The sequence below is a fragment of the Myceligenerans crystallogenes genome (assembly GCF_039529775.1).
Taxonomy (GTDB): Bacteria; Actinomycetota; Actinomycetes; order Actinomycetales; family Cellulomonadaceae; genus Myceligenerans; species Myceligenerans crystallogenes.
Window position 1 is genome coordinate 1 of record NZ_BAAANL010000002.1, and the last position, 56551, is coordinate 56551.

Sequence of the window (56551 nt, forward strand, 5' to 3'; positions counted from 1 at the left end):
CAACTAGGACAAAAACCACGGCGGAGGGGTCAATTCCAATCCGTCGCCAGGGGGTCAGTTCTAACCCGTCGTTGACAGGGCCGACCTGATCGCGTCGGCGGTGACTCTTGCGGACGGTTCCATGTATCGCACGCCGCTCGACAAGAAGGTGCGCCACGTCCAGTCGGCGTTGAACGCACTATCTGCCGCTCACCTTGTCGAACTCGTACCCGGGAACAAACGACGCGTCTATGACGGCTTTCGCCTGCTCGACGAACGCGCGGGCCTTAACCGGGAGGGCAGCGCACTGCTGCCGTACGCCACACCAGATAGTGAAGATTCGTGCCTGGCGTTACCTGCCTCGTTCATCAACGAGGGCTGGATCCACGTACTGGAGGACAGCGAGATCGTCCTGCTCATGATGGTCGCCTGCGGTATCGGGAACCTGGAGACGCTGCCGCAGGTCGCGATTCCCAGCAGGGTCCGCCTGCTGAAATACGGCATCGGCCGCGACTCCTACTCCACCGCCCACCCGATGCTCGCCCAGTTTGGGCTCCTCGAAGTCGAAGAGATCGGACGGCAAGACGACGGCCGCGTCCTCGGATACGGCGACGACGACGGCGCAGCGCACGTACACCGCCTCCGGCTGATGGACGACGCCTTCGAGAAGCCGGCACGCGAGACCGTCACGAAAGCGATCAAGGACGCGCTCGATCGAAGCTAGCAGCCGCCCCAGCTCTGACTGTTCGACGGCCAGGAACGCTCCGCGATGGCTCCACCGTCCCGGGCTAACTGCCAAAAGGCAATGGAGGTTGTCCGTTTGGCAGGTCGGAGTGCACTACTCTGGTTCCGTTCGAACCAGGGTTCGGTGAATCAGTTCGGGTAGGGCCTTGAGGGCGTACTCGCCTATGTGCTCGATCGTCACAGCCTCGTCGCTTCTGTCGACGTCGACCATGGCCGCCCACTTGGTCGGTTCGTATCGGATATGATGCGCCATCGCGAACAGGACAGCCCACCACAGCAGGTACGGATGGACGGCAAGGTCGGCCCCCGCGCCGCGGGGGTAGATCAAGACCGAGCGTCCATTGTCGTCACTGAACTCGTGGAGGGGGGCGCCCGAGTCTTCAAAGCCAGGGTGTCTGCGCCCCGGCCAGGCGAGCCCGACCCAGCGAGTGCCGCCTCCTCCTCGGAGATCGAAGTGTTCTGGTGTCGGGTCGTACAGTTCAGCATCGCGCAACGTGGGGTATTGCTGTAGTTGCTCTCGCACATGCGCGCGATAGGCGTCGTAGTGCTTGGCCAGGCGTTTGCCAATGGGCGGCAGCTCCATCGCCCAAGTTGCCGCTGGCACCGCAAGATCTGCCCGCAGTGAGCCACCCACCTTCGTTTGCTCTGGGCTTGTGAGCTCCAGACGAAGAGGCATATGCGCATGCTCGGGACTGTCCAGCGCGAACCGGGTACCGAGGGAGAGCAATCGAGAAAGAGAACCGACCGTCTGTTCCTCCGGGACCGACGCGCGGCCGAGAGCGGCCGCAACATCGCGAAAGTGACCCTTCTTCTGGTCCATAACCAGAGCCTGAGATAGGTGATCGCCGATGGACGCACCTACCACGGTCAGTCCATGCCCTCCCGATCGGTGCCAGTCGGAATCCTCCTGAGCCACCGCCCTCAGCGCTCTGCCAGTCTGAGCGAGACCATAGAACACGAGCAGCGCTCGCGTCTCTGGACCGACCGCCGCCGCTGCACGAAAGAACTGCTCGGCCTGCTCCAGCGCGGCGGAGAACAACATGCGTCGCTCCTGGTCACGGCGAGCCAGGCCGGGTGGATCCTGGCGCAATGCCCTCAGCATGCGCCAAGCCGTCCCGCGTGGAGTCGTTCCAATCTCGCCCCACGACGTCCCATATACGTATTTCACGATGTCAGGGTGCCACAAGCAGCCTCTCTCATGGTCACGGACGCGCCGAGTCAGGGGAACGACTGGCCCGCGTGGCTGGCGAGTGCCCCCAGGACACGCGCTGGGGGATTCGGCCGCACTCCAATAATTCCGACCGCCCAGAGCTGTCACTTTGGCTCCCGGTTCAACCCGGCCTGGCGAGCACGGCTCGGATCCGCTGCCATAAGTGGCGTTGGTCAGCGCAGAGTGCCAACGATCGTCAAATCGCGTGACCTGGCTGGCCGTCGAGATTATGGTCTCTCCATGACTTTGACGGTCGAAGCGTTCCGAGCGGTTGCCTCGCAGGTCAGCAAGGCCGAGGGGACTCCGAGTGATCTCCACGACATGGAGAGAGACCTTCGCTCCGTGCCAGCCGAAGCGGACGATGACCAACGTGACGTCCAGGCGCTGTTGGCCGACATCTGCTCCTACGACCTCGCGCAGCCACTAGATGCCGCGGAACCGTATCGGGCCGCTATCTGGCTCGTCGACGGGCGACGTACCGCGATGCCTGAGGACCTGACAGAGGAGCAGATCGGTTTCTTGGCGACGATCCGCGACCAGATCGGCTCCCCATGGCTTCGCGCCAGGATCTGTGATGTGTTGTGGATCAAGAATCGTGACCATCTCGCCGCCCGTACCGCTGTGGTGACCTGGGCGGGCATCCCTGTCGACGAGAACGCTTGGTTCGAGGGTGGGGCAGCAGCCTGGGAACGTGCGCTCGATCTTTCTCAGCGGCTCAACCTAGCTGAAGGACATCAGCTGCAGCAGGCGTTGCATGATGCGGTTCTGGTAACTGAGCAGTTCGCCTTTGCGGGCCAGGTGAGCGACGTCCTGCTCGGGGCGCGGGTGCCGGCGACTGATGGGCTCGCGCTCCTGGAGCGCTTGGCGGCACTGGCGGAGGCGCGTTCAGGGGGAGAAGAGCGAGATCTCCTCGAAGCGGCCAAAGCCTGGGCGCAGCGGCTGCGAAAAGAAGAGACCCGCGCTGACTTGCTGTACAGCATCGTGCAGTCTTGGATGGCCGAGAGCGAGGAACATGCGCGTGGCGAGAGGCCTAGTGCGATGCTTGCAGCTCGCTGCCTCGAACAGGCGCTCCAGACGTTCCGGAAGATCCCACGGAAGGAGCGCGAGCGGCTAGGGATCGCGGACCTCGAACTGCAGCTCCGTGCACGACACAAGACGGCGACATCGAGCATTAACGATGAGCTGACGGCGATCCGGACCGAGTTTCCCGCCGACGGCGAGAAGATGGCAGAGCATACGAGACAGCGCATCGCCGGATGCGACCGAGGTGACGTACTTGTCGTGCTCGGAACCCTGTTCCCCGCCCGGCCATACGCGGAACTGTTCGATGTCGCACAGGCCACAGAGGAAGGTTCGATCAGCAGCCTGTTCGAGTCCGTCAGCCTGACCCCCGAAGGGCGCAAGGCGCGGGTCACGAGGGCGGATGACGAGATTCACGGGGTCCGGGCACCTGTGTGGAGGGTCATGGAGCGCGCCTTCAACTTGATGGCCGCACTAACGGTTCGTGAGGGCCTGGCGCCCGCGCTCGCGGTAGTCCAGGCCGAGCATGCCCTGCGGGAGCAGGACTTCGCCGATCTCGTTGCGGAGTGCGGGCAGGTTCCGGCCGACCATCGCTATCTCTTCACCCATGGCCTCTGGTGCATCTACAAGGGTGACATCGCGGCGGGCATCCACATCCTGGTGCCCCAGATCGAGGCTTTCGTGCGGACACATCTCCAGTTCCACGGTGTGGCAACGACGACGATCGACAAGGAGGACAGCGTCGAGAACGAGGTGGGCCTGTCCACCTTGGTTCGGAAGGACGAGATGGAGCAGGTCTTCGGACCGGACCTCACGTTGTACTTCCGAATGATGTTCGAAGGCCCGGCAGGCTTGAACGTGCGAAACACGGTAGCGCACGGAGTCTTGACCGACGATGCCGTGGAGACCGTAACCAACCTCTTCGTCTGGTGGTTCGCTCTCTATCTCGTGACGATGCCAGTGGCAGTGAGACGTCGTACCCGATCTGACGTGGGCTCGACAGAGGAAGATCTTGCGGGAGGAGGCCCGGTCGCGGCGAACGACGAGTAGGACGTGACGCCTGACGTCACCGGTAGGGGTCTACGTTCGCTGCGCGTCTAGCTGGTGGAGGCGCCGTAGGGATGTCAGGGCGGTGGCGGCGCGCTCGTCGTGGTGGGGCTAGTTTCGAGGGATGGCGACGATTCTTGAGCAGCCCTCGGGCAAGGGCATTGGTTCGGCGGAGCACACGCGGTCGGTTCCGCGGAAGCGGTCGGCGTCGACGATGGTGTTCACCGACGGTGCGGGCCGGGTGTTGTTGTGCGAGCCGACGTACAAGCAGGTGTGGGAGGCGCCGGGCGGCGCGGTCGAGGTGGACGAGTCGCCGCGTGACGCGGCCGGGCGTGAGGTGCGTGAGGAACTGGGCTTGGTCGTCGAGCCGGGCCGGCTGGTCGCGGTGGACTACGTGCCGCCTCTGGAGGGTCGTACGGAGGGTCTGATCTTCGTGTACGACGGTGGCCGGCTGAGCGAGCAACAGGCCGCGTCGATCTGTCTAGCTGACGATGAGCTGCGCTCGTGGGCGTGGTGCACTGTCGTGCAGGTGCGTGAGCGGATGCGTCCGCTGGTCGCGCGTCGTGTGGAGGCCGCGCTCGGCGCGATCGCGGGCGGTGGTGTGGTGGAGCTGGAGAACGGCTACCCGGTCGGCGTGAAGCCGCCCGAGTAACCGCCCGCCGTTTCAGGCGGCTTGCAGGCGCGGTCTTCCTGTGGCCGCGCGTAGGAGTTCGGCGCCGCCGGAGCGGTACAGGGAGTCGTGGATCCCGTCGGCGTACTGCAGTGCGGCCAGGTCCGTGCGGGCCTTGGCGATGGGGTGGTCGTGCTGGAACCCGACCGCGCCGACAAGTGGTGCCAGGGCCTCGGTGGTGCGGCAGGCGGTGTCGACGCCGTGGGCTTTGCCGAGCCGGGCGGCAAGGTCGTGGCTGTCGGGGTGGGTGGCGTGCAGGGCGAGCAGGGTTGCGGCGTTGATCTGCGCCCAGGCGGACCCGAGTGCGATCAGCGCGTTGTCCCGGATCCGCGGTATGACGCCACGGGCCGAACGGTCGGCCAGGAGCCCGCGTACGCGGTCGTGCACGCTGGCGGCCGTGCCGAGCGCGCACAGGGTGACCAGGGGCCGGAACCGGGTGAAGTGCTCGCGGAAGATCCGCAGACCCTGCCCGGCCTCGCCGATGAGTTGGGTGGTGGGGTCGACGTCGACGGCGTCGAACGTGAGCATGCCCCACGACCAGCCGCCGAGCCCGGAGGGTGTCCGGGGTTCGCGGACCAGCCCGGGTGCGGTCGCGTCGATGACGACGGCGGAGATCGTTCCGGCGGGGTCGCGCAGGAACACGACGAACGCGTCGGACTCGGTCAGGCGTGAGACCCAGCACTTGCTCCCGCTCACCCGCCACAGCCCGCCTGGCAGTGGGTGGGCGGTGGTGGTGATTTCCTGGATGCGGGAGCCGCCGTGCGCCTCGGTCGCGGCGATCCCGACCAGTGCCCCGCGTGCGAGCCGGTCCGCCCAGCTGCGGGCCAGCGGGCCGGGGGCGTGATCGAGGATCATCTGCCCGTGTCCGGTACCGGTGGCCTCGCGCAGGTCCAGGTCGCGGTATCCGGCGAGGAACTGTGCTCCGGCCTGCCACAGCCCGCTGCCGTGGTGCGTGGAGAGCTGGGTCCGGACGCGGCGCAGCCACCGCGACCGTGCCGCGGGATCGCCCGGCCCGGGGTCGCCGACGGCGACGTCGTCGAGCGCGGCGTCCAGGCGCTGCCAGCCAGCCCACAGGTTAGGGTCGAGGTCGAGGTCGAGGCTCGGGCGTAGTGCCTGGAGCCAGTCCAGGCCGGTCATGACCGGCCTGCGTTCTGGCGGGCGGGGTTGCCGAACACGGTGACGCCGGGGGCGACGTCGCGGGTGACGACCGAGCCCGCGCCGACCAGCGCGCCGACGCCGATGATGACGCCGGGCAGCAGCACGGCCCCGGTGCCGACCTTCGCGCCGGCCTCGATGCGCGGCGGGCGCAGCGGCTCCTGGTGGTCGGGGTCGCGCCAGATGAGGTGCTTGTCGTTGATCGTGGCGACCCGCGCGCCGATGAACGCGTCGTTGCCGATGTGCATGCGCGCGGTCAGGTGGGTCAGCGGGGAGCAGCGCACCCGGTCCCCGATCCGGGTTTCGCGCTCGACGGTCATCAGGTGCCCCAGCTGGCTGCCGGCACCGACGACGACGCCGGTACGCAGTAGCGTGCTGTGCCCGATCACGGTCTCGGCACCGATCCGCGCGCCGGCGTAGACGACCGCGCCGGCGCGCAGGACGACGCCATCGTGCAGGATCGTGGTCGCGCCGTGCCCGTCGTGGTGGCCGCGCAGCGCGTACCTGGTCTCGGGTTCCCCGACGATCGCGTGGTGCCCGATCTCGACGCCGTCGCCGAGGCGGGTCCCGCCGTGCACGACGGCGAACGCTCCGACGCGCGCTCCGGCACCGATGACCACGGGCCGGTGCCGGCCGAGTCGGTCGGCTGTGATCAGGACGGCGGTGGGGTGGATGAGCGCGTCCGGGGCGATCTGGGCTCGGCCGTGATCGATCGCGTCGGCCCACTGTGGTGTTGCCATCTTCGATCTCCTTCGCTCGGCTTTCCTGCCGCTGGCCCTCTTTCGCCGGCGTCGGCGGGTCCGTACCCTCAGAATGTCGGCTCACCTGGGGAGACGGAACAGATGGCACGGTCACAACCGGTCACAACGACAGGAGCGCGGCTGCGCCTGGCCCGTGAAGCCGCAGGTCTGAGCCGTGAGCAGATGGCAGCGTTGACTCACTTCGGCAAGACCACCCTCACCTATGCTGAACAGGGCAAGCGCCGGATCACCCCCGAGCTGGTCGCCGCCTACGAACGGCACCTCGGCACCGGGATCCTGGATCCGATCGCCAACCTCGAGCACGTGGGAAGAGGAGACGTGGACAGACGGTCCTTCATCCGCACCGCCGCCTACACCGCGGGCCTCGGAGCCCTCGCACTAGCCGGCGGGGACGACCTCGCGCGCCTGGCCGCCCACACCGACACCTCAGCCACCGGCGCCACAACCATCGAGGCCCTGCGCCGCATGACCGACTCGATGATCGCCGTGGACGAGACTCTCGGCGGTGGCGTGGGCCGGACCGCGGTCGCGGAGTTCCTCGCGACCGACGTCGCCGCCGTCCTGCGCGGCCGGTTCATCTCCGAGCAGGTACGAGCCGACGCGTTCTCCGCCGCGGCTGAGGTCGCCTACCTCGCAGGCTGGAAAGCACACGACGCGGGCCTGGACGGGCTCGCGCAGCGGTACTACCTGTCCGCGCTCGACCTGACCCGCGAATCCGGCGACGCCGGACACGAAGCATTCGTGCTGCGGATCCTGGCCCTGCAGGGCTGCGACGTCGGCCAGAAGACCTACTCGGTCCGGCTCGCCGAAGCCAGCCGCGACCGCGCCCGGCAGGCAAGGCTCGACCCGGACACCGAAGCACTGTTCTACCTGGTCGTCGCACGCTGCCAGGCCGAGACCGGCGAACACGCCGCCGCGGCACGCACCATTGCCCGCGCGCCCTCGCTCAACGCCGAGGTGAGCGAGCAGTTCCCGCGCTGGGCTGCCCAGTGGGGACCGCACAAGGGACCGGTACTGCGCCAGTCGTCCAAGACGTTCACCGCGATGAACGACACCGCCGAGGCCGCGAGCTTCCTGACCGAGGTCACCGGGATCTGGGACCCTGCCGGAAACGCCCGCATCTGGGCGCTGTCCATGGCCGAACTCGGACACGCCCAATGGCGCAACGCCGACCCCGCAGCCGCCACCAGCACCTGGAACACCGCACTACCCGTCCTGGACCAGATCAGCTCCGACCGCACCCGCAAACAAGCCGCGAAAATTCGCCACACCCTCCGGACCGCCTGAGGTGGGTCGGTAGGCAAATGCCGGTTGCGCCGGCATGCCTGTTGCCTGCGACTCGGTCGGCCCTGCCCCACGGTGCATGCGTGTGCGGGCCGCAAGCGGCAGACTCGCCGTCATGTGGTCACGGCTCAAGAGCCGCACGGTTGCCCGTGCGCGCACAGCGTGTGCGATTCATGCACGCGTCGATTGGTTAGGCGTGCGAGCGCATCGCTGAAGGTGAAGGGTCTGACCGAGGCTATGGTACTAACGTCGGTGTCTATGAGGGATGACTTCCTGTATCCGTGGACCACATGTGGGCGCGAGGATTTCGATCGGGTAGTTGAGCTGCTACTTCAGCGCAGGCACCAACCAGGCCCGGGACATGCGCAAGCAGTCGACGGTCGCGGCGGTGATGAGGGTATCGATGTCGACGTGACGCTTCCCGGCGGCGCGATCACTACGATCTACCAGCTGAAGTACTTTCCTGAAGGTTTCTCAGGCGGCTGGTCAAAGACGCGACGTGCGCAGATCAAGAGTTCTTTCCAATCAGCGATGGCGCACCAGCCGAGGTCTTGGGTACTAGTCATTCCCGCGAGGCCGACGCCGAAGGAGCGCAAGTGGGTCCGCAGTCTCGTCGGGAAGCAGCCAGTCAAGGTTGAGATCCTTGGCAGGGACAAGCTCGATCGGATGCTTGCGGAGAGCCCAGATATCCTTCGGATGCTCATGAAGGGTCCGCTTACGGAGGCCCTGCGGCTCGCCGGAAGCGAACATCAAGCGCTCTCGACGCCTGCCGATGTTGAGAATGCGGCTATCGACTTCGGGCAGCGCGTCAACGCCCGCAGTGCATTCTGGGGCGCGAATGTCATCGTCGGAGCTGACGGCTCCGTAACGCAACAGTTGGTCCCCAAGCGTCCCGACGCGATGGAGCATGAGCCGCTCTCCTTAAAGCCGCAGTTCCGGGACGACGAAATAGGGCGCAGTGCCCAGGATCAGTGGGACGAGCTACACGGTTACGGCGGACCCGGAATCGCGATTGGCGCCGAAGCGCTTGCCTCCGTGGAGATGGACGGCCCTATGTGGTTTGCACAGGATCTCACGGACGCCGCCGTAGGCGTGGGACCCATCAACATGTCTCGAAACATGGAAATTGAGCTCCGGGTGGCCAACCGGGCGGGTGCGACGCTGCAGAGCCTGGGAGGACGTTCTCGGCTGTCTTTCGGCCAGCGCGGAAAGCGGATGGAGGTCGAACTCGAATGCGGGCTTGACGCGGTCTTCAAGATGCCCAACGGTTCCCAGGAGGGCACCGCCATGTTCATCTCGAAGCTGGACGGCCATCGCGTCACCAGCGTTGCAGACGCCCTGACGTTCATGGATTGGTTCACGCTTCACAGCAACTTGAGGCTTGAGGTGTGGGTGGACGGCAAGTTCATCTGGGTGTTCGAACTGCCGGACTCGGCCTTCGGGGACCTGGCTCCCGGTGCCACCATTAGGCAACTGGTCGACGACCTGTGCGTGCTGAGCCGGCACTTCTCAGTCTCGTTCCGTCTGCCGCACGAACTCACGTGGGCTCAGCGTGAAGAGATACGTAAGTGCCGCCTCGTCATCGACGGAAAGGTCGTAGAGGAACGCGGATACCAGGAACTCGCCGTCACACTGAACGGCTCGACCAGCGTCGCCTTCGAAGAGACGATCCACTCCGAAGCCATGGCAGTCGTCGTGGAGACCGACCTGCACTACCTGGTCCAAGGCCACAAGCTGCCGCTCAGGGCCAAGGTGTTCCATCCGCGAGCCCGCGTCACTGAACCGGATGCGGTGCTTGACGCGCTTCGGGACGGGACCGCTGCTGGAAAAAGTGTCCGCATCCGTGGCGCCGACGATTCACCCTTTCGCGTCTTCCTTGCCGAGGACCACCGGCGTGACCCTGACGAACCGCTTGCCGTTGAGCCACTGGGAATCGTCGGGGCCGAAGCATCCGCTTGAGAACATCGTTGCGAATCCTCCTTGCGCCACGGCCGTATGACGGTCCCGCATGGGCGTCATCAAACCGTTGGCTTTGGCGCACTTCCGTCGGCCGGGGACGTCGTCGTCCGCTCCCCGAATTCACGGCGTCAAGTACTGTTCCGTCCGTGGTCCGACCATCAGATGTGAGGCTGGCGCTGTACGGACGAAGCATCATTCTCGCGACGGGATCGTTGCCTACCATGGGGGTATGTCTCGGCTGGAGCGGATCACGTCGGATTCGCAGGTGTGCCACGGCAAGCCGGTGATTCGTGGGCTACGCATCCCGGTGGTCACTGTGCTGGAACTGATGGCCGGAGGCATGACACCGGAAGAGCTGCTGGAGGACTTCCCGGACCTGACGCGTGAGGATCTGCTGGCCGCGCTGGAGTACGGGGCGCTGATGGCCGGCGGTCAGGTAGCCGTGCCGCTCAATGAGGGGACTCCCCCCCCGAGTGGTGGACACGTCAGTGTGTTAACCAGCAATCGGTAGTGTAGCAGTGCTATGAGCGTTTTCGAACCGATAGGACTCATCTGGTTGCAGTAGGAGTGTCGTCGTCGCGTGCTGTAGCGGGTGACCCATCGGAAGACGGCCTTGCGGCACTCTCGGGCGCCGTTCCACCGCCGCTCACCTTGGAGGGTCTCGCGTTTGAGGGTGGCGTTGAAGCTCTCGGCCAGCGCGTTGTCCGCGCTGGTCCCGACCGCGCCCCGCGAGAGGGTCAGCCCGAGCCGTGCCGCGGCGGCGACGAAGTCGGTCGAGCAGTACTGCCGGCCGTTGTCGGAGTGGAAGACCGCTCCGGCCAGGCTCCCGCGTTTCCGGGCGGCGGCCTCCAGGGCGTCGATGACGAGCGTGTCGTGCATGTGGTCGGCGATCTGCCAGCCGACCAGGCGCCGGTTGAAACAGTCGATCGCGGTGGCCAGGTACAGGAACTGGCCGTCCCCGATCGGCAGGTAGGTGATGTCACCGACGTACCTCTGGTTCGGGCCGGCCGCCGTGAAGTCACGTTCGAGCAGGTCAGGAACCTTCACGGGGTTCTTCGCGGGCACGGTCGTGCGAACTTTCCTGCGCAGGTGGAGCCCGACGATGCCGTGCTCGCGCATCACCCGGGCCACCCGTTTCTCGTTCACGACCAGCCCGGACGCGCGCCGCTCGGCGGTCACCCGCGGGGACCCGTAGGTCCCGTCGAACTCGCCGGTGATCTCCGCGGCCAGGGCCGCGAGCCGGGCGTCGCCGGCAGCACGCTCGGCACGACGGACCGCGCCGTCACACCACTTGTAGTAGGAGGACCTGCCGACCTGCAGGACCTGACGCAGCCGCTTGACCCCGTAGGAGTCCTGGAACTCGGCAACGAACTGGAAACGGCTCACCAGGTCGTCTCGCCTGCGAAATACTTCGCGGCCTTCCGCAAGATCTCGCGCTCGGTCTCCAGCAGCGACTTGTCCGCCCGCAGCCGCTCGTTCTCCGCCCGCAACCGCTCCAGCTCCTGCACCGGCGTCTCCCGCGAACCCGCCGAACCCCCGCCGCCGCCGTCCGTCTCGGCTCGCCGAGCCGCCCGCGGCGACGTCGACACGCCCGCCGCACGCAACCACGACGACAACGTCGCGTCATGAACACCCAGGTCAGCAGCGATCTGCTTGATCGTCGCCCCCGGCGTCGAGGAGTACAACCCGACCGCGTCAGCCTTGAACTCCTCCGGGTAAAACTTCCGCACCATGCCTCGAACTCGTTTCCTCCGGACCAAACCAGGTCCAGTCTCTCGCGTGTCCACTACTCAGGGGGAAGCCCCAGGTGTGAAGCACCTCCCGGATGTCGACGGAAGTCTGCGCGGTGCGAGTAACACTCGCTCGCAACAAGCAAACTACGCTTGCGACACGCGATGGCTCTAGGATCCTATGAGAGTGCGCTGGAGCTCTGACCAGGGGCCATTCCTGTGTCCGTCATGTCGGTCAAGCGAATCGCCCTATCGCGCTCGGACATCATCCTGAAGTCGCTGACCAGGGGCAATATTGCGTTTGCACCCTGTCGGCCATGCAGTTTCACCCCTTTGCGCTCGGACATCACGAGGTTCGTCTGGTCGGTCGGGCACTGCATGGTGCGGACTCCTTCGGTCGGGGCGTTCTCGGTGGGTTCCAACGTAGCCGGTCGGGGGATGGTTCCGGCCGGTGTTGCGGTTACGGTGGGGCCGTGGGATTCGAGGATGCCGACGCGGCCGGGAGGCCGGCGGAGTTTCCGGGGGTGCTCGCGTTCGTGGTCTTCCCGACGGCGCTCGGCGAGTGCGCGATCGTGTGGCGGCAGGGCGGCGGCGAGGACGACGCCGTCGTCGGCTCCACCCTGCCGCAGGGCGGGCCGGACCAGGTGCGCCGGGCCGTGCGGCAGTGGTACCCCGGGGCCGTGGAATCGCGGCCGACGCCGATGGCGGCCTCCGCGCTGGAGGCGGTGACCCGGCTGCTGGCTCACGGAGACGGCGTCGTGGACGTCCCGCTCGACCTGAGCAGGGTTCCTGTGTTCGACCGCCGGGTCTACGAGGTGGTCCGCGCGATCCCGCCGGGGGAGACGCTCACCTACGGTGAGGTCGCCGCGCGGGTCGGTGCTCCTGGTGCGGCGCAGGCCGTCGGGCAGGCGATGGGCCGCAACCCGTTCCCGCCGCTCGTGCCGTGCCACCGGGTGCTGGCCGCGGGCCGGAAGATCGGCGGCTTCTCGGCGCGGGGCGGCGCGCTGACGAAGCTGCGGATGCTGGAGCGGGAGGGTGTCTACCTGGAGCAGCCGACGCTGTTCGACCTGTGAGCGGCGTCCGACCTGTGAGCGACGTGAGCTCAGCCTCGGACGTTCTGCTGGTAGGTCGCTGAGGGCCGCCGCGCCACGATCAGCGGGCGAGCGCCGCCTCGAACGCTGTGAGCACGCGCTGGTCGAACAGGACGAAGCGGGTCTCCTCGATCGGTGGCCCGTGCCAGCCGGTCACCGCGTCCACCGCGATCCGGGAGACGTCGTCGGCGGGCCATCCGAACGCTCCCGCGCTGACGGCGGGAAACGCGATCGACCGGGCGCCGAGTTCCGCCGCGACGTCGAGCGAACGGGTGAAGCAGGAGGCGAGGAGCGTGGGGTCGGTCTGGCCGCGGTTGCGGTTGGGGCCCACCGTGTGGATCACCCAGCGGGCGGGCAGGTCGAAACCGGGTGTGGCCACGGCGTCGCCGACCTCGAGGCCGTCGCGATGGGTGGTGTTGCGCAGCCGGCGGCAGGCCTCCAGGAGTTTCGGGCCCGCGGCGTGGTGGATGGCACCGTCGACACCGCCGCCCCCGAGCAGCAGCGAGTTGGCCGCGTTGACGATTGCGTCGGTGCCGGCGCGCGTGATGTCACCCTGTTCGGCGATGATCCGCATCAGCGCCATCCGAGCGCCGGGGCGACGTGCCGGACGACGTTCTCGATGACGTGGGCGTTGTAGTCGACGCCGAGCTGGTTGGGGACGGTCAGGAGCAGGGTGTCGGCGGCGGCGACGGCGGTGTCCGCGGCCAGGTCCTCGACGATCTCGTCGATCTCGCCCGCGTAGGTCTTGCCGAACCTGGCCTGGCCGCCCTCGAGGTTGCCCACCTGGTCGGTGCTGAAGCGTTCCATGCCGAAGTAGGCGCGGTCGCGGTCGTCGGTGATGGGGAAGATCGAGCGGGAGACCGAGACGCGCGGTTCGCGGGTATGTCCCGCTTCCCTCCAGGCGTCGCGGAACATCTGGATCTGCTCGGCCTGGAGCTGGTGGAACGGGACGCCGGTGTCCTCGGTCAGGAGCGTCGACGACATGAGGTTCATGCCCTGCCGGGCCGTCCACTCCGCGGTGGCACGGGATCCGGCGCCCCACCAGATGCGGTCGCGCAGGCCCTGGGACCACGGTTCGAGGCGCAGCAGGCCCGGCGGGTTGGGGAACATGGGCCGGGGGTTGGGCTCGGCGAAGCCCTCGCCTTCGAGCAGCTCCAGGAAGCGGGCGGTGCGGCGGCGGGCCATGTCGGCGTCGGACTCGCCGTCGCGCGGCTCGTGGCCGAAGTGCCGCCAGCCGTCGATGACCTGCTCGGGTGACCCGCGCGAGATGCCCAGCTGCAGGCGACCGCCCGCGATCAGGTCGGCGGCGCCCGCGTCCTCGGTCATGTACGCGGGATTCTCGTAGCGCATGTCGATGACGCCGGTGCCGATCTCGATCCGGGACGTCCGCGCCCCGACCGCCGCGAGCAGCGGGAACGGCGAGGCGAGCTGCCGGGCGAAGTGGTGCACGCGGAAGTATGCGCCGTCGGCGCCGAGTTCCTCCGCCGCGACGGCGAGTTCGATCGACTGCAGCAGGGTGTCCGCGGCCGATCGTGTGGACGACGACGCATGCGGCGTCCAGTGGCCGAACGAGAGGAATCCGATGTGCTTCACGGGTTCAGCCTGCCTCTCGTCGGGTGCGGGGCGCCACTCCTGGTCATGTGTGATTCCTGGTTCTTGAGTCACCGAGGTCAGAACGGTGGTTCTTCCGGGGCTTCGGGTGCGGGTCCGTTGGCGTCGGGTGGCGGGTTGCCCGGGCGGCGCCTGGGCGGGTCCGGTTCGGCGCCTGCCTTCCGGTCGACGGCGTCGGCGAGGGACGCCCGCGTGCGTCGTGGTAGTGGGGTCATCAGCTCCTTCAGCGTGGCGGGCGTGGGGTCGAACGGCGTCGGCGCCGTTTCGTAGCGCCGCCCGGTGGGCGCGGTCCAGTGCGTGATCCCTGTGTCCGGGTCGCGGGTTACCTGCCAGCCGTGCCGCGTCTTGAGGCGGTGGTGCGTCCGGCAGAGCGAGTGCAAGTTCTCCGCTCTGGTCTGGCCGGGCTCTCCGGGCGTGTCCGGGCGGTCGTGGTCGTAAGGCTCGATGTGGTCGAGGTCGCACCAGCGGGCGTCTGCCGTGCAGCCGGGGGCGCGGCAGGACCCGTCGCGAAGGCGTACGGCCTCGGCGAGCCGGGCCGGCGGGCGGTAGGCGCGTGTGGAGTAGTCGAGGAGGATGCCGGTGACGGGGTCGGTGACCATGCGATGCCAGACGGCGTCGGAATCGAAGGCGATACGCCTGGCGGTCGCCACGCTGATCGGCCCGAATTCGTCGAGCCACGCGGGGCCGGTGCGGTGCACGGTGCCCGTGGTGTCGTGATGTTCGGCTTCAGGTTCAGGCCCGGTGCCAGGTCCAGGTCGGGGTCCCTGTGGAGCGGGGGCGTCCAGGGAAGCTTCGGTGGTCCGCAGCGCGTCGAGTGGGACGGTGACGCGTATGACCGGGCGGCTGGGAGTCAGCCGCACGATGGGGCGCTCGTCGCGGGCGGCCACCAGGTCGTCGCCGACGTGACCCTGCTGGTCGGTCGTGCTCGGTACGGCCCCGTCGTCCCCGGTGTCGTTACGGTGCTCGGGCACGAGGCGACCGGTCAGGATCGAGGTGAAGACGTCCGCGCGAAGCTGGCCGAGAGTGCGGGAGTCCTCGGTGCGGCGCATCTGCTGGGCAAGATCGTCGACGACTCCCCACACGGCCGCGCTGTCCTGGGCCGGCAGGAACGCGGTGATGGTGCCCATCTCGTCCTCGCACACGTCATGGAAGACCCCGCGTGACGCGGCCGCGACTCTGCTCGCCTTGTCGGGATCGCAGGCACGGGCGAACTTGCGCATCTCGGTGGTGAGCCATCCGGCCGATCGTTCGGGGGCGATGGGCAGCAGCTTCTCGATCGCCTCCGCGCGCAGGGCGTCGGTCAGTGACCGGCCGGTCAGCAGCAGCGCGTCAGCGCGCGGCACGTCGACCCGTCCGGCCGACAGGTGCTCCAGCACGACCGGATGCCGCAGGCAGGCCTCGGCGCGGACCATGACCTTCCGGGCGGTCTGACGGGTCTCGTCCAGCTCGGCGGCGACCATGGTGGTCGTCTCCTCGAACCCGGTGAACCCCTCCGCACGCCTCACGAGCGCGCCGGCCGCCTGTGCCTGCAGCCCGGCGGCCCACCCGGCGACGTCGGCCGCAGCGCGGACCATCATCCCCAGCACGTCGTCGGGAAGATCCGGCACGTGCCGGGCCAGTAGGTCGAGCAGCGGCCCGGTCCGGGCGCCGTAGCCGGGGAGCAGGTGCTCGCGGGCGTGCTCGACCAGCAGCTCGACGGACGAATCCTCCTGCATGGCACCTACCCCCCCCTGACGCCCGTTCGATCGATGCGATGTTCGAATCTGATGCAAAGCTACAGAGGGAAATCAGCCATCGCTATCTCAGCCTCTAATCTGTGTGCAAACTCGGTTTTCCACAGGAATGCGTCGGCGTCAAAGTCGTGGGAACTGGTCGCGAGGGTCTCTGGCGGCGACATCGATCCGCGGGTGCCATCACGGCAGGATCTGCCCGTCGCCGACCCGTGACAGAGTTGGCCCATGGCATCCCCGCAGGCCCTCAGCGAGATCGACCGTCGTCGCGTCGCCCTGTGGGCGGCCGACTGCGCGGAACGCGTGCTCCCCCTGTTCGAGGCGGAGGCCCCGGGCGACGACCGGGTGCGGGACGGCATCGACCGGACCCGGGCCTTCGGCCGCGGCGACGTGGACACCGCCGGCGAGATCCGGCGCCGGTTCGAGACCAGCCGGGCGGCGCGGTCCGTGCAGGGTCCGGCCGCCGTGGCGGCGGTGCGCGCCGCCGGTCAGGCCTCGGCCGTCGCCCACATGGGCGCCCATGCGCTGGGGGCCGCCGCGTACGCGGCGAAGGCCGCCGCCCTGGCGGCGCCGGGGCGGCCCGGGGGACCGGAGCAGGACGACGCCCGGCGCGCGGAGGTCCGCTGGCAGCTCGACCACATCTCGGCCGACGTCCGCGCCGCCCTCCTCCGGCTGCCCCTGCTCGGGGCGGACGCGTCGGGGCCGCTGGGATCGGGCCTGCTGGCCACCGGCGTGCTCGCCACGACGATCCGGGAGATCCAGGCGCAGATGCCCGGCCTGACCCGGGCCGGCTGAGCCCGCACCTCCGCGTCCCTTCCCTCGCCGCCGTCCCCGTGATAGCTTCCTCCTACAAACCGACTAGCCGGTATGTCGCAGCCAAGGAGGGAACCCCAGTGCAGAGGTTCGCGGGCAGAGTCGCCCTGATCACCGGAGGAACCCGCGGGATCGGCCTGGCCATCGCCCGCCGCGTCGTCGCCGAGGGCGGATCCGTGGTCGTCACCGGCCGCGACGAGGCCCAGCTCGCCGCCTCCGTGGCCGAACTCGGCGGCCGCGCCTCGGGCGTCCCCGGCAAGGTGCACGACGCCGCCCACCGCGACGCCGCGATCGCCCACACCATCGACCGCTTCGGCGCCCTCCACCACCTCGTCAACAACGCCGGGATCAACCCCGCCTACGGCCCGCTGGCGGAACTCGACCCCGCCGCCGCCCGCAAGATCTTCGAGGTCAACGTGCTCGCCGCCCTCGAATGGGCGCGCGCCGCCGTGGCCGCGACGACGGTCCCGCCCCGCGACACGCCACCACCGGACAACGAGCGACCCGCCGACACGCCCCCGCCCACCACCCTCCGCTCCGTCCTCAACCTCGCCTCGGTAGCCGGCACGACAGCCTCCCCGGACATCGCCTTCTACGGCGTCTCCAAGGCCGCCCTCATCAACCTCACCCAGCAGCTCGCCCACGAACTGGCCCCGGCGATCCGCGTCAACGCCCTCGCCCCCGCCGTCATCAGGACCAAGCTCGCCCGCGCCCTCTACGAGGGCCGCGAGGCCGAGGCCGCCGCCCGCTACCCGCTCGCCCGCCTCGGCGAGCCCGACGACGTCGCGGGCCCCGCCGCGTTCCTCCTGTCCGACGACGCCGCCTGGATCACCGGCCAGACCCTCCTGGTCGACGGCGGCTCGAGCCTGCACCCCGGCCTCTGAGTGGGTGAGGATGAGCCATGCGCACAACCAACGTCGCCGAGCAGGTCATGAAGGCAGCCCTGGACCTCTTCGCCACGCAGGGCTACACGAGCACGAGCGTGCAGCAGATCGTCGCCGCCGCGGGCGTGACCAAGGGCGCGATGTACCACTACTTCACGTCCAAGGACGACCTGCTCTTCGCGATCTACGAGCGCCTGCTGAACCTGCAGAAGCGCAGGCTCGACGAGATCACGGCCCAGGGCGGCCCCGCCGCCGGGGTGCTGCGAGCCGTCTGCGAGGACGTCATCGTCACCTCGATCGACTTCCTGCCCGAGGGCACCGTGTTCTTCCGGAGCATGCACATGCTCACCCCGGAACGCCTCAAGGAGGTCAAGCGCCGCCGCCGCGAGTACCACGACGAGGTCGCCGAGCTGATCCGGCGCGGCCAGGCCGAGGGGGCGTTCCGCACCGACATCCCCGTGCACATCCTCATCGCGCACTTCTACTCCGACGTGCACTACCTGTCCCACTGGTACTCGCCCACCGGCCCCGAGGACAAGCACGAGGTCGCGGCCCAGCTCACCGACCTGTTCCTGCGAAGTATCGAGAAGGAGTGAGACATGGGTGACAACGACGTCACCGCACCACCCGCCACGCCCGCCCGGATGGCGGCCTGGCAGGTCACCGCCCACGGCGAACCGCGTGAGGTCATGCGCCTGGCCGAGGTCGCCGTCCCTGAGCCGGGCCCCGGCGAGGTCCTGATCCGCGTGCGCACCGTCGCGGTCAACTTCCCCGACGTGCTCCTCGCGCGCGGCGAATACCAGGAACGCCCCGAACTGCCGTTCACGCCCGGCATCGAGCTGTGCGGCGACGTCGTCGCGATCGGTCCCGCCACCACCCGTTTCCACGTCGGCGACCGCGTCGTCGGCTCCAAGATCGGCGTCCTCGCCCGGTACGCCGTCGTCCCCGCCGTCGCCGTCCGCCGCGCCCCCGCCGTGCTGGACGACGCCGAGGCCGCCGCCCTCACCATCGCCTACCAGACCGCCTGGTTCGCCCTGCACCACCGCGCGCTGCTCGCACCCGGCGAGACCCTGCTCGTGCACGCCGCCGCCGGAGGCGTCGGCAGCGCCGCCGTGCAGCTCGGCAAGGCGGCCGGCGCCCGGGTCGTCGCCGTCGTCGGCAGCGCGGCGAAGGCCCGGGTCGCGAAGGCGCTCGGCGCCGACGTCGTGCACCTGCGCGACGACGACTGGAGCTCGGCGGTCAAGGCGGCCGGCGGCGCCGACGTCGTCTTCGACCCCGTCGGCGGCGACGCCTTCGAGGGCTCGGCCCGCTGCGTCCGGTTCGAGGGCCGGATCGTCGTGGTCGGCTTCGCGAGCGGCCACCTGCCGCGCGTCCGCCCCGACCTCGCGCTCGTCAAGAACTACGGCGTGCTGGGCCTGCACTGGGCCCTCTACCAGAACCGCCGGCCGGACCTCGTCGAGGAGGCCCACGCGGAACTCACGCGACTGGCCGACGCGGGGATCGTGCGCCCCGTCGTGGCCGGCGTCGTCCCGTTCGCCGACGCGCCCGAGGCGGTCGAACGCCTCGCGTCCGGGACGACGACGGGCCGCCTGGTCATCGACGTCGCCGGAGGCGGCGCACCGGCGCGGGGCGGGGACCGATGACGCGGCGACCCGCGGCGGCGGCCCTGCTGGACCTCGCCGGACGCACCGCGATCGTGACCGGCGGCGCCCGCGGGATCGGCGAGACCTCCGTCCGCACGCTGCACGACGCCGGCGCGCACGTCGTCATCGCCGACGTCCTGGCCGACGAGGGCAGGGCGCTGGCCGGTGCGCTGGGCGAACGCGCGAGCTGGGCCGACCTGGACGTGACCGACGAGGCGGCCTGGGACCGTGTGGTCGGCGAGACGGTCGCCGGGCGGGGCGCCGTCGACGTGCTGGTCAACAACGCCGGCATCGCCAACGCCGCCCCGGTCGAGCACTTCACGCTCGCCAAGTGGGAGGCCGTGATGCGGGTCAACGTCACGGGAACGTTCCTGGGCTGCCGTGCCGTCGTGCCGCCGATGAAGGCGGCGGGCCGCGGCTCGATCGTCAACGTGTCCTCGGTGGAGGGCCTGTTCGGCAGCCCGCACCTGCACGGCTACACGGCGTCCAAGTTCGCGGTGCGCGGGCTGACGAAGTCGCTCGCGGTGGAGCTCGGCCCGTCCGGCATCCGGGTCAACTCGGTGCATCCCGGCTTCATCGACACGGCGATGACGGCGAGGATCGACCCCGGACGCCTCGACATCCCGCTGGCCCGCCCCGGGGTCCCGGACGACCTCGCGGGGACCGTCCTGTACCTGGCGAGCGACGCGTCGTCGTACGTCACGGGCACGGAGCTCGTCGTGGACGGCGGCATGACGACCGGCATCCCCCACAAGTAGCCCCCCAGCACCCCGGACCTACGGACGGACCACGACCATGACATACCGGCCAGACGGTTTATCCGGCGAATCGCCGCCGCGGCTCGCCGTGACAGGGCTGACCGTCGCCTTCGGCGGTCTCGTCGCGCTCGACGACGTCTCGTTCACCGTGCACGACGGCGAGACCGTGGCGCTGATCGGCCCCAACGGCGCCGGCAAGACGACGGCGTTCAACGCGGTCTGCGCGCTGGTGCGCCCGCGCCGCGGGACGATCACGATCGCTGGCCGCCCCGCGCCGTCGTCCGCCACCGGGCTCCTGGGCGCGGGTGTCGCCCGCACGCTGCAGGGCCTGGGGCTGTTCGAGCGGATGAGCGTGCTGGAGAACGTGATCGTCCCGCTGACGAGCCTCGGCGGGAGACCGGACGACGACGTCGCCGCCGCGCACCGGATGCTCGCCCGGCTCGGGCTGGCCGGCGTCGCCCGGAGGGCCGCGGGGACCCTGCCCTACCCGGAGCGCAAGCGCGTCGCGCTGGCCCGCGCCCTGGTGACCGGGCCGAGCCTGCTGCTCCTGGACGAACCCGCGGGCGGTCTCGGCGCCGACGACATCGCGCGCCTGGCGGACACGGTCCGTGAGGTGTCCGACGACGGCTGCTCGGTGCTGCTCGTGGAGCACCACGTGGACTTCGTGATGGGGGTCGCGGACCGGGTCGTCGTCCTGGACTTCGGCCGGGTGATCGCGGCCGGGACGCCGGACGAGATCCGCGGCGACCCGGCCGTGGAGCGGGCGTACCTGGGCGTGACGACGCACGACGCCGTCACGATGCACGACGCCGTGACGACGCACGACGCCGCGACGGAGCCCGCTCATGAGTGAGCTGATCCTGGAGCGGCTCGTCGTCGGTTACGGCGACGGCGCGCCCGTGCTCGACGGCCTCGACCTCACCGTGGCCGACGGCGCCGTCGTCGCGCTCCTCGGCGCGAACGGCGCGGGCAAGACCACCCTGCTGCGGGCGCTCGCCGGGCTGACCCCCGCCCGCTCGGGACGGATCCTGCTCGGCGGCACGGATCTGACCGGCCTCGCCCCCGAGGACCGCGTCCGCCGCGGCCTCGCCCTCGTGCCCGAGGGACGCGGCGTCGTCGTGGAGCTCACGGTCGAGGAGAACCTGCGGCTCGGCGCCCTGTGGCGCCACCGCGGCGCCGCCCGGCAGCGCGCCCTCGACGAGGCGTTCGAGCTGTTCGAGCCGCTCGCCCGGCGCCGGCACGCGGCCGGGCACACCCTGTCCGGCGGCGAGCGCCGGATGCTCGCCCTCGCTCGCGCGCTGATCGCCGGGCCGGACGTGCTGCTCCTGGACGAGCCGTCCCTCGGCCTGGCCCCGCTCGTCACCGCCCACCTGCTCGGCGTGCTGCACGAGACGGCCGCGCGCACCGGCACGACCGTCCTGCTCGCCGAGCAGAACGTCACGGGCGCCCTGTCGGTCGCGGACCGCGGCGTGGTGCTGAACCTCGGCGAGGTCGTCGCGGACCGCCCCGCCGCGGAGCTCTCCGGCGACCCCCGGCTCCGGCACGCCTACCTGGGCTTCTGAGAGGAGAACCATGGACACCCTCGTCTTCCTCGTCGCGGCGGGCCTGGCGCGCGGCAGCGTCCTGGCGCTGTTCGCGATCTCGCTCGTGATCGTCTGGCGGGCCGCCCGCGTGGTGAACTTCGCGCAGGCGGCGATGGCCGTCGTCGGCGTGTACGCCGGGTTCGCGCTCACCGCGGCGACCGGCTCGTACTGGCTGGGGGTCGCCGGCGCCGTCCTGACCGGCGCCCTCCTCGGCGTGCTCGCGGAGCGCGGCCCGCTGCGGCTCGTGCCCAGGGACAACCCCCTGCCCGGCATGATCGTCGCGATCGGCCTGGTCATGGTGCTGCAGGCGGGCCTGGCGATCGCGTTCGGCGCCGCCCACCGGCCCGTCCCGGCGCCGTTCCCGCAGCGCCCGCTGTCGCTGGGCGGCGTCCCGGTGCTCTCCCCGTACGACCTGTTCACGCTGGCCACGGCCGCCGTCGTGATGGCGGGCCTGGCCTGGATGTTCGGCCGCACGTCGCTGGGGCTGCAGCTGCGGGCGGCGGCGTTCGCGCCCGAGACCTCCCGCCTGCTCGGCGTGCGCGTGGGCCGCATGGTGACGATCGGCTGGGCCGTCTCGGTCGCGGTGGCGGCGCTCGCCGGGCTCCTGCTCGTGCCGACCGAGCTGGGCCTGAGCCCCCACGCCGCCGACATCCTCTTCGTCCAGGCGTTCGCCGTGGCCGTGATCGGCGGGCTCGACTCCCCGCCCGGCGCGCTGCTCGCCGGGCTCGGCGTCGGCATCCTGACCAGCCTCGTCACGGGCTACGTCACCGCGGCTGCGGCCCCGCTCGCGGTCCTCGGCCTCCTGACGGCGGTGCTCCTGGTCCGCCCGGCGGGCCTCTTCGCGGCACGGGAGGCGCGCACGGCATGAGCACCCGGACCCGGACCCTCGTGCGCGCGTCGCTGGTGACCCTCGTGGTGATCGCGGCGACGTTCGGCCTCGACCCGTTCCGCAACTTCCAGCTCGCCACGGCCGCCGCGGTCTTCGCCGCGGTCGCCGGGCTGACCGTTCTGGTCGGCCTCACCGGCCAGCTCTCCCTCGGGCACGCCGTGCTCATGGCCGCGGGCGGCTACGGCTACGCCATCGCGTCGTCGTCCGTGGTCGCCATGACGTCCGACGACGGCGCCGCCGCGGTCACCGGTTCCGGCGCGTCCCCCGGCGCGGCCGGCACCCTGCTCCCGTTCCTCGCCGGGCTCGCCGGCGCCGTCGTCGTCGCGGGCGTGCTCGGCCTCCTGCTCGGCCTCGCCGCCGCCCGGCTGCGCGGCCCCTACCTGGCGGGCCTCACGCTCGCCCTGGTCATCGCGCTGTCCTCGGCCGCGAGCGTGATCGGCCCGCTCGGCGGCGACCAGGGCCGCGCCGCCCCGTTCCTGCCCGTGCCGGGCGCCCTCGCCGCGCTGATCGCCGTCGAGCAGTGGCACGCCTGGATCGCGGTCACGCTGGCCGCCTGCGCCGTCACCCCGCTGCTGATCCTCCGCGCCGGCCGCGCGGGCCTGCGCATGCGCGCCGTGCACGACGACGAGACCGCCGCCCGCCTGGCCGGCATCGACCCCGGCCGCGTCAAGGCGGGCGCGTTCACCGCGAGCGCCCTGTCCGCCGGGACCGGGGGAGCGGCGCTCGCGATCGTGACCCAGAACGTCAGCCCCGGGGCGTACGGGCTCGGGTTCTCGCTGCTGCTGGTCGTGGCCGCGGTCGTCGGCGGGCTCGGCAGCCTCGGCGGCGCCGCGATCGGCTCGGTGCTGGTGGTGACCCTCCCGTGGGCCGCCGACCAGCTCGCGGGCACGCTCCCCGCCGACCTCACGGCCCGCCTCGACGGCAACCTCGCCCTGCTGCTGTTCGGCGTCGTCGTCATCGCGGTGACCCTCGCCGCCCCGGGCGGCCTGGCCCGGTTCCTCCCCAGATCCCGACACGCATGACCACAGAGAGGTGATCACCGTGCACCACCCGTCCCCCGCCCCGCTGCGCACCCCACCCCGCGATCCCCGTTCCGATCCCCGTCCTCGGCGCGCCCTGACCGCCACCGTGGCGGCCGCCGTCGTCGGCCTGATGCTCGCGGGATGTTCGACGCCGTCCGCCGCCGGGACCCCCGGCGTCACCGCGGACACCGTCACCATCGGCACCCACCAGCCCCTGACCGGCCCCGCGGCCGCGGGCTACGGCCCGATCTCGGCGGCCACGTCCGCCTACTTCGAGTACCTCAACGAGAAGGGCGGCATCCACGGCCGCAGCATCGAGTACGTCGTCAAGGACGACGGCTACAACCCCGCCGACACCCAGACCGTGGTGCGGGAGCTCGTCGGCGAGGAGAAGGTGTTCGCCCTCGTCAACGGGCTCGGCACGCCCACCCACTCCAGCGTGCTCGACTACGTGGGGCAGAACGACGTGCCCGACCTGTTCGTCGCGTCCGGCTCCGCCACCTGGAACGACCCCGGGAAGTACCCGAACACGTTCGGCTTCAACGCCGACTACGTCACCGAGGGCGCCGCCCTCGCGCGGTACGCCGCCGACACCGAGCCGGACGCGGAGATCTGCGTGCTCGGCCAGGACGACGACTACGGCGCGGGCATCCTGGAGGGCGTCACCGCCGTGGCGGGCGACGACGGCGTGGCCGCCGCCGAGTACTACTCCACCTCCAACGAGGACGTCACCGCGCAGGTCGGCGCGCTGAAGAAGGCCGGCTGCGGCGTCGTCGTGCTCGGCACGATCAACGCCTTCACCGCCCTGACCCTCGGCACGGCCGCCCAGCTCGAGTGGTTCCCGAAGTGGTACGTCTCCTCGGCCGGCGGCGACCAGGAGACCGTACTCGGCTACCTCGGCGAGGAGAACGCCGCCCTCCTGGAGGGCCTCACCAGCGTCAACTACCTGCCCCAGAGCCCGGACGACGAGTGGGTCAGGCTCTTCGAGCAGATCAACGAGGAGTACAACGACGGCGCCCCCTTCACGGGCAACACCGTGTACGGCATGAGCGTCGGCTACCTGTTCGCCGAGGCGCTCGCGGCGGCGGGGGAGAACCCGACCCGTGAGTCGCTGCTGGCCGCCGTCGAGTCGGGTGAGCTCACCGGCAACGGCGTCGTCCCGCTGTCCCTCGGCCCGGACGACCACGGCGCCTACCACGCCGCGAGCGTCACGGTCGTCCGGGACGGCGTCCAGGACTACGTCGGCGCCACCTACGCCTGGGACGGCGCGACCCTCACGGAGACGGAGTCCACCCCGGTCCCCCTGGAGAACGAGGGCATCCCGTCCACGCCGTAGACCGCCCGGCCGACCCGGGGCACGCCCCACCCCACGAGGTGGTGCCCCGGTGAGGCCGGACAACGATGCGCCCCGCGGGCGCAGGAGGAGAACGATGAACGACGACGCGACACCGGGCCTCGACGTCGCCGGCTTCGGCCGGTGGCTGGGGCGGGCGCACCCGGAACTGCTCGACGGGACGACGGCGGACGCCGCCGCACCCGGCGCAGGGCTGACCGCGAGCCTGATCACGGGCGGGCGCAGCAACCTCACCTATCGGGTGGACGGTGCGCGCGTCCCGCTCGTGGTCAGGCGCCCGCCGCTCGGCCACGTGCTCGCCACCGCCCACGACATGCGCCGCGAGCACCGGGTCATCTCGGCGCTCGCGGGACGGGTCCCGGTGCCCGGGACGGTCGACGTCGTCGATGACACCCCCGGCGACGACGGCTCCGGCGGCGACGTCACCGGCACCGTGTTCCTCGTGATGGAGCACGTCCCGGGCGAGGTGCTGGCCCGGCCCGCGCAGAACTCCCGGTACACCCCGGCGGGGCTGCACCGGCTGGGCCTGGATCTGGCCGAGGTGCTCGCGGACCTCCACGCCGTGGACCCGGCAGCCGTCGGCCTCGCGGACTTCGGCCGCCCGGCCGGCTACCTGGACCGGCAGATGGCCACGTGGCGGCGCCAGTACGACGCCTCGCGCTCGCGCGAGGTCCCGGCGCTGGACCGGCTGCAGGACGTCCTGGCCGGGTCGGTCCCGGCGGCCGACGGCGGGCGGGTCGGCATCGTCCACGGGGACTACCGGCTGGACAACGTCATCGTGGCGGGTGACGGCGAAGGTGCCGGCGACGCCGGGGCCGGCATCGCGCCGGTGGACGCCGGTACCGCTCCGGGTGCGACAGGCAGTACCGGCGGCCCGCGGGTCGCCGCCGTGCTCGACTGGGAGATGGCCACCCTCGGGGACCCGCTCGTGGACCTCGGGATGCTCGGTATGTACTGGCGGATCCGTGAGCTCGCGCCGCAGGGCGTGGTGGCGGGCGCCATCGTTCCCGGCGCCGGCTACCCGGAGTTCGCCGAGGTCGTGGACGCGTACGCGTCCCGGGCCGGGATCGGCGTGCCCGGCCTGGGCTGGTACGAGGCGTTCGCGTGCTACAAGCTCGCCGTCATCCTCGAGGGCGTGCACTACCGGCACCGCGCCGGTCAGACGGTGGGCGACGGCTTCGACGGCATCGGCGACCTGGTCACGCCCCTGGCCCGCGAGGGCCTGGCGCGCACCGGCCCCGCAGCGGAAGGGAACGACTGATGGATTTCGCGCACGACGACACGACCCTGGAGATCACCGCCCGGGTCCGGGCGTTCCTCGACGAGCACGTGTACCCGGCCGAGGCGGTCCACACCCGGCAGGTCGCGGACACCCCGGACGGCTGGGCGTTCCGCCCGGTGGTCCGCGAGCTCCAGGCGGCCGCCCGGGACCAGGGCCTGTGGAACCTCTTCCTGCCGCCCACGGCGCCGTCGGGCAGGGAGGGCGGCGGCCTGACGAACCTGCAGTACGCGCCCGTGGCCGAGCTGACCGGGCGCAGCCCGGGGCTTGCGCCGCGGGCCTTCAACTGCGCGGCGCCCGACACCGGGAACATGGAGGTGATCGACCACTTCGGCACGCCGGAGCAGAAGGAGCGATGGCTGCGGCCGCTGCTCGCGGGCGAGATCCGCTCGTCGTTCTGCATGACGGAGCCCGACGTCGCGTCGTCGGACGCCACGCAGATTGCCACCCGCATCCGGCGCGTCGGCGACGCCTACGAGATCACGGGCCGCAAGTGGTTCGCCACCGGCGGCATGAACCCCGACGCGCGGATCCTCGTCGTCATGGGCAAGACCGACCCGGACGCGCCCCGCCACCGGCAGCAGTCGATGATCCTCGTGCCCCGCGACACCCCCGGGGTGCGCGTCGTGCGCGGGCTGAGCGTGCTCGGCTACGACGACCGCGACCACGGCGGGCACGCGGAGATCGAGTTCGACGGCGCCGTCGTCCCGGTCTCCCACCTCCTGGCCGGCGAGGGGGAGGGCTTCGCCGTCGCGCAGGCCCGGCTCGGCCCGGGCCGGATCCACCACTGCATGCGCGCGCTCGGCACGGCCGAGCGCGCCATGGACCTCGTCCGCGACCGGGTGCGCGAGCGCGTCGCGTTCGGCGGGCCGCTCGCCGGCCAGGGCGTGATCCGCGAGTGGCTGGCCACCTCCCGCATCGAGATCGAGGCCCTGCGGCTGCTCGTCCTGAAGACCGCCTGGCTCATGGACACCGTCGGCAACCGCGTCGCCATGACCGAGATCCAGGCCATCAAGATCGCGGTCCCGCGCGCGGTGCAGCAGATCCTGGACCGCGCCATGCAGTGGTTCGGGGGAGCCGGCCTCTCCCAGGACACCCCGCTCGCGGCCATGTTCGCGGGCGCCCGCTCCCTGCGCCTCGCGGACGGCCCCGACGAGGTCCACCTCGCGTCCCTCGGCCGCGCGGAACTGCGGCGGTAGGCCTGGCGGAACAGGCGGGAATCGCGGATGTCAGCGCTCACACACGCGATTTCCGCCTGTCCCGCCCAGCCGAACACACCCACATCGGAAGAACCTGAGGAAGAGGAGAAGGCGATGACCCCCACCGACGTCGTCGGACATCCGGCGGACCCGGCTCTCGACGGGCCCGGCCAGGGCACCCTGTCCATCGCGAGCATTCTCGCGGAGACCGCCCGCCGCCACCCCGACCGGACCGCGCTGCACTTCATGGACCAGACCATCGGCTACGGGCAGCTCTGGGCCCAGACCCGCGCCTACGCCGGGGCGCTCGCGGCCCGGGGGATCGGCCCCGGATCGCGCGTGGCGATGATCGTGCCCAACGTGCCGGACTTCCCGCGCGTCTACTACGCCACCCTCGCGCTCGGCGCCGTCGTCGTCCCCGTGCACCTGCTGTTCAAGGCGGACGAGATCGAGTTCGTGCTGCGCGACGCCGCCGCGGACCTGCTCGTCGTGGCCGCGCCGCTGCTCGCGGAGGGCGCGACGGCGGCCGCCCGGGCCGGGGTGCCGGTCGTGACGGTGCTCGCGCCCGAGGCGTTCGCGGCCGAGAAGGGCCTGGCCCGGCTCGAGGACGAGGCGGCGGCCGCCACCCCGATCGAGCGCCACACCGGCGTGAACCCGCTGGCGCCGGCGACCGTCATGTACACCAGCGGCACCACCGGCACGCCCAAGGGCGCCGTCGGCTCGCACCTGGCGATGGTCGAGCAGGTGCACTGCTCGCTGATCGACTCCATCACGATGGACGCCGGCGACGTCATCTACGGCGGGCTGCCGCTGTTCCACTCGTTCGGGCAGATGGCGGTGATGAACATCGGCTTCCGGGTGGGCGCCTCGATCATCCTGCTGCCGCAGTTCGACCCGGACGTGGCGCTGAAACTGCTGGTCAGGCACCAGGCGACGGTGTTCACCGCCGTGCCCACCAACTTCGCGGGCATGGTCGAGGCTGCGAGACGCTCGCCCGGGCGCCCGCCCCTGAGGTTCGCGGTCTCGGGCGGGGCGGCCCTGCCGGTCGCGCTGCTCGAGGCGTTCGAGGAGGCGTACGGCGCGCAGGTGCACGAGGGGTACGGGCTGACGGAGACGTCGCCGTCGTGCACGTTCAACGTCACGAGCGAGCCGATCCGGCCCGGGACGGTCGGGCGGCCCATGTGGGGGGTCGACGTCGCCGTGGCGGCGTCCGACGTCGAGCAGCGCGTCGAGCTGCTGCCCGAGCCCGCGCCGGGGGGCACGAGCGAGCTCGGCGAGATCGTGGTGCGCGGCCACAACCTCATGAAGGGCTACCTGGGCCGGCCCGGGGCCACCGCGGAGGCCGTCGTCGACGGCTGGTTCCGCACCGGCGACCTGGGCACGATCGACCCCGACGGCATCGTCACGATCGTGGACCGCAAGAAGGACATGATCCTCCGCAACGGCTACAACGTGTACCCCACCGAGGTCGAGGCGGTGCTCGCGCGCTACCCGGGCGTCTCGCTGGGGGCGGTGTTCGGCGTCCCCCACGACGTCCACGGCCAGGAGGTGCACGCGGCCGTGCTCCCGGGCGAGGGCGTGCGGCTGGACCCGGCCGCGATCGTCGCCTACCTGAAGGAGAAGGTCGCCGCCTACAAGTACCCGCGGGTCGTGCACGTCGTCGACGAGCTCCCCCTGGGCCCGAGCGGCAAGGTCCTCAAGCGCGAGCTGGTCGAGCGGTTCGCCGGGTAGAACGCCCCGGCTCTCGACCTCAGCTGCGAAGGCCGGGTTGTGACCACGAGGTTGCCGTCCGCACCCACGAGGTTGTGTCGCATCGCCCCAGGACGGGCGAACACCAACCTCGTGGGTGCGACCGCAACCTCGTGGTCACGACCCGGCCCCCGGTCTCTCAGAGTCGTTCCAGCACCATGGCCATGCCCTGGCCGCCGCCCACGCACATCGTCTCCAGGCCGTAGCGGCCGCCCGTGTCCGCCAGGGCGTTGAGCAGCGTGGACGTGATCCGCGCGCCCGTCATCCCGAACGGGTGCCCGACGGCGATCGCGCCGCCCTTCACGTTCAGCTTCTCCTCGTCGATCCCCAGCTCCCGGGCCGACGGGATGACCTGCGCCGCGAACGCCTCGTTGATCTCCACGAGGTCCATGTCGCCGATCGTCAGCCCGGCCAGCGCCAGCGCCCGCCGGGACGCCTCGACCGGCCCCAGCCCCATGATCTCCGGCGACAGCCCGCTGACCCCGGTGGACACGATCCGCGCGATCGGCGTCACGCCCAGTTCGTCGACGGCTTCCGCGGACATGACGACGACGGCGGCCGCCCCGTCGTTCAGCGGGCACGCGTTGCCGGCGGTGACGGTCCCGTCCGGCCGGAACCGCGGTTCCAGCTCCGCCAGCTTCTCGGCGGTGGTCCCGGCCCGCGGGCCGTCGTCGGACACCACCTGCGTGCCGTCCGGCAGCGTGACCGGCGTGATGTCGCGCGCCCAGAAACCCTCGGCGATCGCGCGCTCCGCGCGCTGCTGGCTGCGCGCGGCGAACGCGTCCTGCTCCTCGCGGGTGATCCCGTGCAGCGCGGCCACGTTCTCCGCCGTCTGGCCCATCGCGATGTACGGGTCCGGCAGCTCGCCGGACCCGCGCGGGTCGGCCCACCCGGACGCGCCGCCCTCCGCGCGGCTCGCCGTGCGCTCCATCGCCGCCGCGAACAGCGGGTTCTCCAGCTCGGCGCCGGGGATGTAGTCCGACGAGCCCACCTGCATCCGGCTCACCGACTCCACGCCCGCCGACACGAACACGTGCCCCTCGCCCGCCTTGATCGCATGGAACGCCATCCGCGTCGTCTGCAGGGAGGAGCTGCAGTACCGCGTCACGGTCGCGCCCGGCACGGAGTCCCACCCGCACAGCACCGCGACGATCCGCGCCAGGTTCATGCCCTGCTCCCCGCCGGGCAGCCCGCACCCGAGCAGCAGGTCGTCGATCCGCTCCGGGTCCAGCCCGGGCACCCGCGCGACGGCGGCGCGCACCAGCTGCGCGGCCAGGTCGTCCGCCCGGATGCCGGCGAGCGATCCCTTGTACGCCCGGCCGATGGGCGACCTGGCGGTCGCCACGACGTAAGCCTCGGTCATGATGTCTCCTGGTTCTCAGACGAACGCGGCCTGGCCGGTGATGGCCCGCCCGACGATGAGCTGGTTCATGTCCTTGGTGCCCTCGAAGGTGTAGACGGCCTCGGCGTCGGCGAACGGGCGCGCCACGCCCGTGTCCAGCGTGATGCCGTTGCCGCCGCACGCCTCCCGGCACAGCGCGACCGTCTCCCGCATGCGCGTGGTCACGAACGACTTGGCGAGCGCCGCGTGCGCGTCGGTCTGCCGCCCCTCGTCCTGCAGCTGCGCCACCCGCACGCAGATCCCGAGGCTCGCGGTGAGGTTCGCCAGCGCCGTGGCCATCTTGTCCTGGATCAGCTGGAACCCGCCGATGGTGCGGCCGAACTGCTCGCGCTCGGTCACGTACCGCACGGCGGCGTCGTACGCCCCCCACGCGGTGCCCAGCGACTGCCACGAGACGCCGTCGCGCGTGATCCGCAGCACCTGCGCGACGTCGCGGAACGAGTCGATCCCCTGCAGCCGGTCGGCCTCGGCGACCTCGACGTCCTCGAGCACGATGTCGGCGTTCTGCACGATCCGCAGGCTCTGCTTGCGCTCGATCTTCGTGGCGGTGAAGCCGGGCGTGCCCTTGCGCACCAGGAAGCCCTTGACCTGGTCGTCGGCGGTGTCCTTGGCCCAGATGACGACGACGTCGGCGAACGTCGCGTTGCCGATCCACCGCTTGGCGCCGTTCAGCACCCACGTGTCGCCGTGGCGGGTGGCGGTGGTGCGCAGGCCCTTGGCCGTGTCGGACCCGGCCAGCGGCTCGGTCAGCCCGAACGCCCCGATCAGGTCGCCGGCGGCCAGCGGCGGCAGCCACTGCGCCCGCTGCTCGGGGGACCCGCCGACGCCGATCGAGCTCATCGCCAGCCCGCCGGACACCCCGATGAACGTGCAGAACGAGGAGTCCACCCGGGCGGTCTCCATCCCGACCCACCCGCGCGCGACCGCCGACAGCGGCGTCGTGGCGGTCTCCGCCCACGCGGACCCGAGCGTGCCGAGCCGGGCGAACGGCTTGAACAGGTGCACGGGACACTCGGCCCGTTCCCAGTAGTCGTCCGCGATGGGCCGCACCTCGCGCTCCATGAACTCCCGCACGCGCGCGGCCGTGGCCTGCTCGTGCGGGGCGAGCAGGGTCTGGAAGGCGTAGAAGTCGGCGTCGAGGAGTTCGGCCGCCGGCGACGTGGCCCGCTGCGCGGGCTGCTCGGGCGCCGCCTGCGGCGCCGTTCCGGATGTGAGCGTCATCGATCCTCCAGGGGGTGAGCGTCAGTGCCTTGTCCAGTATGCATCATCTCACCAGATGTTGCACCACCCCCGGTGGCACGGGTTATGGTGGCGTCCCGACAGGCACCGCAGCCGGACACAGGAGAGGCCCATGCCGAGTACGCCGAGCGTCGCGAGCGGTCCGGCGACGACCGCGCCGTCGTCGCCACCGGGCGCCGACATCACGACCGTCGGGCTGGCGGCCGCGCCGTCGCGGCTGTCCGCGAAGCTGGAGTCCAGCGCCGAGGCGCGCCAGGTGCTGGAGATCGCCCGCGCGACGTTCATCGAGGGCAACCGGATCGACATGGGCCCGCTCGCCACGCGGCTCGGCGTGGACCGGACGTCCCTGTTCCGCTGGGTCGGCAACCGCGACGCGCTGCTGAGCGAGGTGCTGTGGTCGCTCGCCGTGCCGACGCTGCGGCAGGCGTGGGACGCGACGGCGTCGTCGTCGGGCGAGCGGCGCGTCGCGGACCTATTGAGCCGCTTCGCGGCGGACCTCATCGAGGCGGAGTACTTCCGCACCTTCCTGCGGCGCGAGCCGGCGCGGTCCCTGCGCCTGCTGACCACCGCGGACAGCCCGATCCAGCGGCGGTTCCGCGCGACCGTCGAGTGGCTGGTGCGGCACGAGCTGGGCGACGCGCCGTTCGGCGGGGCCATCACGCCGGACGAGCTCGCGTACCTGCTGATCCGGGTGTCGGAGTCGTTCACCTACGCGGATCTGATCACGGGTGACGCGCCCAGCCCGGCGCGGGCGCGGACCGCGTTCCGGCACCTGCTGCGGGTCGGGTGAGCCGCGATGACCTCCCGTATCCCCTTCCTGCTGCGCTGGAACGACAACGACCAGTACGGCCACCTCAACAACACCGTCTACTACGAGGCGATGGACACCGCCGTGAACACGTGGATGATGCGCCACTGCGGGCTGGACCCGGCGGGCGACGTGATCGGGCTGGTGCGCGCGTCGTCGTGCGAGTACCTGGCGCCGGCGTCGTTCCCGGACGAACTGGAGGTGGACATCGCGGTCGCCCGCCTCGGGACGACGTCGGTCACGTGGGACCTCGCGATCCTGCGGGCGGGGACGGGCCGCGACGACGCGCTCGCGCTGGGCAGGTTCACCCACGTGTTCGTCGACGCCGCCGCCCGCCGCCCCGTGCCGGTCCCGGGGCGCGTCCGCGGGGCGATCGAGGCGCGCCTGCGGCTCGGGGGCTGAGCGCCGCGCGGCGGGCATACCGTCCAGACGGTTTGGCGTGGTGACGCGGCAACGCAGGGAGCGCGCGGTGTTCGTGAAGTGTAGGGCGATTCATACCGGGTTGAAAAATTCTCCCGTGATGTGATGTCGCGAATCTCCCCGCCTACGGTGGCTCGTGTTCCACCGACGCACCGCCCGCCCGCACGGCCACCCCTGACCGCAAGGAGAGACACGGACGATGTCGATCGCAGCCGGACACGAAGCAGCGCCGGACCAGCAGGACCCGCGCAGCCTCTCCACCCGGGCCGCCCGCAACCTGGCGACCACCACCAAGTCCGCCCCGCAGATGCAGGGCAAGAGCTCCCGCTGGGTCACCCGCACCCTGCCCTGGGTCCAGACCGACGGCGGCACCTACCGCGTCAACCGCCGCCTCACCTACACGGTCGGCGACGGCAAGATCGCCTTCGACCAGGCGGGCGCGCAGGTCCGGGTCGTCCCGGCCGAGCTCACCGAGCTCTGGATCCTGCGGGGGTACGACGACGCCCCCGTGCTGGAGGCCCTCGCCGGCCGCTTCGTCCAGCGCGACGTCGAGCCCGGCGACGTCGTCGCGCAGGAGGGCACCCCGGCCACCCACGTCTACCTGGTGGCGCACGGCCGCGTGCACCGCACGTCCGAGGGGGCGTACGGGGGGACGGATCTCCTGGGCGTGCTGTCCGACGGCGACAAGTTCGGCGAGCAGTACCTCCTGGAGGAGGACCCCAGCTGGGAGTTCACGGTCCAGGCGGCCACGGCCTGCACGCTCCTGGAACTGCCCCGCGAGGACTTCGCCGCCCTGGTGGCGGACTCGGCGAGCCTGGCCGCGCAGCTCGACCACATCCGCGCGCTGCCGGAACACAGGCAGAACAAGCAGGGCGAGGCGGAGATCGCGCTCGCGTCCGGCCACTCCGGCGAGCCCGACCTGCCCGCCACGTTCGCCGACTACCAGCTGCGCCCGCGCGAGTACGAGCTGAGCGTGGCCCAGACGGTGCTCATGGTGCACTCCCGGGTCGCCGACCTCTACAACAAGCCGATGAACCAGACCGAGCAGCAGCTGCGCCTCACGATCGAGGCGCTCCGCGAGCGCCAGGAGAGCGAGCTGGTCAACAACCGCGAGTTCGGCCTGCTGCACAACGCGGACTTCTCCCAGCGCTTCGACACGCACTCGGGCCCGCCCACGCCCGACGACCTGGACGACCTGCTCACGATGCGCCGCAGCACCCGGTTCCTGTACGCCCACCCGCGCGCCATCGCGGCGTTCGCCAAGGAGTGCAACAAGCGCGGGCTGCCCATGGACTCCGCCGACCTGGACGGCCACCGGGTCCCCGCGTGGCGCGGCGTCCCGCTGCTGCCGTGCGGCAAGATCCCGGTGTCCGCGCAGCGCACGTCGTCGATCATCGCGGTGCGCACCGGCGAGGACGACGAGGGCGTGATCGGCCTGCACCAGACGGGCCTGCCGGACGAGGTGGAGCCGGGGCTCAACGCCCGCTTCATGGGGATCGACCAGAAGGGCATCATCTCCTACCTGGTCAGCACCTACTTCTCGGCGGCGGTGCTCGTTCCCGACGCCCTGGGTGTGCTCGAGAACGTCGAGATCGCCCCGCGGGCCTGAGGGTGGCCGGCGACCGGAAGAGGGGGGTCTGACCCGTGTCACTGCTGTCCAGGATGTCAGCGCCGGGCGGGCGGGACGCCGCGGCCGTCGTCGTCGGCCGGCTGCTCGGCGACGCGCGCCGTCCGGCGCGCACGGAACTGCACGCCGTGTCCGCCCCTCGGCTTCCCGCGCATCCCGCGGGGCTGGGGTTCGCGCCGGTCGGGTCCGGCCCGGCGTCCGCGCCGGGGCGGCCCGGCGGTTCGGGGATCGTCGAGGCCCTTTCGGGGAGCGAGGCGAGTCTGCCGCGCCGCAGCGAGGCCGCCGGGGACGATCTCGTGCTGTACTGCCCGCCCGCCGTCCGGGACGACCCCGCGCTCGGGCAGGAGGTGGACGAGCGCCTCGTGGAGTGGGCGCAGGAGGTCGGGATCTATCCCGGCCGCCTCGACATGATCCGCCGGGCCGAGTTCGGCCGGCTCATGATGCTCGCGCATCCCGAGACCGACGACGTCGAGCGGTTGCTCGCCGCGGCGCGGTGCGGGCTCTCGGAGTGGGCCGTCGACGACCACTACGTGGACGGCGAGGTGGAGGAGGCGCGTCCGGAGCTGCTGGGGCAGCGGCTCGCCGTCGCGCACTCCGTCATCGACCAGGCGCACCTGCCGCTGCGGTATGCGCCGCAGCTGGAGCAGGTGGTCCAGGCCGATCCGGTCGCGGTGTCGCTGCGCTCGGCGCAGCGGCACCTGGCCGCCTTCGCCTCGGCGGCGCAGCTGCGCCGGCTGCGGCACGAGCTGGCGATCATGTTCGTCGCCTACAACCAGGAGGCGGTCTGGGCCACGGCCGGGCAGCGGCCGCCGGTGTGGGAGTTCCTCATGCACCGGCACGAGAACAGCTTCGTGCCGTGCATGGTGCTCGTCGACGCCGTGGCCGGGTACGAGCTGCCGTACGCGGAGTTCGCCGACCCGCGCGTACGCCGCGTGTTCACGCTGGCGGGCTCGGCCAGCGTGATCGTCAACGACCTCTACTCCATGGCCAAGGAGGACCCGGGCGACTTCAGCCTGCCCCGCCTCATCGCCGCGGAGGACGGGGTCAGCCTGGACGACGCCGTCGTGGCGACCGTCGAGATCCACGACGAGCTGATGCACGCCTTCGAGGCCGAGTCGGCCGCCCTGGCGGCGTCCGGGTCGCCCGAGCTGCGCCGGTTCCTGGCCGGGGTGTGGGCGTGGTGCGGCGGGAGCCGCGAGTGGCACGCCCGCAGCGGCCGGTACCACGGCCTCGCCGACGGGGAATGAACCGCGCGGCGGCCCGCCCGGCGTCGTCGTCGGCACGCACCTGACGGCGCCACGTTCCACAGCACCTTCCGGACCACCTTCGCACCACCTTCCGCACCGCGTTTTCGCCCGCACGCCCGCGTGACGCCTGTCCGCGTCCCGCGCTTCCACCGACAAAGGAGCAGCGCATGACCTCCTCCACCGTGTCCTCGCCCGAGAACGTCCTGCACACCGACTACCAGCGGTCCGTCGCCGCCTACTGGAACGCGGAGCGCGACCCGGTCAACCTCCGCCTCGGCGAGGTGGACGGCTACTTCCACCACCACTACGGGATCGGCGACTACGACCCGTCCGTCCTGGAGGGCCCGGCGGACACGCGGGACGAGCGGATCATCCGCGAGCTGCACCGCCTGGAGTCCGCGCAGGCGGACATCCTCCTGGATCACCTGGGCGACGTGCGGCCGCACGACCGCGTCATGGACACCGGCTCGGGCCGGGGTGGCACGAGCTTCATGGCCCACGACCGGTTCGGCTGCGCCGTCGACGGCGTGACGATCTCCGAGCAGCAGGTCGCGTTCGGGAACGCGCAGGCGGCCGAGCGCGGCGTCGCCGGCAAGGTCGCCTTCCACTTCCGCAACATGCTCGGCACCGGGTTCGACACCGGGTCGCTGCGCGCGAGCTGGAACAACGAGTCGACCATGTACGTGGACCTGTTCGAGCTGTTCGCCGAGCAGGCGCGCGTGCTGCGGTTCGGCGGCCGGTACGTCACGATCACCGGGTGCTCGAACGACGTGACGGGCGGCCGGTCGAAGGCCGTCAGCCGCATCGACGAGCACTACACGTGCAACATCCACCCGCGCAGCGAGTACTTCCGCGCGATGGCGGCCAACGGCCTGGCGCCGATCGCCGTCGTCGACCTCACCCCCGCGGCCATCCCGTACTGGGAGCTGCGGGCGCGGTCCTCGGTCGCCACCGGGATCGAGGAGCCGTTCCTGACCGCGTACCGTGAGGGCAGCTTCCACTACCTGCTCATCGCGGCCGACCGGATCTGATCCGGTGGCCTTCGGGGAAGGGCCCACGATGCTGGAGCTGGTCGACGAGTCCGGCACCACGATCGGCACCGCCGAGAAACTCTCGGCGCACGTCCCGCCGGGCAGGCTGCACCGGGCGTTCTCGGTGTTCCTGTTCGACGACGCCGGGGCCCTGCTGCTCCAGCGGCGGGCGTGGACCAAGTACCACTCGCCAGGGGTCTGGTCGAACTCGTGCTGCGGGCACCCGTTCCCCGGCGAGCCGCCGGCCGAGGCGGCGGCCCGGCGGGTGCGGGAGGAGCTCGGCGTGACGCCGCACCTCCTGCGCCCGGCCGGGACCGTGCGCTACACCCACCCCGACCCGGCCTCGGGGCTGGTGGAGCGGGAGTACAACCACCTGTTCACGGGGCTGGTGCGCACCCCGCCCCGGCCGGACCCGGAGGAGATCGCCGAGGTCCGGTTCGCCGCACCCGACGAGGTGGTCCGGGAAGCGGGTGAGGGCGACTTCTCGGCATGGTTCGGCACGGTCCTGGACGCGGCCCGCCCCGCGATCCGGCAGTTCCTGGGGGACGACGCGGGCTGGTGACGCTGGGCCAGGCGGAAATCGCGCGAGCAAACGCTCTCACGCGCGATTTCCGCCTGGCCCGGGTCAGTCGCGCGGCCCGCCCGCCACGTACAGCACCTGGCCCGAGACGAAGCCGGCGTCCTCCGACGCGAAGTAGGCCGCCGCCGCGGCGATGTCCTCCGGCACGCCCGGCCGGGCCACCGGGATCTGGGCGGTGGCGGCCGTGACGTACTCGTCGAACGGCACGCCGACCCGCTCGGCGGTCGCCCTGGTCATGTCCGTCTGGATGAACCCCGGCGCGATCGCGTTCGCCGTGATCCCGAACTTGCCCAGCTCGATCGCGAGCGTCTTGGTGAAGCCCTGCATCCCGGCCTTCGCCGCCGCGTAGTTCGCCTGCCCGCGGTTGCCCAGCGCCGAGGTGGAGGACAGGTTCACGATCCGCCCGAACCTCGCCTCGACCATGTGCGCCTGCACCGCCCGCGTCATGAGGAACGCCCCGCGCAGGTGCACCCCCAGGACGGCGTCCCAGTCCTCCAGCGACATCTTGAACAGCAGGTTGTCCCGCAGGATCCCGGCGTTGTTCACCAGGATCGTCGGCGCGCCGAGCTCGGCCGCGACCCGCTCCACGGCCGCGGTCACGGCCGCCTCGTCGGAGACGTCCACGCCGACGGCGATCGCCCGGCCGCCGCCGGCCACGATCCGTTCGGCCGTCGCGGTGGCCTGGTCCTCCAGCAGGTCCAGCACGGCCACGGCGTGGCCCTCCCGGGCGAGGCGTGCGGCGGTTGCGGCGCCGATGCCGCGCGCGGCTCCGGTCACGATGGCGGTACGAGAGGTCATCGTCGTCCTTTCGGTTCAGGGGTACGGCACAGTTTTCCAGCTCGTGCGGCCCGGTGTGGTGCGGTCGTCCGACCGCGGGCGGCGCGGCCGCCGGGAGGTGTCCGACGCCGCTCGGTGCGTCTGACGACGCCGCGAGTCCCGGGCACCTCGTCAGAACTCGATCAGCTGACGCAGGGCGGCCCCTGACGCCAGGCGGTCCAGCGCACCCGGCAGGTCGTCGAGCGTGATCCGGTCCGACACGAGCTTCTCCAGCGGTAGCTTCCCCGCGCGCCAGAGGTCGACGTAGACGGGGATGTCCCGGCCCGGCACCGCGGACCCCAGGTAGGAGCCGACGACGGTGCGGGCCTCCGCGGTCAGGGTCAGCGGCGAGATCGCCGCCCGCGCCCCGGGGTGGGGGAGCCCGACCGTCACCGTCGTCCCGCCCGGCGCCGTCATCCCGAAGGCGGTCTCGAACGCCCGGGCGCTCCCGGCCGCCTCGACGACGACGGGCGCGCGGATCCCGGCGTCGCCGGCCTCCTGCGGCGTGTACGCCGCGGCCCCCAGCCCCCGTGCGAGCTCCACCTTCGCGGGTACGGCGTCGACGGCGATCACCTCGTGCCCCAGCGCCGCGGCGACCAGCAGCGCGGCCATCCCGACCCCGCCGAGCCCGACCACGGCGACGGGTTCGCCCGCGGCGGGACGGCCCGCGTTCAGCACCGCCCCGCCCCCGGTCAGCACGGCGCAGCCCAGCAGGGCCGCGACGTCGGCCCGGACGTCGTCGTCCACCGGCACGACCGACGTCGCGGACACGACGGCATGCGTCGCGAACGCGCTCACGCCGAGGTGGTGGTGCACCTCCCGCGGGCCGTCCGGCCCGGAGCGCCGCAGCCGCCGCCCGCCGCCGACGAGCGAGCCGGCGGCGTTCGCGGCGCTGCCCACGCCGCACGGCAGCCGCCCGTCGGTACGGCACGCGGCGCACTTGCCGCAGCGCGGCAGGAAGGTCATGACCACCCGCTGCCCGACGCCGAACGCGGCGCCGCCCGCGGGCCCCACCTGCTCGACGACGCCCGCCGCCTCGTGCCCGAGCAGCATCGGCACGGGGCGCTCGCGGCTGCCGTCCACCACGGACAGATCGGAGTGACACAGCCCGGCGGCCTCGATCCGCACCAGGATCTCGCCCGGCCCGGGCGGGTCGAGCTCCAGCGGCCCGACCGTGACCGGCCGCGACTCGCGGTACGGGGCGGGCGCGCCGCAGCGCTCCAGCACGGCGCCGATGATCTCCACGGTGGCCTCCTTGCCGTCGGGGTCAGCGACAGCATACCGACCACGCGGTATGTAAGGAAGCCCGGGTATGGATCCCGTGGCGACTGCGCGGCGCAGCGCTGACCCGTTCGCCGCTGGTCCGTGGCCTCCGTCCGGAGGTCACGGACCATCTTCGCGTGACGGGTCATAAACGATTTTCATCCTGGCCGGGGCAGTGACGGTGGTTCACGGTGGTGCCACCGTTGAGCTCGAGGAGGAGCCATGCACGTCGTCACTGCTGCAAGGGCGCGAACCGCGGCGGTACTCGCCGCCGTCGCGCTGGTCCTATCGATGGGGGTGGTCGCGATCCAGACCGCGAACGCCCCCGACGCCGCCGCGCACGGATCGGTCACGAACCCGCCGTCGCGGAACTACGGCTGCCACAGCCGCACGGGTGCCGACTTCGACGACCCGGCCATGGCCACCTACGACCCCATGTGCTACCAGGCGTGGCAGGCCAACCCCGACGCCATGTGGAACTGGAACGGCCTCTACCAGAACGGGATGGGCGGCAACTACTCGTCCGTCGGCAGCCGGGTCTGCTCGGGCGGCGGCGCGGAGGGCGGCAAGTACGCGGCCCTCGACAAGCCGGGCAGGTGGGTCGCCAAGGGCGTCCCGACGAGCTTCCAGCTCCGGCTGGACGACCAGGCGAACCACGGCGCCGACTACCTGCGCGTCTACGTGACGCGCGCCGGCTTCGACCCGACGACGCAGCAGGTCAGCTGGAGCGACCTGCAGCTGGTCAAGGAGACCGGCCGGTTCCCGACGCAGTCGCCGTACACGACGGACGTGAACCTGTCGGGCCGCAGCGGCCGGGCCGTGCTGTTCACGCTCTGGAAGGCGTCGCACCAGGACCAGACGTACTTCATCTGCTCGGACATCAACATCGGCGGCGGGGACCTCGGCCCGTGGCCGTCGTCGAACCCGGGCACGCCGTCGACCACGCCGCCGCCGTCGTCCACGACGCCGCCCCCGGCGTCCGGCGGGGCGTGCACGGCCGCGGTCACCGTCACCAACAGCTGGAGCGGCGGCTACCAGGCGAACCTCAACGTCACGGCGGGCAGCTCGGCCATCTCGGGCTGGCGGGTCAGCCTGGCCGGCGCGACCGTCACGCAGGCCTGGAACGGGACGCTGAGCGGGTCGAACGTGATCTCGGACGCGGGCTGGAACGGGTCGCTCGCGGCCGGGGCGAGCACGTCGGCCGGGTTCGTCGGCAGCGGGAGCGCGTCGGGCGTCACGGCGACCTGCACGGCCGAGTGATCGAGCGCGCCGGCGCCCGGTGAGCCCCTCAGCCCACCGAGCGCCGGTGCAGCTCCGAGAGCTTCTGGTACTCCAGGGCGTTCTCCGCCACGCGCCGGCGCCCCGCCTCGTCCAGCACGCCGCGGACCTTCGCGGGCAGGCCCGCCGCGAGGTGGTGCGCGGGGATCTCCTGCCCCTCCAGCACCAGCGCCCCCGCCGCGACGAACGCGCCGGCCCGGACGACGCTGTTGTTCAGCAGCTTCGCGCCCATCCCGATGAGGCAGCCGTCCTCGATCGTGGCGCCGTGGACGATCGCCAGGTGGCCGACGCCGACGCCCGCGCCGATACGGGCCGGGACGTCCCAGTCGGTGTGCACGACGCAGTTGTCCTGGATGTTGCTGCCCTCGCCGAGCGTGATCTCGTCCATGTCGCCGCGCAGCACCGCGCCGTAGAACACGCTGGCGCGCGGGCCGATCGTCACGCGGCCCACGATCGTCGCGGTGGGCGCGATCCAGGCGGTGGGGTCGATCCGTGGCTCGTGGCCGTCGAAGGGGAGAATAATTGCCATGGCATGCACCATACGCCGGTGACCAGGTTCTTCGGGCGCGTCGCCGGGCAAATCGCCCCGCCTGCCTGGAGACTGTTCGTATGGAAAGTCAGTACAAGCCCGACGACTCCCGTTTCATGACGCTCACTGACGTCTGCAAGACGCTCGACGTCTCCAGCGCGATCGTGTACGGCCTGCTCCGGAGCGGGGACCTGCCGGGCATCCAGGTCGGGCCGAAGAAGGTGTGGCGCATCGAGCGCGCCATGTTCGAGGAGTACATCGAGCGCCAGTACAAGCTGGTGCGGGAGCGGATCTCGGCCGGCGAGCTGGAATGACGTGCGCGGGCCGGGCGCTGCCCGGACCGCGGACGTGTCTCACGGTGCCGCGACCCGCACCACGATCTTTCCCTGATGGGCGCCGCTCTCCAGCCGCCGCACGGCGGCGAGGGCGTCGTCGAACGCGTACACCCGATCGATCGCCGGGACGACGACGCCGCTGGTGACCAGGTCGGTGACGGCGAGCAGCTCGTCCCGGGACTGCGGGGCGACCAGCACGCGCACGTGCTTCCCGGTGAGCCACCGGAGGCCCGGGCCCGCGGCGAGGACCGCCAGCAGCACGCGCGTGCGCCCGCCGACCAGGTAGTACGCCCCGCCGGGGCGCAGCGCGCCGTGCACCCGGTACGGCGAACGGTGGCCGACCAGGTCGACGACCAGGTCGTAGCGCTCGCGGTGCCGCGCCCAGTCCTCGGACCGGAAGTCCACGGTGTGATCGGCGCCGACGGCGCGCAGGTGCCCGGCCTTGTCCGCGCCGTCGACGGCGGTCACCTCGGCGCCCGCGTGCCTGGCGAGCTGGACGACCATCGAGCCGCCGGCCCCGCCCGCACCGTTGACCAGGACGTGCTGCCCGGCGGTGACCCGGGCCGGTCCGTTGATCGCCCGCGAGGCGATGCAGCCCGCCTGGGGGATCGCGGCGGCGTCGGTGAAGGAGAGCGCGGGCGGCTTGCGCGCCAGGAGCCGGGCGGGCGTGGCCACGTACTCGGCGAGGCCGCCGCGATACCCGGCCAGCTCGCCGAACACCTCGTCGCCGGGGGAGTACCCGGTGACGTTCCGGCCGCAGGCCTCGACGACGCCGGCCACGTCGGAACCCGGGACCGGGTTCCGCGGGCGGGACAGGCCCCCGATGCGGGAGTAGAAGGGCGATCCGGCGAGGTTCTCGCGGTCGGACCCGTTCAGGGAGCACGCGTGCACCCGGACCAGGACGTCGTCGGGCCCGGGTTCGGGCCGGGGCACGTCGTCGAGGCGGACGCCGTCGGCCGTGCCGTAACGCTCCTGGACAACCGCGCGCATGCCGCCTCCCGGGGATCGAACCGCTGGCCAGAACGCTAACGGCCGCGGGAGCCGGGCGCCAGGGTCACCCCCGCCGTTCGCGCCCGTTGTCGTCGAACCGGGCGTCCTCGGACCGGCTCGACCAGAACTCCCGCAGGATCTCGTCCGGGCTCAGGATCGTGTCCAGCCGCTCGGCCGGCTCCTGCCCGCCGGACAGCTGCTTGACCTCCTCGTGGATGCGTTCCATCGAGGTGTCCAGGGACTGGGCGACGTCGGCCGCGAGCTTGAGCGAGTCGATGAGGTGCCGGGGCACGTCGCGCTGGTACTTGTAGTAGATCTTGTGCTCCAGCGACGCCCAGAAGTCCATCGCGATGGTCCGCAGCTGCACCTCGACCACCACGTCCTCGGTGCGGTCCGACAGGAACACCGGCACCTGCACGATCAGGTGCAGCGACCGGTACCCGTTCGGCTTGGGCGTGGAGATGTAGTCCCGCTCCTCGAGCAGGGTGATGTCGGCCTGCTTGATGAGCATGTCGCGCACGTGGTAGATGTCCGAGACGAAGCTGCAGGTCACGCGGACGCCCGCGATGTCGAACATGTGCTTGCGGATGCCCTCGGGCGTGAACGGGATGCCCTTGCGCCGGCACTTCGCGACGATCGAGTCGAGCGACTTCAGGCGCGACCCCACGTGCTCCACCGGGTTGTACTGCTGCATGTGCCGCAGTTCGTCGCGCAGGATCCCGATCTTGGTCATCACCTCGTCGATCCCGAACTTGTAGGTCAGCGCCAGGCGGCGCACCTCGTGCATCACGGCCCGCAACTCGTCCGGGTGAGGCGATTCCATGGGTCGATCGTAGGCAACCGCGGTGTCCGGTGCGTCCAGGCAAGACCCAGTCCGTCGCGAGCCCCGGTCTCCTGCGGACTTGACGGGGCTCCGCCCGCGGACCGAAGCTAGGCCATACGCCCGTGGAAGCGTTCCCATCGCGATAACGATTCACAGCGGAGACGAACCCACAGCGGCGTCGAACCCAGGTCGAAGGAGATCTCATGTTCCGTGCACCATCCGTCCCCCGGGGCCGGGCCCCGGGGCGTGCCGCGGTCGCCGCGGCCGTCGCCCTCGCCGCGCCGCTGGCCCTCGTCGCCGCCCTCGGGCCGAGCGCGTCCGCCGAGGGCCAGGCCGAGGGCCAGGCCAACGGCCAGGCCGAGGCCGGCCTCTACACCGACCCGTTCAGCACCACGTTCGCCGCCGCCGCGAACCTCACGGGCCAGGCCCGCGACGACGCCCAGCGCCTCGGCGCCGTCCCGACCTCGACCTGGCTCACGTCGGGCAGCCCGGCCGAGGTCTCCGCCCAGGCGGCCGACGTCGTCTCCCGCGCGAACGCCGAGGGCGACGTCGCCACCCTCGTGGCCTACAACGTCCCGTTCCGGGACTGCGCCCAGTACTCGGCCGGCGGCGCGACGTCCCAGGCCGAGTACCGCGCCTGGATCGACGGGGTCGCGGACGGCGTCGGGGACGGCGAGGCCGTCGTGGTCGTCGAGCCCGACGGGCTCGGCGTCATCCCCTGGTACACGACGCTCGAGGGCACGCAGGAGTGGTGCAAGCCCGCCGAGGCCGACGCCGCCACGGCCGCCGCGGAGCGGTTCGAGATGATCAACTACGCGGTCGACACGCTCGGCGGGCTGCCCGGCACGAAGGTCTACCTCGACGTCGGCCACAACGGCTGGCTCAACGTCGGCGACGCGACGGACCGCCTGATCAAGGCCGGCGTGGCCGACGCCGACGGGTTCGCCCTGAACACCTCGAACTACCAGTACACGGCCAACCTCACCGCCTACGGGCGCTGGGTCTCGTCCTGCATCGCGTACGTCACCGAGGTCGCCCCCGGCGACTTCGGCAGCTGCGGCAACCAGTACTGGAACGGCGGCCCGGCGAACGACTGGACGGGCGTGGCGATGTCGCCGTACGCCGAGTGGTCGTCCGGCAACCCGGACCCGGCCCTCGACACGGCCGGCGTCGACTCGCGGTACGAGCAGCAGCTGGGCGACGTCGAGCCGTCGACCCACTACGTCCTGGACACCTCGCGCAACGGCCGCGGCCCGTGGGAAGCGCCCGCCGGGAAGTACTCCGACGCCGAGACCTGGTGCAACCCGCCCGGCCGCGGGCTCGGCGACCTGCCGACGCACGAGACCGGCGAGGAACTCGTGGACGCGCACCTGTGGATCAAGGTCCCCGGCGAGTCCGACGGCAAGTGCTACCGCGGCACGGGCGGCCCGCTCGACCCGGAGCGCGGCACGGAGGACCCGGCCGCGGGCCGCTGGTTCACCGAGCAGGCGCGCGAGCTGATCGAGCTGGCGGCCGAGCCGCTGCCCACCCCGGAGTGCGCGGTCGACTACCGCGTGACCGGCCGGACCGCGACCGGCTTCACCGGCAAGCTCCGCCTGTCGGTGACCGGCGACGAGACCGTCTCGGGCTGGCGGCTGCGGTTCGACCTGCCCGCGGGGACCACCGTCGGCCGGGGGACCGGTGCGCACTTCGACCAGGACGGCACGATCGTGACCGCGACCCACCTGCGGCACAACGCGCGGCTCGTGCCGGGCGGGGACCCGGTGCCGGTGTCGTTCAAGGCGCGGGGCGCGGCCTTCGAGCCGGGCTACGTGACGCTGAACGGGAAGCCGTGCCTCGTGAGCTGATCCGCCGGTCCGCTCCCTGACCGGACCGCTGCCCGCCGCCCGCGCCTGCGCGAGCGGCGGGCAGCGGCGTTACGGTCGCAGGTATGGCAGCGGCGGCAGCGGGCAGGGGCAAGGACACGGGCAGGAACACGCGAACGGACGACGACGAGCACCCGTCACCGGAGCGGATCACCCGCAACTGGAACGAGCTCCTGCAGGAGCTGCGCGTCATGCAGACCGGCGTCCAGATCCTCACCGGCTTCCTGCTCACCGTCCCGTTCTCGGCCCGCTTCGAGGCGCTCGCGTCGCACCAGCGCGTCCTGTACCTCGCCGTGCTGGCGGGCTCGCTGCTGACCACCTGCCTCATCGTCGCGCCGGTCGCGTTCCACCGGACGCTGTTCCGGCAGCGCAAGCGCGAGTGGCTCGTGCGCATGGCCGACCGGTGCGCCCGGCTGGGCCTGGCGTCGTTCGGGCTCGTGTCGGGCGGCGTGACGCTGCTGGTGTTCGACGTCGTCGCCGGCACCACGGCGGCGTGGATCGCCGCGGCCGCCGTGGTGCTGCTGTTCGCCGCGTTCTGGTTCGGGGTGCCGAGGCTGGCCCACCGCGGCGGCTGACGGCGTCAGTTCCGCTGGATCGTGAACGTGCTCGTCTCGTTCCGGATGTCGACGGCGTTCCCGCCGAGCGTCAGCCCGCTGAACGTCGCCGACCCCACCGCCGGCCCCTGCCCGGGCTCCGGCAGCTCGTTCGCCCAGATCCCGAACCCGGACCTCGCGTCCCACGCGTCCCCGCTGCGCCGCGCCCCGCTGATCGACACCCGCGTGAACACCGTGTCGGTCACGGGATGCTGCGGCTGCCCGCCCACGTAGTTCGTCTGGAACATGATCCCGGAGTAGGTCGGGTCGACGACGTCGAGGTCGGACACGCGGATCCCGCGGAACTCCTTCGACGCCGAGAACAGCCACATCGCGGGGAACGTCTGGTTCCCCCAGAAGTGCCCGCCCGTACGTACCAGCAGGATGTCGTCGAAGTTCGTCGTCGCGGGCCCGAAGCCCTCCATCGGGTACCCGAAGTCGAGCGAGCTGATCGTCACCCCGGAGTACACGAGCGTGTCGGCGACGTAGATGTCGCGGAAGGTGTTGTCCTGCCCGCCGTACACCGCCAGCCCGGCCGCCCGCCACGTGACCAGCGACGTCAGGCTCTCGTACAGGTTGCCGCGCTGCCCGCTGCCGCCGCCGTCGGTCGCGGCGAACAGCGCGAACGAGTCGTCACCGGTGCCGCGCGTCTCGATGTTCCGCACCACGTTCCCGGAGGACCCGTTGGTCATGTTGATCCCGTCGGCCCACGTGTTCCGGATGCGGGAGTTCGTGATCGTCGAGTCGTCCAGGTTCGCGGCCCAGAACATGCAGACCATGTGCTCCACCCACAGGTCGTCCACGGTCATGTTCGCCACGCCCGAGAAGTCGAGCACCTTGCCTGGCCCGTCGATGCGCTGCGTGTAGTTGCCCCAGTAGGAGAACGACCGGAACTTCGAGCCGTTCGCCGAGGCGTCCGCCCGGAACCCGATGTCGGTGTCGTGCTGCCCCGCCGGCGCGTGGAACCGCGTGAACCACGGACCGGCCCCCACGATGTCCATGGCCTTGCCGTACACCTGGAACTTGCTCGACGTCGTGTAGTCGCCCGCCGGCAGGTACACCCCGGCCAGGCCCTCCGTGCGCGCCTTGTCGAGCGCGTTCTGCACGTCCTGGTGGCCGAACCCGGCGGGCACCGCGTACCGCGCGGGATCCGGGTTGGCCTTCGGCGCGGCCAGCTCGGTCGAGACGAGGTCCACGGCCACGGGCAGCGGGTTGCTCCCGGTCTTCTGCAGCCGGATCACCGACCCCGCCGGGACGGTCGTCCCGAGCAGCGTGCTCGCCTCGTCGTAGACGTGCCGCGCGGGCCCGGCACCCGGGTCGTTCACCGGGCTCGCCTCGTTCCCGTACACCCAGGCGAACTTCGAGGTCAGCTCCAGCCGCTCGCGGAACTGCCCGTCGACGAACACGTCCACGGAGCCGTTCTGCCCGCCGCCGCCCGCGGCGTCCGGGATCGAGAACCGGGTCACGAGCGTGTTGGTGGGCGCGTCGAGCGTCCACTCGACGTAGGCCCCGTCGGACCTCAGGTGCACGGCCTGCCGCCCCGACGCCTCCCCGGCCAGGTCGCCCACGGTCCGGTTCGGCCCGAGCTTGACGGCGCCGCCGCCGGTCACGCCCTTCTCGGCCTCCAGCAGGGTGTACGGCATGTCGGCGCCCCGCCCGTCGGGCAGCGGCGGCGTCGTCGGATCATCGGTGGGCGGGTCCGTCGGCTCGTTCGTCGGGGGATCCGTCGGCTCGCCCGACGGCGTCCCGTACACCTCGAGCTCGGCGACCTGCGCGCCGGGCGCCCCGGAGTTCGCGGTGAACTCCAGGCGCACGTCCCGCGCCGTCCCGCTCACGGGAACCGTCACGACGTTCCCCGAAGCGGGGTCGAACGTGTAGGTCGCGGGCGCCGCCAGCGTCTCGAACGCCCCGGACCCGGCCTGCCCCAGCACGGCGAACGTCTGCGTCCGCCGCGCCCACACGGTCGCCGGGTTCAGGCGCACGGTCACGGACGTCAGCTCGGCGTCGGCCGCGAGACCCGCCGTCAGGGTGGCCGGGTACTGCCCGGCCCCGGACTCCCAGTAGGTCGTTGCGTCGCCGTCCGTCGCATGCGCGGCCACGTAGGTCTGCGTGGACGACGACGCCGCCGCCGGCCGCCCCGCCGCGAGATCCGCCGGGTCCGACGGCGCGTCCGTCGTGCCCAGCACCTTCAGCCGGGACAGCTGCCCGGCGGGCCAGGTGGAGTTCGCCTCGAACCGCAGCCGGACGAACCGGGTGGTCGCGTCCGGCAGGTCGGCGGCGACCGTGTTGCCGGACCCCGGCGCGAACGAGTACCGGGCCCGCCCGGCGATCGTCGTGAACGACACCCCGTCGGCCGAGCCGAGCACGGTGATGTCCTGCGAGCGTGCCTCCCATCCCGCGGGCAGACCCAGCTCGAGCGCGGTCACCGCGGCGGGCGCGCCGAGATCCACCTGCACCCATTGGGGGAAGCTGTCGTTCGCGGACTCCCAGTACGTGGCCCCGTTGCCGTCGGTGGCGTGGGCCGCGGGGTAGCCCTGCTGGTGGGAACTGGCCGTCGTCGGCTTGCCCGCCGCGAGATCCGTGGCGTCCGCCGCGGCGGACGCCGCGCCGATCGCCACGAGCGACGACGCGACGAGGCCCGCCAGGGCCGTCGCGACGGCGAGCGTGCGCGTACGTTGTCTCATCCTCATGGGGATGTGTCCTCTCCGCTGGTCCTGCTCACGGCCGGCGACGTCGCCGGCCCGGATGATGCGCTCGCGGGAGCCTGAGCGCGTGATCGGGAAGTTGCCGATTATCTGACGACTTTGTGCAGAGATTCTGTCAACTTCTTGCGGCGAGCGTACGGACGGCCCCGGTGCGCGTCAAGGGCGGGATTTCCCGTACTCGCCCGGTGCGCAAGCGCCTCGCAAATCATGCAAGCCATTTGCGCGATCTTGGGTAAGGTCGGTGCCATGGGACGACGACTTGCCGAAGTGGCGGAGAAGGTTGGGGTCAGCGAGGCGACCGTGAGCCGGGTGCTGAACGGGAAGGCCGGGGTGTCGGCCGCGACGCGCGAGGCGGTGCTCACCGCGCTCGACGTGCTGGGGTACGAGCGCCCGGTGAAGCTGCGCGGCGATCGCGCGCGCCTGGTCGGCCTCGTGCTGCCCGAGCTCGCCAACCCGATCTTCCCCGCGTTCGCCGAGGTGGTGGGCGGGGCGCTCGCGCAGCAGGGGTTCACCCCGGTGCTGTGCACCCGCAGCGCGGGCGGTATCACGGAGGCCGAGTACATCGACCTGCTCCTGCAGCAGCAGGTGTCCGGCGTGATCTTCGCCGGCGGCCTCTACTCGGAGCGGGACGCCGACCACGCCCACTACGAGCGCCTCGAGGACCTGGGCCTCCCGGTCGTGCTGATCAACGCCTCGATCGACGAGCTGGGGTTCCCGCACGTCTCCTGCGACGACCTCATCGCCACCCAGCAGGGCATGGAGCACCTGGTCTCAATGGGCCACGAGCGGATCGGCCTGCTGCTCGGCACGGCCGACCACGTGCCCTCGGAGCGCAAGCTCGCCGCCGCCCGGGCGTTCGCGGACCGGGCGGGTCTCGACCTGCCGGACGAGTTCGTGGTGCACAGCCGGTTCGGCATCGAGCCGGGTCAGGCCGCCGCGGCGAAGCTGGTGGAGCGGGGCGTCACGGCGATCCTGGCGGCGTCGGACCCCCTGGCGCTCGGCGCGATCCGCGCCGTGCGGCGCGCCGGCCTGGAGGTGCCGCGCGACGTGTCGGTCGTCGGCTACGACGACTCCGCGCTGATGAACTCCACGGACCCGGCCCTGACCACCGTGCGGCAGCCGATCGACCAGATGGGCCGGGCCGCCGTCGACCTGCTGGCCAGCCTCATCGGGGGCGGGACGGTCTCCCGCGACGAGCTGCTGTTCGAGCCGGAGCTCGTGGTGCGGCGGTCCACGGCGGCGGCGCCGCGGGGGTAGCGCCGGGGGGGTGTGCGGGCGGGTTCACCCGCATTTCCGGAACGGGTTGCTGTCAAGTTCTTGCGTATCACTCGTTCAGTCGTTACGGTCATGCCTCATGACCGACCGCGCATGGTGGCGTGACGCCGTCATCTACCAGATCTATCCCCGTTCGTTCGCCGACGCCGACGGCGACGGGACGGGCGACCTCGCGGGCATCCGCGCCCGCCTGACCTACCTGCGTGACCTCGGCGCCGACGCCGTCTGGTACACCCCGTGGTACGCGTCGCCGCTGGCCGACGGCGGGTACGACGTCGCCGACTACCGCGCGATCGACCCCGTCTTCGGCGACCTCGCCGAGGCCGAGGCGCTCATCGCCGAGGCGCGCGACCTGGGGATCCGCACGATCGTCGACGTCGTCCCCAACCACGTCTCCAGCGAGCACCCGTGGTTCCGCGCCGCGCTCGCGGCGCCGCCCGGCTCGCCCGAGCGGGACCGCTTCTGGTTCCGCGACGGCGGCGGCCCGGACGGCGCCGCGATGCCGACGAGCTGGGTCTCCAGCTTCCAGGGCACCACCTGGACCCGCACCACGAACCCGGACGGCACGCCCGGCCAGTGGTACCTGCACCTGTTCACCCCGCAGCAGCCGGACCTGAACTGGGAGAACGCGGACGTCCGGGCAGAGCACGAGGCGGTGCTGCGCTTCTGGTTCGACCGCGGCGCGGCCGGCATCCGCATCGACTCCGCCGCCCTGCCGGTCAAGGACCCGGCCCTGCCGGAGGTCCCGGGGACGTGGGGCCCGGGGGAGCACCCCCACCTGGACCGCGACGGCCTGCACGACATCTACCGCGGCTGGCGCGCGGTCGCGGACTCCTACGGCGCCAGGGGCGGTGCCGCGGACGACGGCGCCGCCGGGGGCGGCAGCCGGGACGGCGGCGTCGCGGCTGGTCGCACGGACGGCACCGGGGACGACGAACGCGTCCTGGTCGGCGAGGTCTGGCTCCCGGACGCCGAGCGCTTCGCCCGCTACCTGCGCCCCGACGAGATGCACACCGCCTTCAACTTCGACTTCATGACGCGGCCCTGGCACGCCAAGGAACTGCGCGAGTCCATCACCCGCACCCTGGACGCGCACGCCCCGGTCGGCGCGCCGCCCACCTGGGTGCTGTCCAACCACGACGTCACCCGCCCCGTCACGCGCTACGGCCGCGAGGACTCCTCGTTCGACTTCGCCGCCAAGCGCTTCGGCACGCCCACCGACCTGGAGCTCGGCACCCGCCGCGCCCGCGCCGCGGCCCTGCTCACCGGCGCGCTGCCCGGCAGCCTGTACGTCTACCAGGGCGACGAGCTCGGCCTGCCGGAGGCCGACGTCCCGCGCGGCGCCATCCAGGACCCGATGCACTTCCGGTCCGGCGGCGTCGACCCCGGCCGCGACGGTTGCCGCGTCCCGCTCCCGTGGGCGGCGTCGGGCCCGAGCTGCGGCTTCGGCCCGGACGACGGCGCCGCCCCCTGGCTGCCGCAGCCGGACGGCTGGTCCGCGTACGCGGCTGACCGCCAGGCCGCCGACCCCGCCTCGATGCTCACCCTCTACCGCACGATGATCGCGGCCCGCCGCGCCGAGCCCGGCCTGCGCGACGACGCGTTCGCCTGGCTCGCCCTGCCCGGCCTGGACGACGACGCCCCCGTCCTCGCCTTCACCCGCGGCGTCGGCTTCGCCTGCGTGGTCAACCTCGGCCCCGAGGCCCTGGCCCTCCCGCCCGGCGCCGAGGTGATCCTCGCCAGCGCCCCGCTCGGCGGCGGCGCCGTCGTCCCCGCCGACACGGCGGTCTGGTACCGCCGGCAGGACTGACCCGCACCCTCCCGGTCCCCCCGGTTTCCCCCCGCAGTTCCAGCTCAACGAGGAGTGATGATGACGTCACGCAAGCACCCCCGCAGGGCGGTCGCCGCCCTGGCGGCCCTGACCGCCGCCGGCCTCGCGGCCTGTTCCGGCGGCGGCGAGCCGCTCACGCCCGACGACGCCGAGGCGCTCGCCGACGAGAAGGTGACCATCCAGGTCGCGATGGACGAGGGCCTGGAGCCCGACGCCGTCGAGGCCTTCGAGGCCCGCGCCGACGAGTTCATGGCGGCCAACCCGAACATCACCGTCGAGGCCCAGGAGTACACCTGGACCGGCACCACGTTCGCCGCGGACCTGGCCGGCGGCACGCTGCCCGACGTGTTCACCGTGCCGTTCACGGACGGCCGCGGCCTCATCGAGCGGCAGCAGATCGCCGACATCTCCGGCCTGATCGCCGAGCTGCCGTACGCGGGCAGCTTCAACGAGACGGTGGCCGCCGCCGGCCAGTCCGCCGACGGCGCCCAGTGGGCCGTGCCGATCGCGGCCTACGGCCAGGGCATCCACTACAACCGGGCCCTGTTCGAGGAGGCCGGGCTCGACCCCGACGTCCCGCCCGCCACCTGGGACGAGGTCCGCGAGGCGGCGAGGACGATCAGCGAGGAGACGGGCGAGACCGGCTTCGCGATGATGACGTCGTCGAACACCGGCGGCTGGATCCTGACGACCCTCGTGTACGCGCTGGGCGGCCGCGGCGAGGAGGTGAGCGAGGGCGGCGACGCGCCGGTGGTGACCGCCACGATCGACACCCCCGAGTACCGCCAGGCCCTGGAGTACCTGCGGGCCATGCGCTGGGAGGACGACTCCATGGGCGACAACTTCCTGCACGACTGGGCCACCAGCCACGCGGACTTCGGCGCCGGGAAGATCGGCATGTTCGTCTCCGGCGGCGGCGACTACGGCAACCTCGTCACGCAGAACGCGATGAACCCCGACGACTACGGCGTCACCGTGCTGCCGCTGGAGGGCGACGACGCCGCCGTGCTCGGCGGCGGCACCCTCGCCGCCGTCAGCGCCAAGGCCACCCCGGCCGAGCAGGCCGCGGCCGTGCGGTGGATCGACTTCTACTTCATGGGCAAGCTGACCACGCAGGAGGGCGCGGTGGCCGACGCCGAGGCGCTGGCCGCGCAGGACCAGCCGGTCGGCGCGCCCGTGCTGCCGGTGTTCGACAAGGCCACCTACGACCGGACGCAGGAGTGGATCGCGGGCCGGATCAACGTGCCCCTGGAGCAGTTCGCGCCGTACACGGCCGCGATCTACGACCAGCCGCTGGCCCCGGAACCGCCGTCGGCCACGCAGGACCTGTACGCGACCCTCGACCCGGTGGTGCAGGCCGTGCTCACCGACGAGGACGCGGACGTCGCGACGCTGCTCGGCGACGCCGAGAAGCAGGTCCAGACCCTGATCGACCGGAGCTGATCCATGGCGTCCACCCTCGCCGCGGGGCCGGTCCGGAGCGGGACGTCCGCTCCGGGCCGGCCCCGGCCGCCCGCGCCGCGCGGCCGGGCCGCGTCGCTCCGCCGCCGCGGCGGGCTCTCCACCCTCGTGATCGCGCTGCCCCTGCTGCTGTGCTTCGGGCTGTTCTCCTGGTTCCCGATCGTGCGCGCGGTCGTGATGAGCGTCCAGTTCACCAACCTCGTCGCGCCGCCGGAGTTCGTGGGGCCGGACAACTTCACCTACGTGCTCGCGGACCCGCTGCTGCCCGTCGCCGTGCGGAACACCCTGTGGTTCGCGGTGCTCGCCCTGGTGTTCGGCTACCCGCTGCCGCTGGCCGCGGCCGTGGCGATGAGCGAGGTGCGCAGGCTGCCCGGGATGTTCGCGGCGCTGGCCTACCTCCCCGTCGTCGTGCCGCCCGTCGTGGCCGTCCTGCTGTGGAAGACCTTCTACGGCGCCTCCGGCACCGGCGTGTTCAACACGATCGCCGGCTGGTTCGGCGCGGGCCCGTTCCCGTGGCTGCAGGACCCCGCCTGGGCGATGCCCTCGCTCGTGCTGGAGGCCACGTGGGCCGCCGCGGGCGGCACCGTCATCATCTACCTCGCCGCCCTCAAGGGCGTCGCCCCCGAGCTGTACGACGCCGCCGAGGTCGACGGCGCCGGGATCTGGCGCAAGATCTGGCACGTCACCCTGCCGCAGCTGCGCGGCGTCCTGTTCGTCACGCTGATCCTGCAGGTCATCGGGACCTCGCAGGTGTTCACCGAGCCGTACCTGTTCACCGGCGGCGGCCCCGCGAACTCCACCACCACGATCCTGCTGATGATCTACAACTACGCGTTCGGCGGCCGCGGGGACTACGGGGCGGCCACCGCGCTCAGCCTCCTGCTCGCCGTCGTCCTCGCGATCCTGTCCGCGATCTACTTCCGCCTGACCCGACGCTGGAGCACGACATGACCGGCCGCACGCGCACCACCCCGAAGGCGCCGGACCCCGCCGACCGCGGCATCGTCTCCGACGCCGATCTGCGCCGCCCCGGCATCCGGTACGGCCTGCGCGCCGTGCACGGGCTCCTGCTCGCCGCGCTCCTGGTGACCGGCCTCGGGCCCGTCCTGTGGCTGGCCAAGGCCGCGGTCACCCCCACCCAGGACACCCTGCGCACCCCGCTGGCGGTCTTTCCCCACGGCATCGACCTCGCCAACCTCGCCGAGGCCTGGACGCGGTTCGACATCGACCTGCACTTCGTCAACACCCTCTGGCTCGCGCTCGGCTCCTGGGCCGTGCAGCTCCTCGTGGCCGTGACCGGGGGCTACGTGCTGTCCGTGCTGCGGCCCTGGTACGCGCGCATCCTGAACTGGCTGGTGCTGTCCACCCTGTTCGTGCCGGCCGTCGTGCTGCTCGTCCCGCTCTACCTCACCGTGCTCGACGTGCCCGGCCTGCACGTCTCCCTCGTCAACACCTTCTGGGCCGTCTGGCTGCCCGCCGGCGCGAACGCGTTCAACGTGCTGCTCGTGACCCGCTTCTTCGACGGCCTGCCCCGCGAGGTGTTCGAGGCCGCCCGGGTCGACGGCGCCGGGCCCTTCCGGCTCGGCTGGTCGATCGTGCTGCCCATGTCCCGGCCCGTCCTCGGCGTCGTCTCCGTCCTCGCGTTCGTCACCGCGTGGAAGGACTTCCTGTGGCCGTTGCTCGTGCTGCGCGACCAGGCGGTGCAGCCGCTGTCCGTGCGGCTGCCCGCCCTGCAGGACTACGTCGAGCTCGAAGTCCTTCTCGCGGCGCTCGCGGTCAGCACCGTCATCCCGGTCCTGATCTTCCTGCTGTTCCAGAGACTGTTCCTGGACGGCGCCGGGATATCCGGGGCGGTCAAGGGCTGAGGTCAGCCGGCCTGGGTCTCGTGGAGGGTCGCGTAGCGGCCCGCGCGGGACAGCAGGTCGTCGTGGGAGCCGTGCTCGACGACGCGGCCGTGCTCCAGCACGATGATGCGGTCCGCCTGCCGGATCGTGGAGAGGCGGTGGGCGACCACGAGGGTCGTGCGGCCCCGCATGAGGCGGCCGAGCGCCTCCTTGACCAGGGTCTCCGACTCGGTGTCCAGGGCGCTGGTCGCCTCGTCGAGCAGCAGGACGCGCGGGTCGCGCACGAGCGCGCGGGCGATGGCGATGCGCTGCCGCTGCCCGCCGGACAGCCGCGCCCCGCGCTCGCCGACCACCGTGTCCCAGCCCCTGGGCAGCTCGTCGACGAACTCCAGCGCGTTGGCGTCCCGCAGCGCGGCGCGCACGACGTCGTCGGACGCGTCCGGGATGCCGTACGTGACGTTCTCGCGGATCGTGCCCTCGAACAGGACGGACTCCTGCGGGACGACGGACACGTGCCGCCGCACGGTGCGCAGGTCCAGCTCCTGGGCGTCGGCGCCGTCCACGAGCAGGCGGCCCGACGTCGGGCGGATGAAGCCGAGCACCAGGTTGAGCAGCGTGGACTTGCCGGATCCGGAGGATCCGACGAACGCGACGGTCTCGCCGGGGGCGATGGTGAGGTTCACGTCGGCGAGGGCGTCGTCGTCGGCGTCGGGGTACCGGTGGTGCACGTGCTCGAGCGTCAGCTCGCCGACGACGCCGTCGACGGCGCGGCGGCCCGCGTTCTCCTCGAGGTCGGGCTCCTCCAGGACCTCGGCGACGGACCGCAGGGACTCGGTGCCGCGGGCGGCGACCGGGATGAGCATGAGCAGCTGGGCCAGGCCCTGGGTCAGGAGCGCGAAGTAGCTGGACAGCAGCACCACCTCGCCGGGCGTGATCGGCAGGAACCCGGTCAGGGCGAAGATGGCGGCCAGGGCCAGGCAGGCGACGCCGAGCAGCTGCATCGAGACCCAGGAGAACGAGGCGACGCGGCCGTTGAGCATGTCCAGGTGCAGGCCGGCGCGGCGCAGGCCGTCGGCGCCGGCGGCGAGGCGGGAGACGGCGGTCTGCTCCAGGCCGTGCGCGCGGGTGATCGGGATGAGCGAGGCCATCTCGCCCACGCGGGACGCGAAGCCCTCGACCTCGCGGCGGAACTGCTCGTTCCGGTCCCGGGAGCTGCGGGCCGTGGCCCACCGCATGCCGAGGGCGAGCGGGACCGCCAGCAGGTACACCGGCAGGAACTCGGGGACCTTGAGCGCGGTCATCGTCACCGCGCCGGCCAGCACCATCGCCGAGGAGAGCACGGGATGGGTGACCTGCTGGAGCATGACCTCGATGTTCTCGACGTCGCGCACCACCTTGGACTGCACCACCGAGGAGCTGGCCCGC

49 protein-coding genes and 3 pseudogenes (1 of these 52 cut by a window edge) are annotated in these 56551 nt (G+C 71.8%); 35 read left to right on the forward strand and 17 right to left on the reverse strand.

What is annotated here, in order from left to right; all coding sequences use genetic code 11:
* The first annotated feature begins 121 nt into the window (after positions 1 to 121).
* Positions 122 to 703, forward strand: coding sequence for a hypothetical protein (locus ABD208_RS04680; protein WP_344100046.1), 582 nt, complete (start codon positions 122 to 124; stop codon positions 701 to 703).
* 114 nt (positions 704 to 817) lie between these two features.
* On the opposite strand, the gene ABD208_RS04685 is transcribed toward ABD208_RS04680, so the two are convergent.
* Complete coding sequence (locus ABD208_RS04685; protein WP_344100048.1) at positions 818 to 1765, reverse strand: YaaC family protein; 948 nt, start codon at positions 1763 to 1765, stop codon at positions 818 to 820.
* Positions 1766 to 2173: 408 nt separating this feature from the next.
* Between ABD208_RS04685 and ABD208_RS04690 the strand changes: the two genes are divergently transcribed.
* A complete protein-coding gene (locus tag ABD208_RS04690; RefSeq protein ID WP_344100050.1) occupies positions 2174 to 4003 on the forward strand; it encodes a DUF4209 domain-containing protein in 1830 nt (609 codons plus the stop codon).
* Positions 4004 to 4124: 121 nt separating this feature from the next.
* The gene (locus ABD208_RS04695) at positions 4125 to 4652 is read left to right on the forward strand and encodes an NUDIX domain-containing protein (protein WP_344100052.1); all 528 of its coding nucleotides are present in this window, start codon (positions 4125 to 4127) and stop codon (positions 4650 to 4652) included.
* A 12-nt stretch (positions 4653 to 4664) separates the two neighbouring features.
* On the opposite strand, the gene ABD208_RS04700 is transcribed toward ABD208_RS04695, so the two are convergent.
* The 3 genes and pseudogenes from ABD208_RS04700 to ABD208_RS20455 all read right to left on the reverse strand — a co-directional run.
* Positions 4665 to 5807, reverse strand: coding sequence for an acyl-CoA dehydrogenase family protein (locus tag ABD208_RS04700; protein ID WP_344100054.1), 1143 nt, complete (start codon positions 5805 to 5807; stop codon positions 4665 to 4667).
* 23 nt (positions 5808 to 5830) lie between these two features.
* Positions 5831 to 6145: pseudogene (locus tag ABD208_RS20450) on the reverse strand (DapH/DapD/GlmU-related protein); the annotation flags it as partial.
* Positions 6146 to 6355: 210 nt separating this feature from the next.
* Positions 6356 to 6565 (reverse strand): annotated as a pseudogene (locus ABD208_RS20455) (hypothetical protein); the annotation flags it as partial.
* 102 nt (positions 6566 to 6667) lie between these two features.
* On the opposite strand from ABD208_RS20455, the gene ABD208_RS04710 reads away from it, so the two are divergent.
* The 3 genes from ABD208_RS04710 to ABD208_RS04720 all read left to right on the forward strand — a co-directional run bounded on the left by ABD208_RS04710 (position 6668) and on the right by ABD208_RS04720 (position 10340).
* Positions 6668 to 7873 carry a helix-turn-helix domain-containing protein gene (locus tag ABD208_RS04710; RefSeq protein WP_344100058.1) on the forward strand — a complete coding sequence of 402 codons (1206 nt, stop codon included), beginning with the start codon at positions 6668 to 6670 and terminating at the stop codon, positions 7871 to 7873.
* Between the two features lie 255 nt (positions 7874 to 8128).
* A complete protein-coding gene (locus tag ABD208_RS04715; protein ID WP_344100060.1) occupies positions 8129 to 9829 on the forward strand; it encodes a hypothetical protein in 1701 nt (566 codons plus the stop codon).
* Positions 9830 to 10058: 229 nt separating this feature from the next.
* Positions 10059 to 10340 (forward strand): DUF433 domain-containing protein, encoded by a 282-nt coding sequence (locus ABD208_RS04720; protein WP_344100062.1) that lies wholly within the window; start codon positions 10059 to 10061, stop codon positions 10338 to 10340.
* Between the two features lie 29 nt (positions 10341 to 10369).
* Here the strand turns inward: ABD208_RS04720 and ABD208_RS04725 are convergent.
* Positions 10370 to 11562: pseudogene (locus ABD208_RS04725) on the reverse strand (IS3 family transposase); the annotation flags it as partial.
* A gap of 470 nt (positions 11563 to 12032) precedes the next feature.
* Between ABD208_RS04725 and ABD208_RS04730 the strand changes: the two are divergent.
* On the forward strand, positions 12033 to 12632 hold the full coding sequence (locus tag ABD208_RS04730) for a methylated-DNA--[protein]-cysteine S-methyltransferase (RefSeq protein ID WP_344100064.1): 600 nt from the start codon (positions 12033 to 12035) through the stop codon (positions 12630 to 12632).
* 79 nt (positions 12633 to 12711) lie between these two features.
* Here ABD208_RS04730 and ABD208_RS04735 read toward each other — a convergent pair whose 3' ends face one another.
* The 3 genes from ABD208_RS04735 to ABD208_RS04745 form a co-directional block, all read right to left on the reverse strand.
* Positions 12712 to 13224: an O-acetyl-ADP-ribose deacetylase gene (locus ABD208_RS04735; RefSeq protein WP_344100066.1), complete on the reverse strand. Its 513-nt coding sequence runs from the start codon at positions 13222 to 13224 to the stop codon at positions 12712 to 12714.
* Positions 13224 to 14243 (reverse strand): LLM class flavin-dependent oxidoreductase, encoded by a 1020-nt coding sequence (locus ABD208_RS04740; RefSeq protein ID WP_344100068.1) that lies wholly within the window; start codon positions 14241 to 14243, stop codon positions 13224 to 13226. Before ABD208_RS04740 ends, ABD208_RS04735 begins: the two co-directional genes overlap by 1 nt.
* Before the next feature lie 77 nt (positions 14244 to 14320).
* Entirely contained in the window at positions 14321 to 15976 is a 1656-nt protein-coding gene (locus ABD208_RS04745) for an HNH endonuclease signature motif containing protein (RefSeq protein ID WP_344100070.1), read from the reverse strand.
* A 243-nt stretch (positions 15977 to 16219) separates the two neighbouring features.
* Between ABD208_RS04745 and ABD208_RS04750 the strand changes: the two genes are divergently transcribed.
* The 13 genes from ABD208_RS04750 (at position 16220) to ABD208_RS04810 (ending at position 29146) form a co-directional block, all read left to right on the forward strand.
* Positions 16220 to 16786 carry a putative immunity protein gene (locus ABD208_RS04750; protein WP_344100072.1) on the forward strand — a complete coding sequence of 189 codons (567 nt, stop codon included), beginning with the start codon at positions 16220 to 16222 and terminating at the stop codon, positions 16784 to 16786.
* A 98-nt stretch (positions 16787 to 16884) separates the two neighbouring features.
* The gene (locus ABD208_RS04755; protein WP_344100074.1) at positions 16885 to 17688 is read left to right on the forward strand and encodes an SDR family oxidoreductase; all 804 of its coding nucleotides are present in this window, start codon (positions 16885 to 16887) and stop codon (positions 17686 to 17688) included.
* A 17-nt stretch (positions 17689 to 17705) separates the two neighbouring features.
* The gene (locus ABD208_RS04760) at positions 17706 to 18284 is read left to right on the forward strand and encodes a TetR/AcrR family transcriptional regulator (RefSeq protein WP_344100076.1); all 579 of its coding nucleotides are present in this window, start codon (positions 17706 to 17708) and stop codon (positions 18282 to 18284) included.
* Between the two features lie 3 nt (positions 18285 to 18287).
* Complete coding sequence (locus tag ABD208_RS04765) at positions 18288 to 19331, forward strand: NADPH:quinone oxidoreductase family protein (protein ID WP_344100078.1); 1044 nt, start codon at positions 18288 to 18290, stop codon at positions 19329 to 19331.
* Positions 19328 to 20089: a glucose 1-dehydrogenase gene (locus tag ABD208_RS04770; protein WP_344100081.1), complete on the forward strand. Its 762-nt coding sequence runs from the start codon at positions 19328 to 19330 to the stop codon at positions 20087 to 20089. The genes ABD208_RS04765 and ABD208_RS04770 overlap by 4 nt, the downstream gene beginning before the upstream one ends.
* An 88-nt stretch (positions 20090 to 20177) precedes the next feature.
* Positions 20178 to 20942 (forward strand): ABC transporter ATP-binding protein, encoded by a 765-nt coding sequence (locus ABD208_RS04775; RefSeq protein WP_344100083.1) that lies wholly within the window; start codon positions 20178 to 20180, stop codon positions 20940 to 20942.
* Entirely contained in the window at positions 20935 to 21651 is a 717-nt protein-coding gene (locus tag ABD208_RS04780) for an ABC transporter ATP-binding protein (RefSeq protein WP_344100085.1), read from the forward strand. Before ABD208_RS04775 ends, ABD208_RS04780 begins: the two co-directional genes overlap by 8 nt.
* A 10-nt stretch (positions 21652 to 21661) precedes the next feature.
* Positions 21662 to 22540 (forward strand): branched-chain amino acid ABC transporter permease, encoded by an 879-nt coding sequence (locus tag ABD208_RS04785; RefSeq protein ID WP_344100087.1) that lies wholly within the window; start codon positions 21662 to 21664, stop codon positions 22538 to 22540.
* A complete protein-coding gene (locus tag ABD208_RS04790) occupies positions 22537 to 23583 on the forward strand; it encodes a branched-chain amino acid ABC transporter permease (RefSeq protein WP_344100089.1) in 1047 nt (348 codons plus the stop codon). The genes ABD208_RS04785 and ABD208_RS04790 overlap by 4 nt, the downstream gene beginning before the upstream one ends.
* Before the next feature lie 19 nt (positions 23584 to 23602).
* Positions 23603 to 24919, forward strand: a complete 1317-nt coding sequence (locus ABD208_RS04795) for an ABC transporter substrate-binding protein (protein ID WP_344100091.1) — start codon at positions 23603 to 23605, stop codon at positions 24917 to 24919.
* 94 nt (positions 24920 to 25013) lie between these two features.
* A complete protein-coding gene (locus ABD208_RS04800) occupies positions 25014 to 26198 on the forward strand; it encodes a phosphotransferase family protein (RefSeq protein WP_344100093.1) in 1185 nt (394 codons plus the stop codon).
* Positions 26198 to 27415 (forward strand): acyl-CoA dehydrogenase family protein, encoded by a 1218-nt coding sequence (locus ABD208_RS04805; RefSeq protein WP_344100095.1) that lies wholly within the window; start codon positions 26198 to 26200, stop codon positions 27413 to 27415. Before ABD208_RS04800 ends, ABD208_RS04805 begins: the two co-directional genes overlap by 1 nt.
* Before the next feature lie 114 nt (positions 27416 to 27529).
* Positions 27530 to 29146, forward strand: a complete 1617-nt coding sequence (locus ABD208_RS04810) for an AMP-binding protein (RefSeq protein WP_344100097.1) — start codon at positions 27530 to 27532, stop codon at positions 29144 to 29146.
* 157 nt (positions 29147 to 29303) lie between these two features.
* Here the strand turns inward: ABD208_RS04810 and ABD208_RS04815 are convergent, their stop codons facing one another.
* Both ABD208_RS04815 and ABD208_RS04820 read right to left on the reverse strand, forming a co-directional pair.
* On the reverse strand, positions 29304 to 30527 hold the full coding sequence (locus tag ABD208_RS04815) for an acetyl-CoA C-acetyltransferase (protein ID WP_344100099.1): 1224 nt from the start codon (positions 30525 to 30527) through the stop codon (positions 29304 to 29306).
* A 15-nt stretch (positions 30528 to 30542) separates the two neighbouring features.
* Positions 30543 to 31787, reverse strand: coding sequence for an acyl-CoA dehydrogenase family protein (locus ABD208_RS04820; RefSeq protein ID WP_344100101.1), 1245 nt, complete (start codon positions 31785 to 31787; stop codon positions 30543 to 30545).
* 130 nt (positions 31788 to 31917) lie between these two features.
* Here ABD208_RS04820 and ABD208_RS04825 point away from each other — a divergent pair, with 130 nt between their 5' ends.
* From ABD208_RS04825 to idi, 6 genes are all read left to right on the forward strand, one after another.
* Positions 31918 to 32595: a QsdR family transcriptional regulator gene (locus ABD208_RS04825; RefSeq protein WP_344100103.1), complete on the forward strand. Its 678-nt coding sequence runs from the start codon at positions 31918 to 31920 to the stop codon at positions 32593 to 32595.
* Positions 32596 to 32601: 6 nt separating this feature from the next.
* Complete coding sequence (locus ABD208_RS04830) at positions 32602 to 33015, forward strand: acyl-CoA thioesterase (RefSeq protein WP_344100105.1); 414 nt, start codon at positions 32602 to 32604, stop codon at positions 33013 to 33015.
* A gap of 217 nt (positions 33016 to 33232) precedes the next feature.
* On the forward strand, positions 33233 to 34642 hold the full coding sequence (locus ABD208_RS04835) for a family 2B encapsulin nanocompartment shell protein (RefSeq protein WP_344100107.1): 1410 nt from the start codon (positions 33233 to 33235) through the stop codon (positions 34640 to 34642).
* 35 nt (positions 34643 to 34677) lie between these two features.
* Positions 34678 to 35907: a family 2 encapsulin nanocompartment cargo protein terpene cyclase gene (locus ABD208_RS04840; RefSeq protein WP_344100109.1), complete on the forward strand. Its 1230-nt coding sequence runs from the start codon at positions 34678 to 34680 to the stop codon at positions 35905 to 35907.
* 167 nt (positions 35908 to 36074) lie between these two features.
* Positions 36075 to 36938: a geranyl diphosphate 2-C-methyltransferase gene (locus tag ABD208_RS04845; protein ID WP_344100111.1), complete on the forward strand. Its 864-nt coding sequence runs from the start codon at positions 36075 to 36077 to the stop codon at positions 36936 to 36938.
* A 4-nt stretch (positions 36939 to 36942) separates the two neighbouring features.
* Positions 36943 to 37500: an isopentenyl-diphosphate Delta-isomerase gene (gene idi / locus ABD208_RS04850; RefSeq protein ID WP_344100113.1), complete on the forward strand. Its 558-nt coding sequence runs from the start codon at positions 36943 to 36945 to the stop codon at positions 37498 to 37500.
* A 63-nt stretch (positions 37501 to 37563) separates the two neighbouring features.
* On the opposite strand, the gene fabG is transcribed toward idi, so the two are convergent.
* Both fabG and ABD208_RS04860 read right to left on the reverse strand, forming a co-directional pair.
* Entirely contained in the window at positions 37564 to 38316 is a 753-nt protein-coding gene (fabG, locus tag ABD208_RS04855) for a 3-oxoacyl-ACP reductase FabG (RefSeq protein ID WP_344100115.1), read from the reverse strand.
* Between the two features lie 150 nt (positions 38317 to 38466).
* Positions 38467 to 39579, reverse strand: coding sequence for an alcohol dehydrogenase catalytic domain-containing protein (locus ABD208_RS04860; RefSeq protein WP_344100117.1), 1113 nt, complete (start codon positions 39577 to 39579; stop codon positions 38467 to 38469).
* A 240-nt stretch (positions 39580 to 39819) separates the two neighbouring features.
* Here ABD208_RS04860 and ABD208_RS04865 point away from each other — a divergent pair, with 240 nt between their 5' ends.
* On the forward strand, positions 39820 to 40857 hold the full coding sequence (locus ABD208_RS04865) for a lytic polysaccharide monooxygenase (RefSeq protein WP_344100120.1): 1038 nt from the start codon (positions 39820 to 39822) through the stop codon (positions 40855 to 40857).
* A gap of 28 nt (positions 40858 to 40885) precedes the next feature.
* On the opposite strand, the gene ABD208_RS04870 is transcribed toward ABD208_RS04865, so the two are convergent.
* The gene (locus ABD208_RS04870; protein WP_344100122.1) at positions 40886 to 41404 is read right to left on the reverse strand and encodes a gamma carbonic anhydrase family protein; all 519 of its coding nucleotides are present in this window, start codon (positions 41402 to 41404) and stop codon (positions 40886 to 40888) included.
* Between the two features lie 80 nt (positions 41405 to 41484).
* On the opposite strand from ABD208_RS04870, the gene ABD208_RS04875 reads away from it, so the two are divergent.
* Complete coding sequence (locus ABD208_RS04875) at positions 41485 to 41718, forward strand: helix-turn-helix domain-containing protein (protein WP_344100124.1); 234 nt, start codon at positions 41485 to 41487, stop codon at positions 41716 to 41718.
* 39 nt (positions 41719 to 41757) lie between these two features.
* On the opposite strand, the gene ABD208_RS04880 is transcribed toward ABD208_RS04875, so the two are convergent.
* Both ABD208_RS04880 and ABD208_RS04885 read right to left on the reverse strand, forming a co-directional pair.
* The gene (locus ABD208_RS04880; protein ID WP_344100126.1) at positions 41758 to 42729 is read right to left on the reverse strand and encodes an NAD(P)-dependent alcohol dehydrogenase; all 972 of its coding nucleotides are present in this window, start codon (positions 42727 to 42729) and stop codon (positions 41758 to 41760) included.
* A 64-nt stretch (positions 42730 to 42793) separates the two neighbouring features.
* A complete protein-coding gene (locus ABD208_RS04885) occupies positions 42794 to 43552 on the reverse strand; it encodes a GTP pyrophosphokinase (RefSeq protein ID WP_344100128.1) in 759 nt (252 codons plus the stop codon).
* A 203-nt stretch (positions 43553 to 43755) separates the two neighbouring features.
* Here ABD208_RS04885 and ABD208_RS04890 point away from each other — a divergent pair, with 203 nt between their 5' ends.
* Together ABD208_RS04890 and ABD208_RS04895 are read left to right on the forward strand one after the other, a co-directional pair.
* Positions 43756 to 45399, forward strand: a complete 1644-nt coding sequence (locus ABD208_RS04890; RefSeq protein WP_344100130.1) for a glycoside hydrolase family 6 protein — start codon at positions 43756 to 43758, stop codon at positions 45397 to 45399.
* A gap of 83 nt (positions 45400 to 45482) precedes the next feature.
* Positions 45483 to 45992 (forward strand): DUF6328 family protein, encoded by a 510-nt coding sequence (locus ABD208_RS04895; protein ID WP_344100132.1) that lies wholly within the window; start codon positions 45483 to 45485, stop codon positions 45990 to 45992.
* A 5-nt stretch (positions 45993 to 45997) separates the two neighbouring features.
* Here ABD208_RS04895 and ABD208_RS04900 read toward each other — a convergent pair whose 3' ends face one another.
* The gene (locus tag ABD208_RS04900) at positions 45998 to 48694 is read right to left on the reverse strand and encodes a discoidin domain-containing protein (protein WP_344100134.1); all 2697 of its coding nucleotides are present in this window, start codon (positions 48692 to 48694) and stop codon (positions 45998 to 46000) included.
* Between the two features lie 267 nt (positions 48695 to 48961).
* On the opposite strand from ABD208_RS04900, the gene ABD208_RS04905 reads away from it, so the two are divergent.
* The 5 genes from ABD208_RS04905 to ABD208_RS04925 all read left to right on the forward strand — a co-directional run bounded on the left by ABD208_RS04905 (position 48962) and on the right by ABD208_RS04925 (position 55147).
* Positions 48962 to 49972, forward strand: a complete 1011-nt coding sequence (locus ABD208_RS04905) for a LacI family DNA-binding transcriptional regulator (RefSeq protein WP_344100136.1) — start codon at positions 48962 to 48964, stop codon at positions 49970 to 49972.
* 97 nt (positions 49973 to 50069) lie between these two features.
* Positions 50070 to 51800, forward strand: coding sequence for a glycoside hydrolase family 13 protein (locus tag ABD208_RS04910; RefSeq protein WP_344100138.1), 1731 nt, complete (start codon positions 50070 to 50072; stop codon positions 51798 to 51800).
* Positions 51801 to 51860: 60 nt separating this feature from the next.
* Positions 51861 to 53264 (forward strand): ABC transporter substrate-binding protein, encoded by a 1404-nt coding sequence (locus tag ABD208_RS04915; RefSeq protein ID WP_344100140.1) that lies wholly within the window; start codon positions 51861 to 51863, stop codon positions 53262 to 53264.
* Between the two features lie 3 nt (positions 53265 to 53267).
* Positions 53268 to 54233, forward strand: a complete 966-nt coding sequence (locus ABD208_RS04920) for a carbohydrate ABC transporter permease (RefSeq protein ID WP_344100142.1) — start codon at positions 53268 to 53270, stop codon at positions 54231 to 54233.
* A complete protein-coding gene (locus ABD208_RS04925) occupies positions 54230 to 55147 on the forward strand; it encodes a carbohydrate ABC transporter permease (protein ID WP_344100144.1) in 918 nt (305 codons plus the stop codon). The genes ABD208_RS04920 and ABD208_RS04925 overlap by 4 nt, the downstream gene beginning before the upstream one ends.
* 2 nt (positions 55148 to 55149) lie before the next feature.
* On the opposite strand, the gene ABD208_RS04930 is transcribed toward ABD208_RS04925, so the two are convergent.
* Positions 55150 to 56551, reverse strand: partial view of an ABC transporter ATP-binding protein gene (locus ABD208_RS04930; RefSeq protein WP_344100146.1) — the 3' portion only. It continues 365 nt past the right edge of the window; 1402 of the gene's 1767 nt are visible here — the last part of the coding sequence; the start codon falls outside the window, past its right edge; its stop codon occupies positions 55150 to 55152.

Coding starts and splice junctions, on each gene's coding strand:
- ABD208_RS04695 (WP_344100052.1), top strand. CDS start 4,125: ATGGCGACGATTCTTGAGCAGCCCTCGGGCAAGGGCATTGGTTCGGCG.
- ABD208_RS04745 (WP_344100070.1), bottom strand. CDS start 15,976: ATGCAGGAGGATTCGTCCGTCGAGCTGCTGGTCGAGCACGCCCGCGAG.
- ABD208_RS04680 (WP_344100046.1), top strand. CDS start 122: ATGTATCGCACGCCGCTCGACAAGAAGGTGCGCCACGTCCAGTCGGCG.
- ABD208_RS04870 (WP_344100122.1), bottom strand. CDS start 41,404: ATGGCAATTATTCTCCCCTTCGACGGCCACGAGCCACGGATCGACCCC.
- ABD208_RS04925 (WP_344100144.1), top strand. CDS start 54,230: ATGACCGGCCGCACGCGCACCACCCCGAAGGCGCCGGACCCCGCCGAC.
- ABD208_RS04890 (WP_344100130.1), top strand. CDS start 43,756: ATGTTCCGTGCACCATCCGTCCCCCGGGGCCGGGCCCCGGGGCGTGCC.
- ABD208_RS04905 (WP_344100136.1), top strand. CDS start 48,962: ATGGGACGACGACTTGCCGAAGTGGCGGAGAAGGTTGGGGTCAGCGAG.
- ABD208_RS04685 (WP_344100048.1), bottom strand. CDS start 1,765: ATGTTGTTCTCCGCCGCGCTGGAGCAGGCCGAGCAGTTCTTTCGTGCA.
- ABD208_RS04800 (WP_344100093.1), top strand. CDS start 25,014: ATGAACGACGACGCGACACCGGGCCTCGACGTCGCCGGCTTCGGCCGG.
- ABD208_RS04920 (WP_344100142.1), top strand. CDS start 53,268: ATGGCGTCCACCCTCGCCGCGGGGCCGGTCCGGAGCGGGACGTCCGCT.
- ABD208_RS04760 (WP_344100076.1), top strand. CDS start 17,706: ATGCGCACAACCAACGTCGCCGAGCAGGTCATGAAGGCAGCCCTGGAC.
- ABD208_RS04815 (WP_344100099.1), bottom strand. CDS start 30,527: ATGACCGAGGCTTACGTCGTGGCGACCGCCAGGTCGCCCATCGGCCGG.
- ABD208_RS04710 (WP_344100058.1), top strand. CDS start 6,668: ATGGCACGGTCACAACCGGTCACAACGACAGGAGCGCGGCTGCGCCTG.
- ABD208_RS04780 (WP_344100085.1), top strand. CDS start 20,935: ATGAGTGAGCTGATCCTGGAGCGGCTCGTCGTCGGTTACGGCGACGGC.
- ABD208_RS04835 (WP_344100107.1), top strand. CDS start 33,233: ATGTCGATCGCAGCCGGACACGAAGCAGCGCCGGACCAGCAGGACCCG.
- fabG (WP_344100115.1), bottom strand. CDS start 38,316: ATGACCTCTCGTACCGCCATCGTGACCGGAGCCGCGCGCGGCATCGGC.
- ABD208_RS04885 (WP_344100128.1), bottom strand. CDS start 43,552: ATGGAATCGCCTCACCCGGACGAGTTGCGGGCCGTGATGCACGAGGTG.
- ABD208_RS04910 (WP_344100138.1), top strand. CDS start 50,070: ATGACCGACCGCGCATGGTGGCGTGACGCCGTCATCTACCAGATCTAT.
- ABD208_RS04875 (WP_344100124.1), top strand. CDS start 41,485: ATGGAAAGTCAGTACAAGCCCGACGACTCCCGTTTCATGACGCTCACT.
- ABD208_RS04805 (WP_344100095.1), top strand. CDS start 26,198: ATGGATTTCGCGCACGACGACACGACCCTGGAGATCACCGCCCGGGTC.
- ABD208_RS04765 (WP_344100078.1), top strand. CDS start 18,288: ATGGGTGACAACGACGTCACCGCACCACCCGCCACGCCCGCCCGGATG.
- ABD208_RS04720 (WP_344100062.1), top strand. CDS start 10,059: ATGTCTCGGCTGGAGCGGATCACGTCGGATTCGCAGGTGTGCCACGGC.
- ABD208_RS04690 (WP_344100050.1), top strand. CDS start 2,174: ATGACTTTGACGGTCGAAGCGTTCCGAGCGGTTGCCTCGCAGGTCAGC.
- ABD208_RS04825 (WP_344100103.1), top strand. CDS start 31,918: ATGCCGAGTACGCCGAGCGTCGCGAGCGGTCCGGCGACGACCGCGCCG.
- ABD208_RS04810 (WP_344100097.1), top strand. CDS start 27,530: ATGACCCCCACCGACGTCGTCGGACATCCGGCGGACCCGGCTCTCGAC.
- ABD208_RS04845 (WP_344100111.1), top strand. CDS start 36,075: ATGACCTCCTCCACCGTGTCCTCGCCCGAGAACGTCCTGCACACCGAC.
- ABD208_RS04880 (WP_344100126.1), bottom strand. CDS start 42,729: ATGCGCGCGGTTGTCCAGGAGCGTTACGGCACGGCCGACGGCGTCCGC.
- ABD208_RS04700 (WP_344100054.1), bottom strand. CDS start 5,807: ATGACCGGCCTGGACTGGCTCCAGGCACTACGCCCGAGCCTCGACCTC.
- ABD208_RS04865 (WP_344100120.1), top strand. CDS start 39,820: ATGCACGTCGTCACTGCTGCAAGGGCGCGAACCGCGGCGGTACTCGCC.
- ABD208_RS04785 (WP_344100087.1), top strand. CDS start 21,662: ATGGACACCCTCGTCTTCCTCGTCGCGGCGGGCCTGGCGCGCGGCAGC.
- ABD208_RS04750 (WP_344100072.1), top strand. CDS start 16,220: ATGGCATCCCCGCAGGCCCTCAGCGAGATCGACCGTCGTCGCGTCGCC.
- ABD208_RS04900 (WP_344100134.1), bottom strand. CDS start 48,694: ATGAGACAACGTACGCGCACGCTCGCCGTCGCGACGGCCCTGGCGGGC.
- ABD208_RS04820 (WP_344100101.1), bottom strand. CDS start 31,787: ATGACGCTCACATCCGGAACGGCGCCGCAGGCGGCGCCCGAGCAGCCC.
- ABD208_RS04830 (WP_344100105.1), top strand. CDS start 32,602: ATGACCTCCCGTATCCCCTTCCTGCTGCGCTGGAACGACAACGACCAG.
- ABD208_RS04790 (WP_344100089.1), top strand. CDS start 22,537: ATGAGCACCCGGACCCGGACCCTCGTGCGCGCGTCGCTGGTGACCCTC.
- ABD208_RS04770 (WP_344100081.1), top strand. CDS start 19,328: ATGACGCGGCGACCCGCGGCGGCGGCCCTGCTGGACCTCGCCGGACGC.
- ABD208_RS04895 (WP_344100132.1), top strand. CDS start 45,483: ATGGCAGCGGCGGCAGCGGGCAGGGGCAAGGACACGGGCAGGAACACG.
- ABD208_RS04735 (WP_344100066.1), bottom strand. CDS start 13,224: ATGCGGATCATCGCCGAACAGGGTGACATCACGCGCGCCGGCACCGAC.
- ABD208_RS04915 (WP_344100140.1), top strand. CDS start 51,861: ATGACGTCACGCAAGCACCCCCGCAGGGCGGTCGCCGCCCTGGCGGCC.
- ABD208_RS04715 (WP_344100060.1), top strand. CDS start 8,129: ATGAGGGATGACTTCCTGTATCCGTGGACCACATGTGGGCGCGAGGAT.